The organism is Phormidesmis priestleyi BC1401, from assembly GCF_001650195.1.
Lineage (GTDB): Bacteria > Cyanobacteriota > Cyanobacteriia > Leptolyngbyales > Leptolyngbyaceae > Phormidesmis_A > Phormidesmis_A priestleyi_B.
The window spans coordinates 1-44188 of the sequence record NZ_LXYR01000044.1 but is presented as its reverse complement, the minus strand read 5'-3'; the positions used below and the strand labels follow the sequence as shown (position 1 = coordinate 44188).

Below are 44188 nucleotides of genomic sequence, written 5' to 3'. Positions count from 1 at the left end.
GCTATGTCGGAGAACGATTTCGAGCCGCAGAATCGCATCGAATCATTTCTAAGCAAGAAGCGGATCGCGAGCGTTCCCGCTGAGTTTGACCCAAAAGGGGTCGAGTAGAGAGGATGCCACCAATGTTTAGGCTGGCTTTGTATTCCCCGTTGCTCTCACCTTTCGGAACACGAGAGTGTCACAAGATTCAGCCCTGCACGGTTAGGCGTTTTTCCCAAATAGAAATTTAAGTTTGTAGTAGTCCCTTTTAAGCCTAACCGTGCAGACAATGCCGATTCACTGAGGCAAGCTATAACTGGAAGTTCCGCCTCTGGGATTTATCCTTTGTTTTGGGTCGATTGATTTAGGGTAGAAACCAGTTCGCTAAAGCCCTGTCAATGGCTCACTTCAGTGATGCAGTCCTACCCTAACCAAGATAACTAGCTGTCTCGCCTCAACGCTTGCTTACTCTATTTCATCCTCTGGGGCAGAGGACTCTTCCTGTCTACTCCCCAGCAGATATCCACTCAAAAGCTTCCCGTTCATTGTGTCCATTAAATGCCGGATCAGTGCCACGACCATTGCTTCTACTTCTGCGCTTGTCAGATGCATCCATTGCGAATCGAAATCCTCATCTGAGTAATTCTCGATGTGAGCCATGAGGTCACAGATGACGGCATCAATTCGCGTGGAGGGCGCTGATTGCTCTTTAAAGTAATCGAACCCCTGGGTGGAGGAGTTGGGCGTCAGATCCGATTCGGAGGGCGAATGCATGGAGGAATTTCCTTGGTTTTTTCAAGTTTTCACCCCCTGTGCATTGTGTTTTGCTTTTATTTGTTCCTTTTTACTTTGTTCTATTCATCCTGGCTGTCCAGGGAAGAGCACACCGTTCCCGTCACCATCAGACAGACTGCTTCCGAGGTCGAGATCATCAATCGCAGGAACCAACCAATTCTGTTTGAGTGATGCAGCGTGGGAGTGACTGAAACTTCGAGCAAGACTCGGTTGCGAAGAAAACACATTTCAGGCAGGGTATCGGGCAGTGAACGCTTGCAGGACTTCCTGGAACGACGCGGGAAGCAAGGCGATAACTGGCTGCGAGAGCACGTCTGGCACCCCGCCATAAAAAGCTTGAGCGATGCCTCCAGCCATGCAAGCAATTGTGTCACTATCCCCTCCAATCGAGATGGCGTTGCGAATCGCATCCTCAAAATCCGTGGATTCGAGAAAGGCAACGATCGCCTGGGGCACGGAACCTTGACAAGATACCTCAAAGCGATAGCTCGGTCGAATGTCTGCAAGCGTTCGCGTCAGGTCATAGTCAAAGGTGGTTTCCACATAGGATTTGATTGCCGCTTTGTCGTGCCCCGTTCGCGCTAGAAAGATTGCGGAGGCTGTCGCTTGAGCACCTTTGATGCCTAAAGGATGGTTGTGCGTCACTGCTGCACTCCGCTTCGCTTCGGTTAGCACCTGCTCTAAATCGTTAAAGGCAAAGCCGATCGGACTGACTCGCATCGCTGAACCATTTCCCCAACTGTTGTAAGCAGGGGCGAGATCAGAGGCTGCCCAATTTGCGAAACTGCGACCGTAGCCTGCGTTTGGGTAACGGCGGTAGTAGTCTCTAAAGCTGCTGGCGTAGTCGTGGTTGCTGGGCAGGTTCCCCCCGGAGTCATGGTTGAGCAAGACATCTGCACAGGCGATCGTCAGCACGGTATCATCCGTGAACCGAGAGCCGGGACTTAGAAGGGGAAAGTCTTTGGTTTTGAGGTTGTGCCTTTCGTAAATAGAACCCACGACGTCACCTACAACTGCGCCTAGCACAAAAGCCTCCTGAAAAGGGTGAAGGGTATGAACTCTTTGAGTCTAGTCTGCTGCTCGTTGAGCAGGTGGCGCATCACCCCATTGCTGTTCGAGTCGGGCAATCCCTTTTTCGATTCGCCTTTTCGATTCGGTTCAAGCGGTTGTCCATCTGGTCTAACCGAGTGGCAAGGGCTGTTGAACCGTTGACCTGTTGTATGGAACCGCTTGTCAAGCACCGAGTTAAGACGCTAGCAATGCTGTCCAGATCAGTTCCGCTGTCACGCTGACAGGGATCACTTGCTTGTAGAAAGCCGCAAAGCTTAGGGTGTGAAGAAGCCTGTTTCGAGCGCACCCCAATGGCGATTGAGATCATGTAGAGCGACGCACCATCACCCTCTCCCCCGACGAAGCGGCGCTGGCAAAAGCAGCCACTACCCAGCACGCCCTCCGCCTCCAGTTCCAAACCCAACTGGACTAGCAGGCGCATCCATGCAGAAAATTACGGTTTCGATGTGTCAGTAAACTTAGAACTGACCATTCAACCTGATTTTGCTTGCTTGGTGAGTTTTCTTGTGCTGATCAAGACCTCATAGCGTCAAAAAACTCGGCACAAAGAAAACGGTCGTTTTTCTAGCTATTGCCTTTATGGGAGATGAAAGTATTGCGGGATAAGGATTCTAGCCAAAACCGTAACTTTCTGTTCAAATGCGCCCGCTGGTCCAAATTGTGAGCCAATCCAATCATGCAAGCATTGTCATGCTCCGTCCATCTGCTCAAATTGCTGCTGTCGCAGATTTTCTTAGGTGGCAAGTTGTGCCTCTATTTGGGTCATTGGTGTGTCCTCTCGATTAAGGCTTGAACCGCTGCAACTTGAGACTGGACTCGCCGGATAGTCTGACGGTTCATCCGGCTTTCCAGCACGATCGGGAGATGGGGCGGAAAGTTTGCGATATAGGGGAGCCACCAAGTCTGATCGGTAATGGTTGTATGGCTATCCCAATAACCGTCGTTGTCAGAGAGATGAATTTCCAGCAGGCGGTTGTTAGCCAGCTCAAGCAGATGCAGCTTCTCTGAAATAGTTTCCGTTTTCCAGATATTGAGGTGCGCCATGTCTACAACCAAGTGGATGTCGGGCAAATCGTACAACAATTGCTCAATCTGGGTGGCATTTTGTAGCAAATACTGGCTGGTGTCGTCTGACAGGGCAGGATACATCGTCTCCACACCCAGGCGAATCCCACGATCGCGACACAATTGCTCCAGTTGATCTAGATGATTCAGAAAGCGCATATAGGCGGCAGTTGGATCATCACCTGGGAAATAGCTGCCTCCATGAACAGAATAGGCGGTAATGCCTATCGTAACCAACCAATCAGTCAACCGTTCAAAGTATCGGGCATCAAAATTGTGAGCCAAGTTGAACGATCGCCCTTCTGCCCAAACGAGCGCGTGATGGGCACGATACTGCATCCCCTGTTGCTGATAGTGCCGCAGCACTTCCACGGTATCTGGACTCGGTTTAACCCCGATCGCTAATTCAACGTGACGAATCCCGGCTGCCCAGAACACGTCTAACGCTTCTCGCGTTGTGACTCCTCCATAAGTGGATAAGCTGACCCAAAGTTGATTCATCCTGCCACCTCTTCACTGGAATACTGAAACTGTAGAGTTCGTGGCGTGAGTGAGAGTAAGCGGGCAGCACAACCTAGCAGATAGCCAATTTCGAGTGCCAATTGTCCCTGGGATGCTGCGATGTCTTGTTGCGGCAGCATCTCCATCACCGCATCTTCAAAGTCATAATGAAGTTCCTGCCGTAGGCTGTAGGATTGATGACTAACGGGTGAATAAATCCGCTGAGTCAGGACTTCGAGGCGGCGGCTCTGGTCTCCAACCTGGATGGTCACGCCATATCCATAAGCAGAATGCGTGCGCTCATCATCATAAGCATCGTGGTCAACCGTCGATTCATAGCCATGAACGGCGAGAGGAAGGTCAGTTTGGGCTAACTGCCAAGTGACCGGATTCGCATCCAGTTCAGGAGCGGGTTCCCTTTGATTCCAACGCTGAAGCGGTGGAGTTGCCTGAACTTCGGCAACAAAAGCTTGTAATTCAGCCGAGCGCCAACTGCGCTTTGAGCTGTGCTAGCTGCTGAATTTGAGCCTCCACGAGCGATCGTTCCTGCTGCCGCAGTTGGGTCAACGTCTCGTTCACCGTCGCCTGGAGGTGATCGAGGGCTGGGGTAAACTGCGCTTGATGTTGCTGCACGAGCGATTGATACTCGGTCAGAAAATGGAGTTGGGTCATGGGCAATCACCTCAAGCACAAATAATTTAGTTCAAATGTATCACTAATCTTCGGTGGAGAATCAATCGGTTCGTGCAGAGCTGAACGAGATGAAATCGACCTCATGCCAGGTCTGCCCGAAATAACTCTGGATAGTTGTCCGCGTAAACGACCTTACCCGGCACTCGCCGATGCTCTCCATTGCAGAAAGTGTGTCGCCAAACCTCGTCGTTGTCCTGTCTTGCTTCGATGACAGGGTGCAACGAAGCGTCTAGGAAGGGGGCGAGCGCCTCAAACAAAACGGCTTCATCCCCAACCTTGTCTCCCAGGAAGGCAGTGATTTCAAGGCTGCCATCTGCCTGCTGTTCGGCTGCAAACGCCCAAGCTTGGAGGGCTGCAATCAAGTCTGTAAACCCACCCGGTGGCAAAGGGCTTGCCCGGTACTCTCTGAGGGTGCGCTGGGTTTGTGGGTCGTAGCGGCTTGCGGTTCCCCGTTGCGCCATCACGGCGGGCTGATACAGGCTGTGGATTGCGGCTAAAGCTGCTGAAACCTGCTCGGCTGGAATACGTAGAGTATGCCAGTGGTATTGAATACAGTAGCCCATCGGTTCCTCGTGCTCGATTAATTCGGATCGCTGCAATTAGGTGTAGTATTTCTCGATCGCCGCAAGCAGGTGCGTCACTTCTGGGTCAGCAATGAAGTCAAGCAAAGCTTGATCCGCCGCCTGATGAGCGGCTTTCTGAGGATAGTAGTCAGGATTGAGACCCCACTCTGCGCCGGGTCGCTACAACTCTTGAGCGGCATTCTGTTGTTGTTGGTCTAGAATCTGCCTGAGCTGCTGTTTCAGTTGCACGATTGGCGGTAAACCTTGGGGTTCGACCTCTTCGTTAGGAGATGATTGCATGGGTTCCATACTGCTCAATTCACAAGTTCTCTCATCGTTACTGCACTCCCCACCTGCTGTTAGTGGCGAGATCGAAGGCGGCGCTACTTGCAAGACTGCTGCCGTGGGATTTGGGTCTAATCTTCCACTTTTTGAGCGGGTGACGCATCCCCTCCTCGCTGTTCGATGCGGGCAATCCCCTTTTCGATGCGGTTCAAGCGCTTGTCCATCTGGTCTAACCGAGTGGCAATGGCTGTGACACGAGTGAGATACGCCATGAGCGCCAAGGAAACCTCCTCGCCTTCGGGTTCCTCGCCTTCGGGTTCGCCCGATTCTGCGGGGAACTCTGCAAACAGTTCTGGCTGAACGATCGGCTGAATATGATCCAGCAAGGCTTGCAGCACCTCTGTGAGCGTGGCTTCTCCAGCATTTAAGTGTTGTTGCCACTCGTCAAGTTTAAACTCAAAGTCTGGCAGGAAGAAACGGAACATCATGGCGTTTTACCTCAGAAATGAACTGCTGGAGCGATCGCGTCAGGCACCGTCAAGGCAGAGTTGAAAAGAGCGCCCGTAATCTGGTGCCTCGCTAAACAGTCCGTTAACCGACTGAAGTAATCAACATCAAAAGAAGCTGCCAAACTAAAGGGGCGATGGGTGTCCCAGACGAAGGCATGGTGAGCGCGAAACTGCATCCCTTGAGCCTGCCACTTCTCAAGAGCAGCACTGACGTTTCCGTCTCGTTTGACCCCGATCGCCAGTTCGACGTGGTGAATTCCTGTGGCGGCGCAAGTTTCAAGGGCTTCCTCGGTACTTATCCCGCCACAGCTAGACAGGCTCAAGTACAGAGGTGTGCGGTTGATTTTGGTCGGTTGAACAATTTCCATTGGAGTCTCTCCTCATTCGCCAGAGCGTTGCTGGGGGTAACGAAAGTGTTCAACGCGAGACTGGATGTTAAACAAGCTACCTACAAAAGCAAGCACACAGCTCAATTCTTGCTTCAGTTGCAGAGCTTGTTCGTCACTCAATAGCAGATCAGGAAAGGCGGGTTGAGGCATCGGTTCAGGACGGTTGTACTCTTCTCCCAACATCCGATACACCACATCATGATGCTGACTGGACAGGTTCCTGATGTAGTAGCTCATCGGGTTACCAGGATGGAGACTGGCGGTTGAGATCTCCAGGGTTTTCTGCCAGATTCCTAATCGCGCCATCAAGTGGTAGCGGTAGTCGGTGTAGTAGTTCTCATCGTTGTAAGCCCCGTCATCGCGAAGCGTTTCGTAAGTCAAAATTTCCAGGGGTACGGGCAGAGTTCCCAAGAGCCAATTTGTGGGATCGACCTCCAAAGTGAGGGAACGCAGCGCCATCATTCCATAGACCCGACGCTCTTCTAGCATGATCAGTAGGGCTTGCCCAAAGGAATCAGTGGGCAACAAACAACGGGCATCGGCTGAAATCACTGATCGCAGGGGTTCAAGGGCGAATGCTTGGGCATCGAGTAGGGCTTGCTCTTGCTGCTGCAAGGCTCCTAGTTGCTGACTGATCTGCTGATGGAGTTGCCCAAGGGCAGGAGTCACTTGCTCCCGTTGCTGCTGAAGTAGAGTTTGATAAGCTGCAAGTTGGGTGTTCAAGGGAGTCATAGTTTTAGCATGAATCAGGTAATTTAATAGTACTTTAGTATTATCTCTTTGCGCCCTTTCGTGGGGGCATCCCCTACGTCTCTGATTCCGGCGATGGCTTTTGCCTCACGGGTTCAAAGCCGAATTCCGTCGCGGCTTCTGGGCACAAGGTTTGGTAGTAGCCATTCGGGTCGCGACACATCTCCCCTGGCTTCCCAGTTCGCTCACAGGTTTGGCGAGACTGGACTCTGGCTTGTTCAATCATTTGCTGGATTGCTGGGACCAGCGGACAGACATGAAAACGCAGTTCTCCAAACTTTTGTTTGACTTGCACCGCGATCAACTCGGCAGCTTCTGGATGTTGTTGGCAGTAAGCCTCAATCTGCTCGGATAGCTCGTAACTCAGCTCAAACCACCCATCGCCGCACTGAAAGCCATAGCCCATGAGATTTTGGGTGTCGGGTAGGTGCCGTCCTCGATACAAGTGGTCGAACCGTTCAAACAGGCGAGCTGTGTTTTCTGGATTCATGGGTTCTCCTTTGCTGCAAGCACGCATCATTTGTAACTCCCCGCGCTCAATCCCACCAAAACCAGACGACAGGTTGGGGGTCGTGAAAGCGGCTCATCAACCGCCCTGCTTGCTCCGGGTTGTAGACCTGCCCGGTCTCACCGCCCCACTCCGCACCGAGGGCGATTAAGGGAGCAACGCACTCATCGCTACGGGCTAAGACGTACAGCGTGTCTAGATTCCAGTGGCCTTCGAGATCCCGCAATGGTAGTAGGACTCCTCGGAGTAGCTCGTGCTCTGGGCAGGGTGAGATGGGCAGTCCCATCAGGAAGGTACGCCACAGATGACGGTGAGCGGTTAGATCTGCAAGCACCTGCTGAGGATTAAAGCGACTGACTCCCGCGTTGAGCAAAATAGCGGCGGCAAGCTCTTGAGCGGAACATTCACCAATGGGTTTTGAGGGGTTGAACATCATTGTGTGACTTGGGTGCGGTGGTAAAGATACAGTTGCTTTGCAGTTTTCGGCAGGGATGATCTGAGTTTCCCGTGATCACAAGGCATCCTCGTCCCAAATCTAAGGGGGTAGTCCCTGTCGCCAATTGATGCGCACATACATTCATTCATCTCGATCGTGGCGCTCGTCCGTCGAGTTTAGGGTTCGCCCACCATGGCAGCCAGAATGGACTCAATGCGGGCGAGGGATTCGACCTTGTAAATGGTTGACTCAACCGTGACAATCTCGCCCTCTAGCTTGAGAAACTGCCACGCTAACCCGGTCGTCAGAACCCCGTAGATCGGAGCCGTTAAGCCGTTGAACCTTTGAGCAGCGGCGAGTTCCACCAGGCAATGAGGGAGACAGCGCCCCAAATCACGCTTGACTTCCACAATTAGTGCCACTGGGGGATGGATGCGGAACGTCAAGGGTGAACGGCTGAACAAGTAGTCACATTGACCGACCAGCCCCAGAGCCGGATCGACCTCGAAAGGATAGCCAGAGAAGTAGCTGACGGGATGGGCGAGGGCAATCCCGATCATCACCTGAGCCACAATGCACTCTGAGCGTGTTCGCTCATTGCTGTGGGGGAAGACCATCTCGACTCCCTGCTCTACTAGAGATCTCCGCCCTGACGACGGGCTGAAGGGTCGAGGTTTTACCAGAGGCGATTCGGTTTCAATCAGCTGCAACCCAAACTGCTGTTGAATTAGAGGGAGGAGTTTGACGTTCATGATTAGCCAAAGTCAGAGAACAGAGCACCGGGCTGGAAAGCAGGAGTGGTGACGATCAAATCAAGCGACTGCACGACCAGCGGCGTGATGCGGAGTTGAGCCGTCGAGTCGCCATCGACCGAGGTATGTTGGATACGTTCTAGAAGTTCTTCTGGAGTGAGGATACCGAGCGGCAGATCTTGCCCAAAGGAACGGTAGAGGAAATAGCCCCACGAGTCTGAGTAGTGCAGCATATGCGCGGCGACGGCTAAGGCTGATTCAGCTTCGACGACTCGTACCAGATTGGGGGAGATGCCTTCGTCGTATAAAGTGGTGATTAGAAAAAGGGGCATGAGGAGTTAGCTCGATTCCAAGGTTACCGCAGTCAGGGTCTGGTGATTGTGCAGGTGATAGTCTTGGCTCAAGGGGATGGACGCGGGGGCAGTTGTGGATGAAGTCGAGTCGAGGGGGAGGGATACATTGTTTCCACCCCCAATCGAATCGATCGTTCACGGCACATCTGAGCAATCTGTCCTCGTTGATCGTGAAAGTTACTAAAGCTAACTTTGGGATTCACCACTCTTCCAGCACAAAGAGAGTGTCATGGACAGTCTCATTCTCGGCAACTGTGACCGATGTATAGCTGTAGCCAGATAGCTTAGGACATGGGTTTGATTGAGGATTGGGGGAGCCACTACTGTTCAAAAGTTCCGCCCCTGCACCCTGTCCTAACCAAAGTGGCTACAGATATATCAAGTTGATAAAGCTGAATCAGCATGGCTTCATATCGCCCTTCAGCATACAGCGCTCTCAAATCCTGAACGTACTCTAAACCTGGATGTGGGGGAAAATCCTTCGAGGTAATGCAGGCTTTAATCACTTTCAAATGCACCTGACACGACAGTTTTTGTTCGGCATGAATTCCATCTACCAGCCAAGTCTGCACCTTCATCGCTAGATCGAAGGACAGCCACTCATGCTCCATCAACCAGCGGTTAATTGAAATTCCGCGACCTTAGAACCGGCAGACCCAAGACGCACGTCTAGAAACCCATTGCTGACTTCCAGGTTTGAAATTACGAACTATCGAAATCCATAAAGCTTTTCTTCCACAGCCTTTCCAGTGCAGTTAATCTCGATCACAGGAGACCAATTCTCATTGAACGCCTTGTTTCTCTGGAAGTCCAACAAGTTGTGTCATCTTGACATCCACGGCATAGGAAGCAGAGTCGAACCGAGGGCTAGAAAGGAGTCTTCTTGAAAGACTATCCGTTCAAATTAACAGCCCACCGTCAACACAAGTCCGCCAGTTCCGCTAACCAGATTTGGTTAGAGACTCCACTCCGCAATAACCGAACGGACTCCGCTTCTACAAAATCCACGACCCATTCTCCAGCTTTGCCCCACCACCGAACGATCGCCCCTGGCACAATGCCCAAGCATTTGGTTAATCGCTGTCGCACCGTATTAGGCATAGATACTAGCAAAGCAGAACGCTCCAATGAATTCCAAGTCTTCCAGAGCGATTGCACCCGTTCTCGCTTCCCTGCCGCCAGTGCCTGAGACAAAAATGCCAACCCATCCGCCAACGCTTCAGGGGTCAAACCTTGCTCCCGGCTCTCGGTAGTCACTGCCCCCCCTTTATTTATATTCTGATCAAAATCGCCCCCTGTGACTACCACAGTAGAAACAGCTTCCACCTCTGGCTGGGCTTGAGTCTGATGCTTAGATCGACGGTATGCGAGAACCTCCTGGGCAACTGTCCATTGCTCCAGACCGAGGCGATACACGCGCACCTGTTCGCCGCGCGCACCTTCACGCCTGTCGCACACCAGTCGCAGTCCGATCTGATCCAACAACTGCTGTAAGATCTGGATCGGAGTAGCATTGCGGCGAATGGTAGTGCCAAGAAAGTCTTTGATGATCAGCACGTTCCGTTGGGCTTGCTTCTCCAGCTCCAACAAATCGCGATCATCATTGCGAAACTCTCGCTCCGGGTCAACGAAGCGGTGCAGTCCTAACTCCCGACGCAGTGCCCAAGCCACCGAATCGTTGCGCCAGTCCAAGGGGTGAAACTTCTCTCGTTCACCCAGGTCTTTGGCTGTTACAAGTGCTGGCGGAAAGAGAATACGTTTGCCGCTGATATTGTCTACTTCAGATGGCGCTTCGAGCAGTGCTTCGAGCAGCGTGAACTGGCGAATCGTGCGTCCGCGTTTGTCGAGGTCAATTAGATCTGTGTCCACTACTCTGCCCCAAGAAGTTTCAATGCGGTGCCGCTCTAGCTTGTACCAGTCATCCTGCGTGGGACGTTCCTTCGATTCCAACCGTCGGGCTTCAGACGGAGAAATCTTTTCAGCACTGCAAATACCCCGGCTGCGAGTCTGCTGGTTGACCTCGCGAGCCGCCTTCAACTCCTCCTTCGTTTCCCAATCAGTTTCTTCACCCAACGGAATCAGGTAATGCCCCTGGGCTTCAATCAAATAGCGCACATCGCCCCGCAGGTTGTTGAGAGAATCATTGCGGCGGGCTTGAACCGCTGCCCACGCATTCCAAGCAAACTCATCGGCGATCGTCTTCTCCCCACTGCCGGGAATAATCTTGAGTAAAAAGCCGCACAGGTCATTTTCCTGAAGTTTGTTGCGTTTGATTCGCTCCGCACTAGTGGGGCGGTATCCCCCGATCGGATTAGAACCGACCCAGACATGCCAGTTCACTTTGGGGCGGTAGCGGTTGAGTGCCTGAATGCAGTCCGTTCCAGCTAGCGAACCCCCGACAAAAACCCCAAACACTTTGTCGAAGTGAGGGGTGTCGATGCTCACGCCAGTGTTAACTGAGGGCGAGTAGATCAGGCAGTCAATGCCATCGAGCTTTCCGGGAGCATTGACGTTCTCAATCAGCGATCGCATCCCTGGCTCGTTTGAGTTTTCTGAGTTGATGCAGATAATCCGTTTCTCTGGAAACAGGGTTTGCAGGGTTTCATAGAGGTCTTTGGAGAACTCCAATCCATCGCAGGCAACTACGACGCGATCGCCCAAAAACAGCGAGGCTTTAATTTGGCGCACGATGCCAGAGCGATCGTTGCCTTCATACCAGAAGACGCGGCGATCGCCATTCTGGTAGCGGTTGCGAATCACAAACGGCAACTCGGTGGGATCGGGTCGCATCGCCAAAATGAATTTCAGTGAGACATCGGATAAGTGCGCGTCGCTCAGCACCACGCACTTGGCGGAATAGATAAAGTGTTTGAGGGATTGCAGAATAGAATGGCGATGCTCTTTGCAGGTTGAAGAACACAGCAGGTGCTGAATGAACTGTTCGCATTCATCCAGAAAAATAAAGTCATAGGTATTGCCTTCCGTCTTGAGTTTGTGGAGAGAATCAGCGGTAAGCGACAGCCACTGCTCACGCCACATATTCCAGCCGTGGTCAGAATAGATCGCAGTGCCAATACGAGTTGCCAGGTTTCGCAGTAGGGCAATCCGATGTCCAAGGTTGAGAATGCGGGCATGGGGATGGCTCTGTTTAATTTGCTTGAGTAATTCGGTCTTGCCCGTGCCCATATCTGAAAGCACGGCAATCACACCCGAATCTGGCAGCGGTTGGGTGAGCTGACTGGGAGACGATCGGGGAGATTGTAGTAAATACTGCTGGTCAAGATCGATGGCGATCGGATAGGTCAGGGTATGCCCCATAAGCCAATGCTGCCGATGACGCTCGTAGGATTGCAGCGAAGCGGCATCTAGGTAGAGCTGGTCAAACGATTCTGCGCCTCTGGCAACGATGAAGTCATCCACACCCTTTTCAGGTCCGGGTAGTCGGATGACTTTGACGGTGCAATCTGCCTGCTCGAATAGCTTGCCCGTGCGAACAAGGGCGTTGCTGACGTGCTGACGAGTTTTGAGGTTGGGGTCGTGGTCGAAGCAGAAGTAAATCTCCCGACCCAAAGTGGCAAAGTGCTGTAGGTCAGGAATAAGACGCTCTGGCTGATTTCCTTGACGTTTCTTGCGTCCATTCCAAACTCCAGGCAGCGCGATCGCCACATAGCCAGCACTCAGCAACGCAGCAGCTTTTTTCGCACCTTCACAAATGATGATCGGGAGGTTGTACGTCCAGACCCATTCCCAGAAGTGCGGATAAGGGTTACGATCCCGCAGTCGCAGCATTAGGGAAGTGATGGGAACGCGGTAGCGACGGGCGATCGCCTCCCAGGTGGTGCGATCAACATCCAGAAGAATGGATAGAGTTTCGTAGCCAGCGGGATGTTCGTACTTTCGAGGTTTGCCTTTATTCGTGTCAATTAACGGGTCGTCCGGCTTGAATGGACCCCAGTTACGGGGTTCTCCGGTCTGTGGGTCGAGGGTGTGGCAGTACCAGCCAGACGAGAAGGGGCACTGTTTCCATTTCTGTTCGGACTTCCAGTTAATCCACTGCCGAATGAACCAGTTGTCGTCAGTGGAGTGAAAGTTGAGGTCTGCTAGCGAGGGGGCGATCGCACTGGCTTGGAATTCTTGTAGGTGTTGCGGTGTCAGCATGAATAGCTCTGTCCCGTAGGGGGTAAAGAGACAGAGAAAAACGACAAGACTGACCGGAAGCAGTGGGAAGTACCACCGAGTCGGAGAGAGTTGGTGTAATTTCTCTGCCGCGTTAACAAACGGCGAGCAGAAAGCGTGAAGGCAGAAAACTCTGAAAACTGCTCTCTGCGGAAGTTTGAAGGGATAGAGAGCCGCGCAAAAACTGTGCAATTTGTTAAGAGTGTTGCATCTCTCGACAAATTGGCACTACAATTGCCATAGCAAAGCTCAGTAACCTAACGTCAGCCCGCCAAAGCATTAGTTAGCGTTACCACGCTCCATCCAATCAATTGAATAACAAGCCCTGAACCCCTTACTGTTCTTCCAGTTGGGGTTTTTGGCTTCTAGACTATCTAGAACATAGGACGCACCTCTTTCATTACAAGTAGGAAAGCCTTTTTAGCATCAGATGCACCGGGTTCAGTAAGGTTTATCAAGGTTTGGCATCTGATTTAGGTCAACTTACTCTATCAACTCTCGCTGGTTGGTGGAGAAAATCTCAAAACCTCAACTTAGCTTGCCAAATGCTCGAATTCTGCAAACTCATCGAGTGAGAGTTGCAGAATTCGGCACATGGTTTGGGTCTGCCGAGGCGTAAGGCTTGGAATGTGTTTGCTAGACTCCCAATTCCTCACGGTCGTCTCCGTCACGTCTAGAGCGATTGCCAATCGCCGTTGAGTGACCCCAAGTTCTAAGCGTCTGTTCCGAAGCGATTCCCCAGTCCACATAGCTATCACTCGCAAGTTCACTTGCTGTAGTATGGTTGCTCCAGATCCTACTTCACGATCAAAAGATCAGCACAAAAACTTTTGTAACTAAAAATCTATCGAGGCAAAGTCAGGACTGTTGCCCTGTTTGAGGGGGCGGGTACTTGTCTGGAAATTTTGCTCTGACACTTAACTCAATCAAAAACGCTGCCAGGTTAGCTGGTGGTCGAGACTCCCACTCAGCCCATTGCTCCAAATCCTCAAAGATTCGAGCTGGCAGCGTTACAGTAATTCGCTTGACATCTTTTGCCACATCTAGATCATTGTTGCTGGAATGCAAGCAATGATAGCCAGTTCGCTGCATCTTCTTTAAAAAACCGTCTAGTTAGCATCTATAATATGCTAGTTCACATCAAAATGTTCTATTTTGTCTTAACTTCTATCTGCTGAACTTTGCACCATGCCAAATTCTCTGCCGCCACTCCCGCCGATCGTTCTGCCCGAAAAAATTCCATCGCTTGTGCCTCAACCAAAATTTCGACTCGGAGAAACCGTTTGTTGGCGAATGAACGTTGAGCCAGATTTCGGTCATGTGATTGGCGTGGTTTACAGCCATGAAGCGACCCACCAGGTGACTGGGCTACACTACTTAATTTTGCTTGACGAGCAGAGTCCTTCCCGCAGCTTTTGCTGTCACGACTTCGCATTTGAAGCGGATTTGGAACCAATGGGGCGATTGCCTAACCAGTCAGAAGGCTATATATCATGACTAGCCTCAACCGACAGCGCGTGCTCGAATTGCACAACAGGATGCTTTTATCTCCTGAGACCTTTAGTTTTCGCTGGGGAATGGATGCGGCGGCGATCGCGGCAATCTGTGGAGTATCGAGATCAAGTGCGAGCCACTGGTTGGTTGGGCGTACTAGTCGTCGCATCCCAGGAATTGCATACCAGCGCATTTTGGCAGTGGCAGATTTCTTATTAACCAATGCCGACCGGATGCAGCCCCTTCTTGAACAATGGCAGCGCTCAGAAGAATCGGAAGACTGAACCTATGTCAATCTGACACGATTTCCTTGCTTTGCTACTAGGGGTAGCCGTCTAATGGTGTTCAAGCAATACGATTGTTCTTGGATGCCTAGCCCATGACACCATCAGCTCCCATAATTGGCAATCTACTCACGGCTCAAGTTGCCTTGCAAGGAACCCGCCCACTTTTATGGCACCACTTTGGCATAGATGCAATTCCTCTCCAAAAGCAGGAAACAGAAGGAGTAGCCGGTCACAATCCAGGAGAGTGGCGCAAGACGGTTCTAATGACCAGCGATCGGCAACTGCTTATTTACAACACCTACGTCTTCAGTTGTATTCGATCTGCTGCCCCATTTATCAAACGGGGTAAATCACTACAAACTGCAGTCTCGGCAACCCTACAAATTCAAGAAGAGATTATTCTGATTGCTGATCGCTTTGTCCCAAAGAATCCAGAGCTGATCGACCGGGGAAAAGCCATTGAGTCATTACCCCCCGTCTACATTTACGTTGAGGGCGTTCGGAACCCTTCAACCGGGTGACGAAACATCCGTTATCGGGTTGCTGCTGCTCCAGGCTGGCTCTGCCAATTTACAATTCATTGGGATAAAACAGTGCTTTCCAGGGCTGAGATGGAAGCCCTATGCCTAACGGCCGGACAATTTGTAGGACTGGGGGATGGACGCGCGATCGGGTTTGGGCGCTTTGACGTAAAGTCTTTCATTGTGTCTGACACTTCCTAGTGTCAGACATCCACACGGTCTGGACTGGCTAGACGTAGCAAGACAAGTAGGGGCACGTCGGGTTCCGGTATGGCAAGGATAGTTGGGGTGTGGTCAGGTAAGGTATGACAAGACAGGGAACAACCATGCGAAAACGGCGACAACCCAGAGCAATTTGGCAACAAACCCGACAGCAGATTTGGCTACGAGACCAGGGCCGCTGTCAGGGACCCTATTGCCGCGATCAACCCGCGAACTCGCTGCCGCTTCAAAAGGCACATATTGACCATGTGATGGCGCTTTCGCATGGAGGGACAAATGCAAACTCAAATCTGCGGACGCTCTGTCGGCGCTGCCATGCGCTGAGAGCCTGCAAATCTCATCAGGGCCTGATTGCCCCCGCTCTACGGGATGGAATAATTCCAGCGGCTTGGCGGCAGTGGGTATGGGAGTAAAGAAGTAAGGGAGAAAACAACTGCGTGTCAGACTTTAGGCTAAATCCGACGACTCCGATTGATTTGGTTAAATCTTTGATCGACTTGAGCCAAACTTTCATCTTTAGCTCTGCCTTGCCTGCTCAAGCTGCAAAGTTGCAACCTTGCTTAAAAGGATTGTCAACCCTTCCGAGTGCTTGGTACTGTAACCGCCTTGACATCTGGGTGTGGGAGAGTCGTGACATTTTCGAACTGCGAGAACTTGCCGAACGATGGAATCACGCTCAGTTTTGGGTACGCGACGCATTCGAGGCGGCTGACCTGTTAGGTCTTTCCGAAGAAGTTTGGCTTGTGGAGATTGTGTGAGAATGACCAAAGCGCACCAGGCAGGCTATTTTCTCGATCGCGATGAACTTTTGCAAGTTCGATCAAGAAAACTACTGACGAGCGATCGCGACTACCTCTACTTTGCACTGCAAATCGACTATCCTGGTAAACTTACGCCAACCATCGATGTGGCTGGGTTTTGCGATCGATGGGAATTAAGCATTGGTGATTTTTACAAGGCTCTTGGGGATCTGAAAAATAAAGGGGTGGTGGAGGCGATTGCAAGCCAGATGAACTTGCAAATTCACCAGTCCTAACCCTAAGTACAGGACAAAAAGCCTGAAAAGCCCTCCCATCAGAGCTTTTAGCTAAAACGGCTGGAACCTTTGCTGCACTGACGTTTTAGCAGAGTTCGTCTTCCCGTTTTCCATTTTTTGTCCTGTACTTAGGTCCTAACCATGTGAAATTAGATCCATGTGGAAATTATGACATACCGTCATGCTAATCAAAGACAGCGCCAACCTGAAGTTAGTATTGTTGATCAACGAACATGCAATGCTAATAGCATTGTGCTAATGCAAAATGATTTATCTTATATTATGGTGCCAGTTTCAGCAATTCAAGTATCATCGCATCAGCCTCGGCAGTACTTTGATTCGCAGAAATTAGAACAGTTGTCTTACTCTATTAAGACTCATGGAATTCTTGAGAATTTGGTGGTTCGTCCTTCAAACAATGGAAACTATAAATTAGTCATTGGAGAACGACGGTTGAGGGCAGCGATCGCTGTCGGATTAACTGAAGTGCCTGTAACAGTACGTGAACTGACAGATGAACAGGCTCTATCTTTAGCTCTCGTGGAGAATCTTCAGCGAGCGGATCTTAATCCCATTGAGGAAACAGAAGGGGTTCTGAGATTACTGGCATTACGGCTCAACTTGACAACTGATGAAGTTGTGACTTTACTCTATCGACTGCAAAATGAATTTAGAGGAAAAATTACCCATAACATTATTGGTAGCTCTCAATTTCATCAGATTGAGTCGATCTTTTCTGAGATCGGGCGATTCACTTGGGAATCATTCATCGTCAATCGCTTACCTCTATTCAAATTGCCCACACCCCTCTTAGAGTTAGTGAGATCGGGAGAACTCGCTTACACTAAAGCGCAGATTATTTCTAGAGTCAAAGATAAAACTTTTCAATCTTCTCTTTTACAAGACGCTGTAGACCAAAGTCTTAGCTTAAGTGAGATTCGTAAGCGGATTCGAGCTAATTCATCTAACCCGCTTGTAGAACCGAGATTACCGCAAGACTTACTCGATCGAGCCTACGAACGTATTCGAGCATCTAAGGCTTGGGAAGACCCGCAAAAGCGGGAGCGCGTCAAAGAACTATTGCAAGAGCTATCTTCTCTGATTGGAGGTTAGCGTTGCTCAGATGTGGGTGCCGACTCGCCTTCAATCTGGTTGTTCACAGCAAGCAGTAATGCTAGCTGATCGAGATCAGATTCTGAAGGCACAGTTGATTCATGCTGCTCGAAAGATCTAGGAGAACAGTTGATCGGTTGAGGGGCTGCCTGTAGAGAAAGGAGTTGAGCTAGCTGCTGTTGCAGGAATTGGTTTTGTTGAGTGATCTGGTTAAGCTGCTGAGTCAACTGCTCGATTAACTGATGAGCGAAGTTGAGCTGAGTTACTGTCTCAGTCGGAGGCTGAGTATTGTTCTGAAGAGGGGCGATCGATGTTGATGCTGTCTCATCTTCTTCAATGTCCACGATCGAATCGTCACCACTTTTGCCCAAGTAATGCTTAAAGATCATGTCGGGACTGGTGCCGAGGTAGTCTGCTAGTTGGGCAACGTCGCTGAGCTTCACTTCCCGCTTTCGAGCAAGTTTATCTAAAGCCAATGTGATAAACGTGTGTCGGGGCGAATAGGGTGTTCGGTAGTGATCGATTCCACCGTCCTCCTCTGGTAGGCCTGCTAGTTGAGAAACAATTCCTTTACAAAAGTACGTCTTCTTTGTTCCATCTTTCAACGTCCGCTTGCGCTTTTCCCCGTACCAGCTGTAGAGAAATCTTTTGTACTTGATATGTCCACCATTTGAATCAAGAAATACATAGTCTTCGGGGTTGACATTAGCAGGTTTGTGCTCCTCTAAAAGCTGATGCAAATTAGCTTTAATCGGAAATCTGCGAGATGGCTCAGTTTTCGTGCCTTCTTGGTGAACAACTCCTTTGCTAGTCCACGTGAGCGTCTCACAAAACTCAATATAGCCTTCTTCCATGTGAACATGCTTCCACTTCAGCCCAATTCCCTCTCCAATCCGACAGCCTGTAGCTCGTCTAAATTGAATAAAAGGGGCGTAGTGACGGTAGCGAGGATGTTTTTTGTATGCTTCGATAACGCGACACAGTCCCTCCCCCGTAAAAGGGTCGGGGTCAGCATCTGTCTGAGGCTCTCTCAAATCATCTAGGGTAAGTTTGAAGGGATTCTTTAGAATTTTGTCCCGGCTAACTGCCCAGTCACAGCAACTGGAGATGTACCTCAAGGTTCGATACATTGCAGAGTCAGACTTAATTTGCCGGCGTAGTTCGGCAATGATAGTATCTGCCTCCTCCAAATTCTTCGTCTTCAATTTACTAATGTGATTACCAACAGTAGAAAAAACTATATTGAAAGTAGTTTGTTTGACGAGGGGTACTTTGTACTGGCAGAACATTTCCCAAAGCTGATCTAGTGTCGGAGTCTTGCTCTTCACAGCCTTTGGGCGTTTAGAAGAAGGCGACTGACAATCAGATCCCATGTAGAGACACTTATACTCGTCAATGTACTCATTAAGTTTTTCTGGTTCGTAGTTGTTCGTCGCGATGCGTTCATTCAGACGAGCAGTGATCAAATCGGCGATCGCTCGGTTCTCAGGAGACTCTTTCAGTCTTAGTCGTATTTGAGTTTGTTTCTTGTTGCCGACGGAGTGTTCTTGGGGAATATTGAACCGAAGTGAGCCATCTGCTAAAACTGGGCAAGAGATTTTTCCAGCTTCTACACGCGGTTTGACTTCTGTTTCCTTTTGAGATTTTTGGTTCTTTCTAGCAGTCATATCTCTGTATTTAGAAGCGTACTTCGGGCAGAAAAAGCAGTTGTTTCAGTGAATAAGTGATCGTCTGGAATGCCTGTCAGATATTGGCTTCCGAGATTTCCGTATAACCCCCGCAAGCTGTAGGGAAATCTCAGAAGCCAGAGTGGGCAATGGTCTTAGCAGTTAAGTCCTGAAACGTACTTAATTACGTACTTTGCAAGCAGTTCGTGGGTCGCCATTCCACACGGTTCATCGATTGCCAGTGAGGAGTCTGGTGTACTTGCAAGCAGCGATTTGTTTGGCAGCAGAAAATTAGACGCATCGTTCCGTCTTGTCGAAGTCATAGATTGAGCAAAAAGGCACTTACTAGCTATAAACACGGGTTGAGCCGAAGATTTGTCGTCAACTCAAGAAATATCTGGGGAATGATTCCGCAGCAACTTACCTGTCCAAGCTGTTCTGGCGCAGTAAAATCAATGTGTTGGGCTGCGGAATGATCAGCAATTAAGATTCCGCAGCAGTTTAGGACCTCGATTTCTCATAAAATTCAGATTTCTTAACATTATGGGACTTTCAGGCTGGCGACCCGAAACTCAACAGCAGGTCTTTGACCTAGTAGATGCACTTCTAACTTGGGCTGATCGAAAGCTTGAGAATAGAGAGGATTCACCCTATGCGATCGAGTTTGAGTGGGTGGCGCAGTCCTCTAACGGGTTTTGTTTGCGAATTCAGACAACTCATCAAGATCTAAATCAGCTTTTTATCCTGTTTTGCGAGCAAGAAAAAGGCAGGAAGATCAAACGCACAAAACGCGATCTCGGGTACCTGCTGGAAAGGCTTAAAGAAATCAAGGTGTTAGTGCCCGACGATGACGATGACGGCATTCATAATTTGCCGCGCGTTCCTGGAAAACTTCTCCACTTGAAGCTGCTATCAAAAAACCGCTCCATGAATCTCAAGCACGTGCGGTCATTGGTAGAGGCGCAAGGTTCATTGGCTCAAGGTCAACCAGTTTCAGGAATCGAGGCACAAGTTCAGCAAGTTCGCCAGCAACTGTACGAAAGAATTCACCAGGAGTACGGCAGAATTCGCGTTTTCGGTATTCCAGAACTCGTAGATGTGGAAGCCATTTACACGGGCACAGATGTTTGGCGAGAGATTGTCAATCGCCGCTGGCGATCACTATTTGCACTTCTCCAATCTCCTGTCGCTGTGAAACACCTTGATCGCTTGGGCTTAGAAGGACAAGAGCCGCTGCGTCATTCTGGTTGGGATTTAGCAGAAAACCTTCAACGGCTGATGGTTTTAGGAAAACCTGGCATTGGGAAAACGACCTACTTGCTATACCTGGTGGTGCAGTGCATCGAAGGCAGATTTCAGCCAGATAAGATTCCTATCTTCATTCAACTGTCTTATTTTGCAAGAGTAGTCCAGCAAGGTTCAAGCGAAAACGAGCTGTTCAGTTTTATTTGCTCAACGCTAGTTCAGTGGGGTGTGTCTAAGGAATCGGTTCAGGCGATTTTAGAATCCGGGAAAGCACTAATTTGTCTAGACGGTTTAGATGAAGTGTCAGCGTCAAGCAATGAGCTAGTTGTGCTGCAAATTAGGCAGTTCATTAACCAATATGCTGATAATTCCTTCTTAATTACCTGCCGTGTTGCAGCTAACAAGTACGAATTTTCTGGAGAGAAATTTGTTGAGATTGAAGTTGCTGATTTTAGCCGAGAGCAAGCTGAATCTTTCATTCAACTCTGGTTTAAAGCGCTACTGAAAGATCAATCACAAGCAGAACCTAACCCGAGCGAAGCTCTAATTGAAGCACTCAATCAGCCGCAGCATCGAGCAATTCGAGAATTAGCCGTTACACCGTTACTACTAAACTTAATTTGCATTGTGTTTCGCGATATGAAGGCTTTGCCTAAAACGCAGCATCAGTTATATGAACAGGGTATCGATGCACTCTTAGAGAAGTGGGATTTGCACCGAAATGTCCATCGTGATGAGATTTATCGCAACTTAGGGAAAGCCCATAAAGTGGAACTGCTACTTCAACTGGCACGAGTCACGTTTGAGCAGTCCCAACTTTTTTCAACCAGCAACTTGCTCAAGAAGTTGTAGCGCGATACCTACGACAATCCAATCTTGCTGCGTCTAGCTTAATTCGGCTACAGGAAGAGGGCAAGGCAATCATCAAGGCGATCGCGGCACATCATGGGTTGCTAGCGGAGCGGGCGATTTACATCTACTCTTTTTCCCACCTAACATTCCATGAGTACTTCGTGGCTCGGTCAATTCACCTAGAGCAGGCATGGCAGATTTTGCTACCGCAAATATGCAATTCCCAGTGGCGAGAAGTGTTTTTGCTTGTGGCCGAGATGCAGCTCTCCGCAGATGACATGATTCGTCAAATGGAGCAGCAACTTCACACTACCTTCGCTAATCAGAGTGAATTACAGCAACTGCTAACCTGGTCCAATACTAAGGCAATCAAGACTGCCGAGAAACTGCCTTATAAGCTATCAGCACTGCGAGCTTGGTACTTATCCCTAGCGGGCTGCAATTTTGATGAGGGAGTTGAGTCATTTCGCAAGAGTGGGCAAGCAACTAAGGATTATCAGGCAATTCCGCTGGCACAAACGATGGGCCTTGATGAAGAGTTCGCGCAAGATCTGTCAGATTTTAATCTTTTGTATCAACGTATGTGCAACGCGCTGAGTCTGGTTTCAACTGAAAAATTGGCGAATGACATCATGGCGTTTGCGCGCTTCTACCATACAAGATTAGTCGATACAATTCTACCTGCCCTTTTATCCATCAAAGAGTTATTGCTTCAACTTGATAGCGTTGTATTCCCGCCTCAGCAAAATTTGTTTATGAGTTGGTGGCGGCAAGACGGAGGAAGGTGGGCAGCAAAATTGTTGGACGAACTGCAATTCTTTGACTCTACAAACACAAATAACGAAACATTGCTTCGATTTCCGCAATTGTTAGATGAGGTGAATAAAGATGTTTTAAGGAAATATTATGACGCTAATCTCTTGCTACTAGACTGTATGAAGCGTGCACAGTTTATCACTCCATCTGTGCAGGAAAAGGTTGAGGTTAATCTGCTTCTGCCTAGTGAAGTACATTAATCCGCTCACTTGAATGCTGCGGTAATGAGTTCACAACGCATCTCCTCTATTCTTGTTGCTGTTAGGTTAAAAGTCTTCTTTTGAAATGCCCCATGACTACTGATTCAAGACTTTCGCTTTCAATCATGCAAGAAGCTGTTAAAACAAAAGAAGGCGGAACAGAAAAATTGGGATTTGTGCCGGTAGCAGCTCGATGGATCGTTGAATACTCTAATGGTAACTACTCAGACTCTACATTTAGAATTTCAGGATGACTAAACCACTACCTGTAGGATTTGAAAATTCTCTCTGAATATACAAAAATCGACCATTCTCAATAGGAATCCAATTTTCCGAGCTAGTTGAGAATTGTATTTTGCACCAAATCGGCTGAAATACTTTCAGGGTAAACCTTTTCTGGTTTTTCAATCTCGGCTGAGTAGTTACCTCTAATGCTTGAATTGAACACTGCAAAAGTTTGATCAAGAACTTTGAGCGAAGCCTCAACTATGCCACCACTAGAATCAACCTTTGCATGAAGCAGCCTCCTGGATTGAGTTATGCAATGTCATTAAGTGTGAAAGAAGGCAAATTAGGTACTTCTAAGTACGGTATGCTGCTCTCAAGACAATTGGCATTTAAGATAAATGGGAAGAGTCATTGCACTATTTAACCAAGCTGGCGGAGTTGGGAAGTCAACTTTGGCAATGAACTTAGGCTATAGCTTGGCTCAAAGAAAGCGGCGAGTGCTGCTAGTCGATATGGACCCCCAATCATCGCTAACCACGTTCATGGGGCTGGAGCCAGGAGAGCTAGAGCGATCGGTCTATAACGCGATCGTACCTGAAGAAGAACTGCCTATCCATAAAGAAATCTGTGGCATGGATTTAGTGCCCGCGCAGTTAAAACTTTCTGATGCTGAGCAGGAGTTAGTCACCGCATATATGCGCGACACTCGCCTCAAAGACGCTTTAGATCCAGTTCGCGATCAGTATGATTTCATCTTGATTGATTGTCCACCTAGTTTAGGGATGCTGAGCTATATTTCTTTAGTAGCAACAGATTACCTGCTGATTCCGATCCAAACGCAGTTCAAAGCCTTTCAGGGGACTGATATGCTTTTGCAAACCTTACAAAAGGTAAAAGCCAAACCCAACCGAAATCTCAAAATCGCTGGGTTTGTGCCCACGATGTACGATAGCCGCAACTCTCACGACGAGTTAACCCTAAAAGCGATCCAGGAACAGCTCGCTCCGATCGCTAAAGTTTTTCCACTGATTCCGAAGTCAACTGCCTTCGCAGATGCTTCAATGGAGCGAGTTCCCTTAGCTGTCTATAGCCCTAAGCATCCAGCTAAGAAGGTACTAGACGGAATTGCTAAAGAAATGGAGAAGCTAAAATGACATCGAAGCGTGAGCGCGTGTTCGGGGGCAAGATTACGGCTCCAGTCACTTTATTCGGGGATGCTGAGACTTCCTCTGCGTCCAACACGGTCGCGCTTGGTCGCATCCAACTCCCTGCCCAACAACCCCGACGATATTTTGACCCTCAGAAAATGGAACAACTTGTGTTCTCGGTCAAAGAACACGGAATTTTAGAGCCTTTGCTGCTGCGGACTCTCGACGGGTCAAATATGTACGAACTAGTTGCCGGGGAACGGCGCTACCGCGCTGCAAAGGAAGCTGGGCTGAATGATGTTCCTGCCGTGATTCGTGATCTAACGGACGAACAGGCAGTTCAACTGGCTCTGATTGAGAACCTTCAGCGAGAAGACCTCAATCCGATCGAGGAAACAGAAGGGGTATTACAGCTTCTGGCACTCAGGCTAGAAATGGCTCTTGACGAGGTTCCTAAACTGCTTTATCGGATGCAGCACGAGGCTAAAGGAAAAGTTGCCCATAACGTTATGGGCAGTTCAGAAAACGAGGCTGTGCAATCGACCTTTGCTTCTTTGGCAACCATGACGTGGGAGTCATTCGTCAATAATCGCCTTCCCCTACTCAAGCTTCCTGACGATGTTCTAGAAGCTCTGCAACAGGGAAAGATTGCCTATACCAAGGCTCAAGCGATCGCTCGTGTGAAAGATGAGGAACACCGCAAAGACCTGCTCAAGGAGGCGATTTCCCAAGACTTATCTTTAGCTCAAATCAAAGAGCGGGTTGATAATCTCAAGTCTAATGCTGCGGCAGCAGAACAGCCCCCTTTAAAGACTCAGATTGATGATGTACTGAAACTCGCCAAGCGGTCGAAGGTTTGGGATGATCCTAAAAAACAAAAAAGGCTGGAGAAAGTGCTGGCTGATCTGCGATCATTGGTCTCTGATGCAGTTTAGCTCTAGATAATGCATCCAGCCTTTTCTGTCGAATGTTAGGGATTAAGTTTAGTGAGCAAATTAGGTTCAGGAGAATATGGCAGTCTTCTCGTTGAAATCAAACAGCGAATTCGGTCTGCTCAATACGAGGCGCTTCGGGCAGTCAATAAAGAACTGATTGCGCTCTACTGGGATATTGGGCAACTGATTGTGACTCGTCAACAAGGAGAAAGCTGGGGGAAGTCGATCGTTGAACAGCTAGCCAAGGACTTACAAGCAGAGTTTCCAGGAATGAGTGGGTTCTCCGTTCGCAATATCTGGAATATGCGAAGTTTCTACGTCACTTACAGCCAAAATCAAAAACTGCAACCAATGGTTGCAGAAATTGGGTGGAGCCACAACCTAGTCATCATGGAGAAATGTAAGGATGATCTGGAACGAGAGTTCTACATCCGTATGACTCGCAAATATGGTTGGACAAAAAACGTCTTACTCCATCAAATTGAAAATCAGACTTACGAAAAGACTCTACTGAACCAAACGAACTTTGAGGCTACAATTTCTGAAGAGATTCAGAATCAAGCTAAATTGGCGGTAAAGGATGAATACACGTTCCCGTTTTTGGAGTTGGGGGATAAATATTCAGAGCGTCAACTGGAGACTGCCATCCTGTCAAAAGTTGAACCTTTCCTTCAAGAGATGGGTGGCATGTTTACTTTTGTCGGAAGCCAATACCGCCTAGAAGTCGGAAACAAGGAATATTTCATTGACCTTGTGCTTTACCATCGATCAATGCAGTGCCTCATGGCGATCGATCTCAAGATTGGGGAGTTTGAGCCAGAGTATCTTGGTAAAATGCAATTCTACCTGGCGGTATTAGATGATAAAGTCCGGCTCTCACATGAGCAGCCTTCGATTGGGATTATCCTGTGCAAGACTAAAGACAAGATGACGGTGGAGTACGCCTTGAAAGATGCTACTAAGCCGATCGGAATCGCAACCTATCGAATGACTTCGACGCTACCGCAGGAGTTGAAAGACCAACTGCCCAATCCTGAGCAAGTAGCAAAGTTGTTGGAGGGATTAGAGTAGATTACACTTTAGCAAAGTTAAATCGGGCGAGCTGTCCCAGCACCTATCAGTTAGGTAGCCTTCCATTAGAGCTTCAAACAGAACTACCGGCTCCAGAACAACTGCAAGTAAGTATTGACTGGGCTAAAGGGAATGAGAACCTTGATTAAGCGTATAGCTTCCTTTGCAACTAATAGAGAGCATCTATGATTAACGAGTCAGCAGCAAGCTCTGTCGGCTTGTTCAACACAGCAATAAATTCCTCGTATAGGGCTTATACGAAATATGCTTTTGCCTTGACTGAAACAGTAGCGATCGCTGAACTACGATGGCAGGGGCTTGAATATGAAACGATTAAGCAGCGAGTGGTCATTGATGATTTGTTGCAGATTCGCTCTCAAACATCACGGCAGGGTGCATTGCGGACGATTTGGCAGCGTCTGGAAAAGCTACCGCCTAAATACATTTACCTGATAGCAAAGGGTCATGCCGATGTACGACGTTTCACTGTTCTATTTGCAATTTTGCTAGAGCATCGGCTGCTACGAGAATTGATTGCTAATGTGTTACTCAACAAGGTAAAGCAGTTTGACCTAGCGATTAAACCTGCGGATTTACGAGTCTTTTTTGAGACTCAAAGAGAGGAGAGTCAAACGCTTGCTAGCTGGTCAGAAGCAACCTACCAGAGAGCGTCTAGCAATACGGTTTCAGTCTTGGTGAGTGCAGGATTGTTGCAGCCGATTAAGCCCAAAGGAACCTATGAAATTCGAGCGACTCCAGTGCCGATAGCCCTTAAGCAGCCGTTGATCGTTGATGGGTTTGAGCGCTTTCTTGTATTGATGCTTAATTGATTGACCAAATTCTCAGCCGACTGCTTAGTTCACTGCCAGCGCTTTGAAAACGGCGTCGATTGGATCGGTATAGAACGAGGTCTGGAATTTGGTGAATAGCTCAGGCGGAACCGTTGGGAGATCAACAGCGCTAGTCATAGGGAGCAGGATCTTTCTAGAGCCAGCATCGAAGGCTACCTGCAAGCTTCCTGTAAGATGGCTGACTGGATTGATAGTGCCGCCTAACGTCATCTCGCCAAAAATTGTAAGCTGAGGCTGTACTGCGCGCCCTAATGCCGCAGAACAAAGCGAAATGAACAATGCTAATCCGCTATAGGTCGGCACACCTGATCCTTGGAGGTCGAGGAGTTGCAGCAGGAAGTCAGAGTTGTCAGGATGAATTGAACCGCTGACCCGATGGGCATTGGCTTTGAAGTAGCTCAAGGCAATATTGATAGTGTCTTTCATGCCAGTAGCGCTGGCGACTCCTGCACGGTTCAGTTTACCATTGCCTAAAACTGCCTGTAGCTCCAGTTTGAAGACCCCAATTTTGCCCCTATCGCTATCGCTGATTAGATACAGGTGTCCTGGTGGGAGGATATCTTCGCTGATTAAATGCGAACCGCCCTGCTCTGGCACTGAGACGAAATGTTCTTCTAAGGTTTCAATATCGATGTAGCTGAAATGCACATCATAGAATTCCATACCACCAATTTTTTTAAGCTGTTCTTTGACTCGTCTTCTGACTCTGAGCGCATACACCAGCGCCGTCTCAACATCTTGTTTGGTGAAGCTGCCATCGGGAAAGATCAGTTTTAGCAGTCCTGACACCGTTTTGCGGACGGCTTGCACATCGCGCTGCTTCAGATTATTGCCCAGTTGAAAGTAGCGATCGATTGCATCGGCAAAGCTGCGTTTTCGCATTTCTCGTAGCCATTCTGCCAAGTAATCTACGATGAAGCCGTACTGATTGGTGAAGTTTTGAGGGCTGAATTTGGGAATTTCCCAGCCGGGAATGTAGGCGTGGAAGCGATCGAAAAAGGCAGTATCGATCATGGCGGCTGGAAAAGGAGCCAGCAAATGCGAGGTTTTGACTAGGGACTCGACGCTTTGGTTGATGTTTCCGACGAATACCATGGAAGCATTGGCGCTAATTTCAGCTTTGCCGCGCGCAAAGGAGCCAGATGCCATGTAGTCTTTCATGATCTGAATCCCGTCATTGTCATGGAAGCTGATGCCTGCCACTTCATCAAATGCGACCACATCAAACAGCCCCACCAACCCAATCTGGCGAGAAGACATATTGTAGAACAGGTTGGCAACCGTGGTTTTGCCGCCAGAGACTAGAATCGAATTCGGTGAAATCTCTTTGTAGAGGTGAGACTTTCCGGTCGATCGCGGTCCCAATTCGCAACAGTTATAGTTGTTCTCGCACAGTGGAATCATCCGCGCCAGCAGATGCCATTTTACTTCGTCTACTAAGGTGGTTGGTTCTAGTCCCGTAGAGCGAATCAGCAAATCGATCCATTCTTCTCGCTCAAACGCCGATCGCCCCGCAAATAACTCCTCCATATCTACATTGGGCATTTGAATGGGCTTTAGACTCGCCACAATAAATGGGCTAGGATTTGCACCCGCTTCATACTCAAGCTGGAGAATGCACCAGATACCTCCACTCAGCAGTTTGGGGTTGCGGGTCACGAGATCAGCGTCAATTGCAACGCCTTTCACTCCCAAGTTCATCAAGAGTCCCTGATAGATATCTGCTTTTTCATTGAGTTTGACGGTCACGCGATCGATGACACTGAACCGCCCAATCTCCCGCACTTTTGATTTAACCTGCTCCGCCTCATCAGGACGAACATAGTTTTCAGAAAGAATCCGCTTAACCGTTTGAACGCCTGCTTCGATGGTTGCCTCATCGTCTGTGGCGCAATACATTCCTAATAGGTATTCCAATACGTAAACCGGAACGCTAGCCCCCTCTTTGATGCGCTTCGTTAAGTCTTTTCGGACGACCCTGCCAGGGTAAATATCATTGAGCTTGCGATCGAGGACATCTATAGCCATTGTGTATTTACCTGCTAATGCCCGGACGGGACAATTTCTATTTTAGAAGTCGCCAAAGTCATTTGTAATCCCCAGGCTAATTGTCCACGTCTCTCGTACTAATTCGGTATTGTCATCAGAATCTTTAACAATAAGGGAAGCGGTTGTAGGCGGGTTAGGCACCGTGATGATTAAAGTCTGTTTGAATTCTCTATCGGTGGGATGTGGGCTGCTGCTGCCTAGCTCCACCACTTTGACATCGGTGATTGCGTTGCCTTGTGAATCGTAGAGCGCCACTGACACGCGCCGCGATCGCCATCTGCCCTCAACTGGGTCAGTTTGCATCAAATTGAAGCTGAAGCGGTTATTGGTCACGCGCCGGAGTCGGGCATTGATCTGCACCCCTACCTTTCGGGCAGGGCCATCATCTCCTTTTTCTGCTCGTTTGTGATGATAGGTGATGACCGGAACACAAACTTCTTGAAGGCTGGCTCCCCCATGCACATATTGAGCACCCGCTCCTTGAATTGAAAAACGCAGGCTTCCTCTGGGCACACTCACGATCGCACCTCTAGAGTCATAGGGAAGGGTGAAGTTTAACAAGCTCGGCTCCTCAATATTTTGGGTACGGAGTGTGAACCGCCGATTCGTTTCTACAATGTCATCTCCTTGGGGAAGGGGAACTTTGTCAGCCTCTGCGATCGCTTGACGCTGGTAGAGAAACCCGTGATCGGCGGTGATTAAAACGTGGGTGCCATTGAGTGAGTTACAGATTTTTTTGACCAGCTTCAGCAATTCAGCGATCGCATCTTCACAGGCAGCCAATACCTGCCGTTCGCTAGCAGCTTTATCGCCGATCGCGTCAATGATATCGTGGTAGATGTAAACTAAACGATAGGGTTTGATTGCCTCTCGTCCCATTTCAGTGCTCATTGCCAGTAGATCGGCGGCACGAAGGACAGTCGCTTCGACTCCGCTGTTGCGCTGTAGCACGGACAGACGGGTATCCGCTCCCTTTGTGCTTAATCCATCCTTCAGGGCATCTTTAGGAACTAGCTCTAACGTAGTGCCGGGGAGTAAAGCTGCCATTCCCAGGCGAGTGGTGCTGGGTAGAACGCCAAGTTGGGGGGCTAAGAGTGTTTCGCCCCGTAGCTCTTTTTCGATCGTGTCTTTGAGTTCGCTAGCGACTTCGTAGCGCAATGCGTCAGAGATGATCACAAACACTTTCTCACGATCGTTGCGTTCTAGAATTGGGGTGATGTTGTGGTTAAAGAAATTGGCTTGAGACGTGACTCCTGCGACCTGCCAATGCCCATTTGCTTGCGCCTCCAGTGCGTCTGACCAGGCGGCTCCTAGCCCATCAAGGAACCAGTAGGTATAAAGATTTTCAATTTCCTTAACCAGGTTTTTGATGATGTCACCCATCGCACGGTCGCTAGCAACGATGAAGTGACGGTAAGCGCGATCGAACTGATGGATCTCGGTGGCGTAGGCGTTGAACAGCAGAGGTGCAGACAATCGAAAGTTAGCGTAGCGATGTTTTAGCTCTATTAAATCGATCGCAGCTTCTAGTGCCTGATAGATTGCTTCATATTTGGGATACCAAACGGTGGAACGTCTTGCTGTAAAACGGGTGCGCCAACGGGTGAGGTCGCTTGCCTGTGCCTTGAGTTCTTGAATGCAAGTGCGGATGAGAGCTTGGTCAACGGCTTCAAAGCTAGACGCTTCAAAGAGGATGTCAGGGGCGAGGGGTTCGATCGTTGGAAATAGATCAAGTTCTGCCTCAATCAATTGACTTAGCTCCATCCACTTGGATGAGTCTTGCTGGTCGCGCATCCATTGGTCGATGAAGGCATAGGCTTGTTGACCTGGAAGGATGACGTGCGGGTGCAGTGATTTAGGCAGGTGTCCGTGCAGGGCAGTATCGAAATGGGTGATGAGCAGGCACACAAACAGTTTGTTGAGGCTAGGAGTCGCATCGGTTACCCCCAAGTGATCTTGGACAATCTGCCAGAAGGCTTTGGGGGAGACAAAGCGGGTGATTTCTACCCAGAGTGCATTATCGGTTTCAAGTAGCCCTGCCATCAGCACTCGGCGAATTAGACCACTGGCATCAGGGACTTTCAGCCCAACCAGAACAGACAGCATCGCTAATAAAAATCCCTGTTCGTGGGTTTGAGGGGCAAGATTCATTGCTTGTAGGGCTTCTGTCCGCTTTCGGCTGTCGAAGAATTTGAGGTATTGGCGGATGACGGTTTCTAGGCTGCGTTGACGTAACCCCAGATCAGCAAAGATCAGGGCAGCTCGATCGGCGGAGAAAGTGAGTCCTCGGTGTTGGATATCGAGTAGCCAGTTGTCTTGGGGTTCGGGTTCTAGATGGGGGGCGTAGAGAAGAAAAGCTTGATCAGGCTGTTCGATCAGAAGGCGGTGTTTAACCGTGAAAGGGGTGTCGTTTAACTGAAGTTTTTCAATATCGTCTAGCTGGATTTCGGCAAAGGTGTCTTGGAACTGCTGATCGGGGTCATACCAAAACACTACACGTTGCCCTGAATGCGACCAACGAGAATCATCCTGGAAAAGGGTTTGTAGTATAGCCTGAATGCGAGTGATGTTCATGTGGGCAGGTGTGATTGGATGCGATCGCTAAGGTGAGCTTTGCTGCTGTTGAATCCAGGAGCGCAGCGATCGCACGACTTCATTATCGTCATCCGTGTCTTTGCCTTGTTCAAGAAATTGCTGGATCGTCACAGCAGAAACCATTGGAAAGGCAAGGCTGTATTCACGGGAGGTATATTCTCCGTTCTGAAGGTGTTTGATTTCAATCGCTTGTGCAGTGCAACGCCAGACTTCGGGAACCTGTAACTGCTTGTAGATCTTTAATCGCCGAGTTGAAACACTTGTGATATCTACTTCTACAACCAGGTCAGGGGGAGGATTATTCACAAGATCGAGTTTTCTACCTCGAATGTGGCTGGCGTTTTGAATATAAAAGCCAGAATCTGGTTCTACGCCTTGCGAGAGGTCTTCTCGATCGAGGGTGACTGAACCAATACTCCGCACTTTTAGGTTTAACTCTTCGGTGAGTGTCGTCACGATTCTTTCTAGCAGGCGTTTAATGAATTCGTGCAGGTCAGAGGGCATAGTGATTTCTAGCACACCGCGATCGTAGGCAAGCCGAGAGGAACGATGGTCGCCCATATCAGACAGCAAGGCTTGATAGGTTTGCCAACTGACATCATGCAGCACAACCCGTTGAGTGGCTTGACTGTTAGGGGCTGCTTGAGGTGGCGCGAATTGGTTAACCATCATGCTTCGACCTCTAATAAGGTTTGAATCCACTCAAAGTCTGCTGTTGGTAGGGGCGGAATTGGTTGGGTGGAGTAGTCGATCGCCAAATCTAATGCTGCTTCTTGATAAACTTGCTGCAACAGATCTTGGAGATCTACAACGGGTTCTGAATCTTCAGGGCGCAAGGGTAACAAAAAGCGTGGCAACGGCTCTCGCAAATTAAATGGATATAGTTCTGCGGTAGGGCGGCAATTTGCACGGCTGACTAAGATCCGATAATCGGATGCCACGCCTCCTGCCATTGGCTTTGGTTCTCCGGTTCGCAGCAGATCAATTTCTACCAAATGAGCCGCGCTGTTTAACACGGTTTGTCGCTTGGCATCATATTTTGCTTTGCCTTCGCCTGCCCGCTTGTTTTTCGGCGACAGCACTTCCACGATCGTGATGACTGTTCCTGTCGCCACTGCTCGAATCTCCAAGAAGCGCTCTTGGGTTTCTTCTACGATCGGCACTGTCACGACTAGCGGTTTGGTCAACGTTGCTGTGGTTTGCTGGGGTGCGATCGCCTGGGTGCCCGGTTGAAAGACTGCAACATCGGGAATGCCAACTAGCAGCGAGTCGGCGTAAACCCGTTTCTCAACCGCAGCCCGATATTTAGGGGTAATGACAGCATTGAGTGATCGTGCTAGTACTGCAATCAGCCCAAAATGTACTTCTGACCACAGTTCAGGATTTTCAAGATAGGGATTCATTCCTGGAAACTTGGGTTGCATCGCTTGTGCCTCCTGCTACTTACTTTACTGTGATCGCTCTGATTTCGACAGATCTAGCTTCCACTGGGCTTTTTTCTCTAGGTCTACCATTTTTAGGTCTGAGCCTTCGTAGACTAAGCCTTTAAAGCGGGTGTAGTTGTATGCCACGCCATCATCGAGGTCGAGTTGGATGCGTTGATCGGCAAAGGTTTGTAGTTTTGCCTGGTAGGTTGCGAGTTCTGCATCTTGGTCGCGTAGGGTTTTGAGGCGACGTTGGATGGCTTTTTTGGCGGTGCTGGTGGTGGCTTCATCGAGTTGCTTTTGGGTGCGATCGATCTCTCCCATCAGTTTGCGTTGCAGTTCGAGGACGTAATCGGTGCGAATTTGGGCGATCGTGTTGGGGGTGTAGCGGTGCAGGTAGATAAGTGCGCCGAATGCGCGGACTGTTTTGCTATTGCCAGCGCCGCTGGTGAAGAGCCAGTAGATGGGGCGTTTTTTGTAGGTTTGGATGTGGTCGGAGATGAATTCGGTGAGGAAATAGCGACGGATGCGATCGCGGGGGCTTTCGTCTTGGCGGAGGGTGAGGGCGTTGGCGATGAAGTCGAGGTTTTCTCTGAGGTGGGTTTCGCTGTAGGCGGTTTTGATGAAGTCGATGAAGCGGGAAACGAGGTCGTCGTCGAAGTAGGCTTGGTCGGTGATGGGCAAAATTGCGTCGGTGTCGGCGGGGAAGGTGGTGTGCTGGCTGGGGTCGAAGGGTTGTCCGGCGTGGATTAAGCCGGGGCGATCGAGGGAGTAGCGACCCATCATGCAGCCGACAGCGTAGGAGATGAGGGATTTGATGTCGCGGGAGAGGTCGGCGCGGCGAATGGTGATCTGCTCGTCGGGGACTTCGGGGGTGAGTTCGTCTTGTAACCCGTAGGCATCAATCCAGTAGCGGTTATTTTGTTCTTCGAGTTGTTTGAGTTGTTGGAAGGCACGATCGCTTTCAGTTTTCCAGGTTGTAAATGCTTGGGAGAGTTGATAAATGGTTTTGTCTCGTAGAAGTGGATGAGTTTGAAAATCCCAAGAGGCTTCAAAGTTATCCCAATCTATACGAGAAATTTGGTAGCTTTTCTTTGCATTAACTTCAAGTTCTTCCTTTAAAGAATCCTCGATTTCTAAAATAGGCAAAGCGGCTACGTCTTCTACGTTAATATTCATAGTTGGATTAATAAAAGACATAAAAAAAGTTGACAACTTGGAACACAAGAAACTACCTACTATCCAGTAATATTCTGTCCGCTTTAGGAAAACACAAGATCCTCCCGTGTTAAACAAAAATCCTTGTTCTGAAAAACGTGTTGCGAAGAATGATGAGTTTATAGATGAATAAGTTATACATTCTAAAAAGTAAAAATCCGGGTTGCGTACAACTGAACTTGGATAGTCTCGAACTTCACGACCATCATTCTCCCAATTAATTACCCAATCATTGTTTCCATACCACTTTCTGTAATCTCCACCTTTATGATTTGGGAGCCATTTTTTCTTCGATTCCTTTGCCGCTAACTTACTACTTAACGCAAGACCCAATTTCTCTGTTGCGATTTCAAACCAAAGTCTTAAAAAACGCTCATTGTTTGCTGTATTTAATCCCTTTTTAGGATGAGCAACTTCTGAAAGAAAATTATAAGATTCAAAGATTTTAGCTACTTTGCGACTCACCCAATACGCGATCGGACTCCCCGGAATTTTTGCAAAGTCGGTTGCTTTTGCGTGGTAAAGATAACCACAGTTTGGGTTAGCGATCGCTTCTAATGTTTTAATGGGTTGTAAATCTGCTCCATAAAACTGAGTGAGATCAATAAATGTTCCTGAATATTCAGGTAAAACCTTTTTGCTGAGAGTAAAGGTGCAGATTGGAACATAAGCGGACTCAAAGAACGCATGATATTCCGGTCTGATTAGACTCGTTAACGTGTTTCTATTGAGTATGTGTTTGCGAAGCTTTTCATAAGAGCTTAAAAACATCCAGGTAAATGGAGACATTAAACCCATAAATCCATCTGCCGTTGTCATGCCGATAATGCGTTCAACAAACACAGCAAATAAATCAGACTTGCTATCGGGATAGTTTGCCTGAGCAAAATCTTTTAGATGAGAATTCATGCTCTTGCTACCCATATACGGCGGATTCGCTACCACAACCCAATACTGTTTCCGCAACAACTCCGCTTGCTTCACCACATGACGCAACGCCGCAAACAACTCCACAAACACAGGTGCCGTTTGTTCCATTGCCTCCAGTTCCGCATTTAGCACTACCGCATCAAACACAGGCGGCGTAATCAAACTGCCCAAATGGTCGGCATCCTCAAACGCCGTCAACAGCCCACCCAACAAATCACCTAACCTCGATTCATTTGCCTGCTGTGGCACGATCGGCAACTGCATCGATCGCACCTCACCCAGCACTAACTGATGATTGATCAATGTGGGTGATGCTGATGGCATCGTCGCTAACTGACTAGCTGCTAATTGACTGGCTAAATGGCGAGTCGATCGTACCGTCACCAAATTCAACATAGGGGGCTTTCGCAAAATGCGCGAATTCTTCGATCGTGCCTTCATCAACACCGCAAAACTCGCCAACTGCACCGCCCGTTCATCAATATCCAGCCCAAACAGATTGTGCGTCAAAATCAACCCCGGAATGTCTCGCTCTAAATAGCCCTGTTCTCGATAGATCTCAAACAACAGATCAAAGGCATAAACGAGAATATGACCACTGCCACAAGCCGGATCGCAAACCGTTAGATCTTGAGGTTGCAAAGGCAATTTGCCCCCTAAATCCCCCAAGTCTGGGGGACTTTGAGAACTCTGGTTCCCCCAAACTTGGGGGCTAGGGGGCGATTCTACTGGACTCTCCAGGTAGTAGGGCATCTTCGATCTCAACCCCGACTCTGGATGCGACTCTAGCCACAACCGACCCAGCGAGTTTTCCACCATATAGCGCACAATCCAGTGCGGCGTAAAGAGTTGCGTCGCTGCGGGAATATCCTGTGCCGCCACCTTGCTCTTCGCGCCAATCACCTCATCCTTACGTTCCGAAATATAAAATTGGTAGAGCCAGCCAATAATCTCGACCCCGTTCTCGCTATCCGACGAGTCGCGCCAATCTTCTTCTGGAATATCCGTCACCAATCGCTGCACAATCTCATCCTTGTTCAGCAAATTGGTGGGCACAAACAGGGCTGTATAGTTTTGGGTGCGATCGAACAAAAACGGCAACCCCGCCGCCAACGCCTCACACTGCGCCACCAACAGCCGCCGATAGAGCCACTCATCTGGGTTTGGGGCACGACTCGCCACACTGCGCCACTCATCGAGCTGATCCAGATCCAACCCCGGAAACTCACCCGCCTCAGCAATATAGCCCGCATCGCGCAACACATCCGGGTCAACCAGCTTCGGGTCACTGCTGCTCAACACCCGCGTCGTCAAGTAACCATTCACCTCCATAAACCGCAGTGCCGCCAGTCGGTTAAACCAGGTGTAGGCAATCTCATCAATCAGCACATCTACTGCCTGCGCCTGCTTATAAAGCTGCATCAAGTCTTGCAATCGCGATCGCAACAGCCGATATTGCTTTGCCTCATCAGCATTCAACGCCTGCCCCGCTACGACCAACCCACCAGAGACTTCCTGTGCCTCCTGAATCTCATTTGAGCGAATGCCAAACTGTGTGGCTCTAGCTCTCACCTGTTCACGAAGCGATCGACGTGCCCAGATAGCAAAATTTTTGATAGCAGTACGGTTCATAAATCAATCCCATTCTTAATTGCGTCTGCAATGTGAGGCAGGGCGTGTTGAGCTTCTACCAGATCGATCGCGAATCCGTCTAACCCCTCCAACCGAGCGATCGCCTTAAAATAGAGAGATTCTGGCAAACCCCAGACTGCCGGATCAAGATCGGACGATTCATGGAAGTCTTCTCCCAACACTGAGCCAAACAAAACGACTCGTCCTACACCAAATTCCTGTTTCAATAAGTTCGCTGCCTTCCGAGATACCTCCATCCCCTGCGCTCGGCGCTGCACTAGCTGTTCCAAACGGCTCTGCGATCTCCGCTGTGCGATCGAGATATACCCTTGCATCTTGTCATTATGCAAACTAAATTCCATGCTTCTCCTTTTGAATTGCAGCAGAAAAAGACATTAAACATAAAGATCAGACAACAAAAGAATCGTTAACCCTGGGTCGGGATGCTGAATTGCCGTGTCGTTGGTAATGAAAAGAGTGCAGCCATCAGCATGAGTTGCCGCCAGATGCAGCGCATCCACCAAACCCAACTTACTGCTTCCTCGTAATCGCGCTGCCGCAAGGACGATCGCTTGAGTCATGGCACAAAAGTTCAAGTTCGGGAACTGGGGCAACGTCGCGGCATAGCCTTCCGCAATATCTGCTCGTCCTGAGCGCAAAGGTTTCACCATCAACTCTGCTAATACCAGATCACAAGCAGAGGCTTTGATCGTCCCTCGCTCAATGCGTTCAAACAACTGGGTCGCACGATCGCCAAAGGTAGGATGCCCTTCTAAGGCATAGATAAACACCACTGTATCCAGCCCAACCCTGCACCCTTGAAGGTCGGTTAGTCGCGCCATGATTCTCGCTCACGCCGCACATACGCCACTGCGTCTTCTCCCTGCCAAACGTCTTGGTGTTTACCAAACAATCGTGAGGTATAAGAGCCTTGTGGAACCATCACCACGGCTCCATCTACAATTGTGACTTCTAAATAGTCACCAGGTTTCAGGTTCAGTGCCTCTCTAATTTCTTTAGGAACAACAACCTGATAGCGTCCCCCAACTTTGCTCATCGACATCAGTTTATTTTCTGTCATACGCTGATCAAAGTATGACATACGCCCAATTACTCCAACCGGACTCGTTTCTCCTGCTCAATTTCTCTCATCAGCGTTCCTCGCAGTGCCGTTAGATACTCCTCAACGTCCGCAGCCGTCTCAAGGACAGGTTTCGGGGCAACTCGTGCCACCTTGATCGGCACAATAGGCTTCGCCTGCACCACCAGGTTCTCTGAATCCGGCTGTTTCCTGAGTTGTTCTAGAATCTCGATCGCTTGACGATCGACCCGCTGAATCAACGCTAAATAGAGGTTTTCCAGGTCACTTTGACGGGCGATCGCCGAATCAATGCTGATGGCACTTCTAGCAGCACGATTCACCTGCTCAATCTCCTGCGTGAATGGAGTCAGATCGAGGCGATCGATCACCGTTCCATGAGCCGATCGTGCATAGTCTCCCACCTGTTCTCTGACTCGACTGCCAATCTGTTGCACCTCAGCCACCTGTCGTTGCAAAATTACTTGCACCTGATCTTGAACGGGTTTTAGCAATCCTCCTAGCTGAGGAATTTGGGCGGTTGGGTCACTCATATTGAGAATCGATCGGGCCGTTTCTACCTGTCCCAGCAGTTTTGCCTCGCTAATGTGGCGCAACTCTGGCTCCAGCTTTGCCAAATCTGATCTGGCTTTCAGGAAGATAGTAAATTGAGCCGTGAAGAACGACTTCAGCTTCTGCCTATCATCGGTATAGTCTTCAATCTTCTCCTTCTGATCACGGACTGCATTGAAGAACGTTGCTGTCCCGTCCGTTTCCGATAACTTGCGTAACACCTCCAAATGCTGTGTCAGCAACGCTGCAAACGGTAACTGATCTCGTTCCGCTTGATCGCGCCAGCTTTGAAGGTCGATACACCCTTGCTTAAATATTTGCTGATACTCCTCATAGAGCTTGAGCGGATCGGTCGGAGGCGCACTGGGTAAGAGATCGTTTGCTAACTCTCTCGCCACACGCAGGCTCACCGAATCAACTTCCTGACACAGATGCACTAGATATTCATCTAGCCCAATCTTTGCCCGCAGCTTGGCAACCAGTCCTCTTTCTTTTGAGTTGACAGTTTTCTGAGCGCGGCGTAGTTCGGCTTTGCCTTTATTGATTAGTTCTGCCATCACCCCCAGCACATCAAACTCTGACCAGCCGCAGGGACGCGCCTCAAATTTCTCCCGCAGCAACCGGATACTGACTCGTCGATGCGATCGTGCCTCATTCGTTAGCCAGCTTTCCATCTCTCCGTGTGCTGCCGCGTTGGGGTGATTGCCTTGTAAATTCTGCACCTCAGTTTCACGAGTCAAGGCATTGGTCACTTCATCCTCGGTCGCAAACCCGCTCTCAACATAGTTAAGCTTGGTGTAGATATTGCCAATCAGGTAGGTCAAGCCCTCAGTGAGTAATGCTTTAGCATCACGGGTGCTGACCTCAACCTTGCTACCGTTGGCAAATACATCCGCCTGGGCAATTAAATTACGGAGCTTATTCTCAATATCAGAGCGTCGTTTGCTGTTCTGCTCTCCTCGAATTGCCAGAACAGTTTTCAACGATTGTGTGAGCGTACTTTGATCGGTGCGGCGATGATACTCATCTGTTCTAACTAACTCATTCACCTCATCGATTAGCTGTCCGTCATCTGGTAAGCGGATTAACACTTCCTGTCCAGAACTTGTACCCAACATGCAGGCTTCGTTTGACTGTAACTCTTGGTAGCGATCGGCATAAGGGGTGATTAGATGCAGCGCAAAATCATCAAGCTGCTGCCCAAATGACTGATCGTCTAGCTTTCGATTAAAACTATATTGATGACGAGAGTCGTATTTCAGCTTTTTGTCAGTGAAAATTGAGTTCCACACCATTCCCTGAAACTCAGTGGTAACTTTCCCTGGATCGATTTCAATATTCTTGATCGCTCGCCCCACATCTTGCTCTTCGTGAGTCAAGAAGCCGTAATCATCCCCCACACGCTGGATCAAGGTTTGCCGCTCCAATCGATTCAATCCATCCTGGACTTGCTGCCGCAATAACAGCTTGTCTTGGTCAATGCTGCTGAGGCAAAGGGTGGTTAGGTTATCTAAATTGGCGTGAATTTCTTTGACATATTTGACCATAAACAGCGTTTTGAGCAGATCAATGTCAAACGGTTGAAGCTGCGAATTCTCTTTTGCCTGACTAATTACCTGGCTGACAGCACTATCTAAGAAACCCTCGATCGCTAGATAAAACGTGTGAAAGGGCACCAAAATGTCGCTGTGCTGATCGGCAACGGCTCGTGCTGCTACTTGAAATGCATCTAGGAGCGATCGTTCTCCCGATGCCAAGTGCTTCCCGGCAGCACCCATCAAGCGAATTTGGGTAAAGACCTTTTGCAGCAAGCCAAACTGATAGGGAATGAACGGATAGGTCGCGATAAACTCACCCTCACTCCGATATCCTGGCATCTCGGCACTATCTTGGGTGAAGGCAAGCTGGTTTTTGAGTAGTGGAGCCTTTTCGCCATACAGCGTTTTGAGAGCCGCTTCAGCAGATTCAGTCTTTGCCAGCAAGCGGAGCCGAATCACCTCATCTGTGTTAGCAGAAGACAAAATTAACGGACGGTGGAACCGCCCCACAATCTTAGAAAAATCATTGCCTTTGATGCGATTCTTCGTAATTTCATCCATCGCCTCTTGAGAAGTGACCGCAACCCAGGCACGTCCACTACAATGAACCCCCAAATCTTCCACAACAGTCTGTAAGTTCAGCATCAGGTCACTATTCTCGCCAATATATTGCCCGACTTCATCCACCATGAAGATCAAGCGATGCTGTAACCCCTTCTTATCAAGGTATTGTCGCACCGTGCAAGCAAACTGCTCAACGCTCAGGCTGTAGTTCTGGTCGTAGGTTTCCACCAACCGATCGGCTGCATCAGCGCTCATTCTTCGGCTGACCTGCAACGCTTGGCTAATCTCGTCTTGATGGAAGCCCCAAGCGTCTCTCGCTCCCTGCCAGGACACACCGCTCGCCGCCTGAAATGCCTCTTGGAAGGACAGATAATTGCCCTGTTCGTCTAACGTGCGCTCAAATTCGGCGATCGCAGGCACTGTGCCAAAGTACCCTAAATGCTCATCAAATACCTTCTGAAAGACCTTTACAATGCTGTCTTTCTGGTTTTTGCTCGTGGCATCAGCTTTGGAGTCAATGTTAAATAGAACCACATCCGCTGACACATGAGCCGATCGAATAATGTTTGCTCGTAGAATTGAATCAGGAATTCTTTTCTCGTCAAAAAAATCTACAGCCTGTCGACCATTCAATTCCTGATTGGCGAGTAGATAAGACAGAATTTTGAGGAAGTGAGATTTTCCTGAGCCAAAGAAGCCAGAAATCCAAACCCCCATTTTGTCGGTAGGGGTGTCTAGCGCACTGGTATAGCGCTCGAAGAAAGCGTGAAAATGCTTGTCTAACTCCTTCGTCACAATATATTCTTCGAGTTCTTGCCGAACACTTTCATAGTCCTGTTGAGCGACTTTAATCACACCGTTAATGTTGCGGTGAATGCTCTTTTGGAACAGTTGATCAATGTTCATGCTAAATACTCCTGGCGAGGCACTAAAGGAAAAGCGCGATAATAGTTGTCATCCTTGAGCGTGTTAAACAACCGTAACTCATGTCCGTCATACGATCCGGGGAAAAACATCACAAGTGGAGTGCGATCGAGGACTGAATGCAGGTTATTGAGAATCGTGTGAGCGCGCAAAATTGGGTAACAGGCTCCCACACCCGTTAGAAAAATCAGCCGCTCATTCCCTTGAAGCTGTTTCTGAATGTAATCAACGACCTGCTCAGGACGCACCATCGGTTTAACCGACTTCTTCAAAGCCGCGCTCCCTTTGCTAGATTCCAGTTCAAATGCCTTTTGTAAAACTTTGCGCTCTTCCAGAATGCTTAAAACTGCGCCATATAGGTTAATCTCAACAATCTTTAGATTGCTAGGCGGTAACTCAAGCTTCGATCGCAGTTTGGGAATGTGCTGCTGAACCAACGGCTCATGCTCTGGGTTGTAATCAAAAATATAGAAACCTATCTCGTTGCCAATACCCTGATTTTCTAGCAAGCGAGGAGATTGTAATGCAGGCAGTAGGGCATTGAGTCGTTGTTGGATCGTCAGTAAGGACATCCGTTCTAACCTTTCGATAGTTTTTCAACTCAAACATCAAGTTTGGATTGAAGCAGGTGATAGAGACAGAGACAGATGAAAACATCTTAGGTACCCCGTCCATAGCATTCCCCCTATCTTGGCACTACTCTTCCATCGTCGTCATCAAGATGCTCATGATGTTCTGCCAAGAGACAGTTGATGGTGCAGGGATACACACTGAATAAACATGCTGCCTCGGAGTCATTTTTCTGCTCACTGCTCACCATTTGAACGACCGCCTACTCCTGCTGGTGAGTTTTGGGCTGCTGCTATATGCCCTTGGCGACGGGTAAATAGGAAACCCGATTCGTGCCAGTATCGCCAGAATTATAAGGAATTGCTGGAAGGGTGATTGCTACATTGAGCTGTCGATCTTAAATCCGCTCTTACTTCTCTTCGGAGATTTAAGCTTGTTTAGCCCTCATGTCTCATTGCCGAAAGCGCTTAATCAGGCAACGGTCGAGACTCTCAGAACCCATTGATGGATTAAAGTTGTGAGACTTTGATTTTGGGAAGGGTTTTGAGAGGCTGAAAGTCTTATTCTGTCGTCGAGGGGCGATCACTCCTTTCATCTTCTTAATAACGGACGCTAAAGATTCTCAAAACCCACTCTTCTTTTTAGTACCTGTAACTTCTATTCTGCAAGCTTTTTGTCTTAGTTTAGTCCCATAGAATCGTCACTAACAGATGAGTTCTGAGACTCGGTTGCTGACTCCTCATCACTCTCCCCGATCGCCTTGAGATACGCCTCACCTGCTGCCTGCTTAAACACCCCCTTGGTGTAGCGTTCAAACACCCGATCGCTCTTAATCCCCATCAACTCCTTGCCAAACAGCGGATCCACCCCGCGCTTGGTCACCTCTGTCCCGAAGGAATGCCGAAACCGATGGGGATGCAGATTCTCCACCCCCGCGATCGCCCCCAGCTTCTTCACCATCCGATGCAAGCCCTTATACCCTAACCGCTTCCCGGCACTCTTCGGATCTTGCGCCAAAAACATGGGACTCTCCGGCATTGGCTCAAACGCTCCACCTTGATGCCGTCGCCACTCCAGATAGGCTTTCAAATGGCATCGCGCCTCTCGACTCAGGGGTATCTCACTCACGTTCTGCCCCTTGTACCGATGGACGGTTAAAATCTTGCCATTCCAGCTGCTGACATCCAGCGCCGATGCCTCCGATGCCCGTAGCCCATGCAGCAGCACCGACACGACCGCCCGGTCACGCACCCGCGTTTTCTCCTCCAACTCCAGCACCGCCCACACCTCCCCCAAGTCCTCCCCATCAAGGTGAGCCGCTTGCGGTTCCTCCTGTCGTTCCAAATCGATCGCATCCGTCGGTAAGGGCTGATTCGTCGCAGCAATGGCTACCCGAGGGGTAGCCATTGCTGCGACGGAACCAGCTATAGAACGAGCGCAGCGTATTGAGGGCGTGGTTCACCGAAGTCGGCTTCAACCCCTTTAGCTTCAGTTCTCGCCGATACTTGCCAATGTGACTGGGGGTGACCTCGAGCCAAGACTTCTCAGACCAGGCCGCAAAGCGCTGAAGCTGTCCCCGATAAGTGCGCTGGGTGTTGTCTGCCTTGCCGGTCTGACGCAGAAACTCCTCAATCTGCCAATGCCGCAGGTCTGGAGGTTCTTCGCGTCGGGGTTCCTTTTCCTTGCCTCCTTCGAGCGGCACGATCACGATCGGTAAAACGGGGTCAGAAGCGGATGAAGCCATCGGTGAAGAAAAAGGTGGGTGGATTTTAGATAGAGATAATTAGACTTATCTCTATCAGACTATTCTCAGAATAATAGCAAGCATTGGATAAAAGCCTTTGCCGACCAGCGATAATCAGGGAAATTTTTGCAGCCAATGCCAAATGGGTCGATCGCTGAATCAAAAATGCTGGGCATATAGTTTGCTGTCGCCGAGTCAGGCGCGGCAGCAGCATGAGTTGCATAGTTGGGGTTGAGATGCAGTCGAGTAGGGCAGTGATGTCCTACTCGACTGCATCTCAATCCCGAGTATTCTCCAGCCTTTCTAAAAGGGCACTATCCGCTAGCAGTTGTCCCAAGGTATCTACCGCGATGTGAACCTTGCTGCAATTGAAACATAATATTCTTCTCGTGAAGCGTCTAACTCGTGCAAACACTGTTGTGAATCGCTTTGGGTGTCGGTTAACTTTTGGTCATATTCATAGTTTAGGAAAACTCTAGATGCTCTCTTCCACCCTTCGCCGCGTTCTCACGGCTTCCGCTTTAGCCCTGCCTGCTCTGGTCATTGGAATGCAAAGTGCTCACGCGGAAGATCTCGAATTTACCTTACACAACGACACCACAAAAGCGCTGACCGAGTTTTATGTAGAACCCACCGCTTCTAAAACTTGGGGAGAAAACATTCTCCACACAGAGATCGAGCCTGGAGCAACGGCAACGGTGACGATTGCTGACGGCAAGACGACTTGCGCGTATGGCATCAGGGGCAACTTTGCGGAGGGTCAAATTGTTGAACGCGATGAGCTAAATCTCTGTGAGTTGGGGTCTTATACGTACACCGAAGAAAAGTAAGTCTTACT

General features: G+C 49.2%; 46 protein-coding genes. 15 read left to right on the top strand and 31 right to left on the bottom strand.

Annotated elements, in window-relative coordinates; all coding sequences use genetic code 11:
* Positions 1-444 precede the first annotated feature (444 nt).
* The 17 genes from A8707_RS19410 to A8707_RS19330 all read right to left on the bottom strand — a co-directional run bounded on the left by A8707_RS19410 (position 445) and on the right by A8707_RS19330 (position 13917).
* On the bottom strand, positions 445-753 hold the full coding sequence (locus tag A8707_RS19410; protein WP_068818856.1) for a hypothetical protein: 309 nt from the start codon (positions 751-753) through the stop codon (positions 445-447).
* A 249-nt stretch (positions 754-1002) separates the two neighbouring features.
* A complete protein-coding gene (locus A8707_RS19405) occupies positions 1003-1800 on the bottom strand; it encodes an ADP-ribosylglycohydrolase family protein (protein WP_068818855.1) in 798 nt (265 codons plus the stop codon).
* An 807-nt stretch (positions 1801-2607) separates the two neighbouring features.
* Positions 2608-3411 carry a sugar phosphate isomerase/epimerase family protein gene (locus tag A8707_RS19395; RefSeq protein ID WP_068818853.1) on the bottom strand — a complete coding sequence of 268 codons (804 nt, stop codon included), beginning with the start codon at positions 3409-3411 and terminating at the stop codon, positions 2608-2610.
* On the bottom strand, positions 3408-3683 hold the full coding sequence (locus A8707_RS19390; protein ID WP_068818852.1) for a hypothetical protein: 276 nt from the start codon (positions 3681-3683) through the stop codon (positions 3408-3410). The genes A8707_RS19395 and A8707_RS19390 overlap by 4 nt, the downstream gene beginning before the upstream one ends.
* A 205-nt stretch (positions 3684-3888) precedes the next feature.
* Positions 3889-4083: a hypothetical protein gene (locus tag A8707_RS19385; protein ID WP_068818851.1), complete on the bottom strand. Its 195-nt coding sequence runs from the start codon at positions 4081-4083 to the stop codon at positions 3889-3891.
* Between the two features lie 101 nt (positions 4084-4184).
* The gene (locus tag A8707_RS19380) at positions 4185-4703 is read right to left on the bottom strand and encodes a hypothetical protein (protein WP_197484901.1); all 519 of its coding nucleotides are present in this window, start codon (positions 4701-4703) and stop codon (positions 4185-4187) included.
* A 380-nt stretch (positions 4704-5083) separates the two neighbouring features.
* The gene (locus tag A8707_RS19375) at positions 5084-5440 is read right to left on the bottom strand and encodes a hypothetical protein (RefSeq protein WP_068818849.1); all 357 of its coding nucleotides are present in this window, start codon (positions 5438-5440) and stop codon (positions 5084-5086) included.
* Positions 5441-5451: 11 nt separating this feature from the next.
* Entirely contained in the window at positions 5452-5829 is a 378-nt protein-coding gene (locus A8707_RS19370) for a hypothetical protein (protein ID WP_068818848.1), read from the bottom strand.
* A gap of 12 nt (positions 5830-5841) precedes the next feature.
* Positions 5842-6582, bottom strand: a complete 741-nt coding sequence (locus A8707_RS19365) for a hypothetical protein (RefSeq protein ID WP_068818847.1) — start codon at positions 6580-6582, stop codon at positions 5842-5844.
* Between the two features lie 73 nt (positions 6583-6655).
* Entirely contained in the window at positions 6656-7090 is a 435-nt protein-coding gene (locus A8707_RS19360; protein WP_074382535.1) for a hypothetical protein, read from the bottom strand.
* 46 nt (positions 7091-7136) lie between these two features.
* Complete coding sequence (locus A8707_RS19355) at positions 7137-7544, bottom strand: hypothetical protein (protein WP_068818845.1); 408 nt, start codon at positions 7542-7544, stop codon at positions 7137-7139.
* A 176-nt stretch (positions 7545-7720) separates the two neighbouring features.
* Positions 7721-8296 (bottom strand): hypothetical protein, encoded by a 576-nt coding sequence (locus tag A8707_RS19350; protein WP_068818844.1) that lies wholly within the window; start codon positions 8294-8296, stop codon positions 7721-7723.
* Positions 8297-8298: 2 nt separating this feature from the next.
* Positions 8299-8628: a hypothetical protein gene (locus A8707_RS19345; protein WP_068818843.1), complete on the bottom strand. Its 330-nt coding sequence runs from the start codon at positions 8626-8628 to the stop codon at positions 8299-8301.
* Between the two features lie 341 nt (positions 8629-8969).
* Positions 8970-9260 (bottom strand): hypothetical protein, encoded by a 291-nt coding sequence (locus A8707_RS19340; RefSeq protein ID WP_068818842.1) that lies wholly within the window; start codon positions 9258-9260, stop codon positions 8970-8972.
* Between the two features lie 307 nt (positions 9261-9567).
* Positions 9568-12807: a plasmid replication protein, CyRepA1 family gene (locus A8707_RS19335; RefSeq protein WP_068818841.1), complete on the bottom strand. Its 3240-nt coding sequence runs from the start codon at positions 12805-12807 to the stop codon at positions 9568-9570.
* A 551-nt stretch (positions 12808-13358) separates the two neighbouring features.
* Positions 13359-13574 (bottom strand): helix-turn-helix transcriptional regulator, encoded by a 216-nt coding sequence (locus A8707_RS27040; RefSeq protein WP_074382534.1) that lies wholly within the window; start codon positions 13572-13574, stop codon positions 13359-13361.
* A 109-nt stretch (positions 13575-13683) separates the two neighbouring features.
* Positions 13684-13917, bottom strand: coding sequence for a ribbon-helix-helix domain-containing protein (locus tag A8707_RS19330; RefSeq protein ID WP_082906438.1), 234 nt, complete (start codon positions 13915-13917; stop codon positions 13684-13686).
* Between the two features lie 96 nt (positions 13918-14013).
* On the opposite strand from A8707_RS19330, the gene A8707_RS19325 reads away from it, so the two are divergent.
* The 7 genes from A8707_RS19325 (at position 14014) to A8707_RS19300 (ending at position 17498) form a co-directional block, all read left to right on the top strand.
* A complete protein-coding gene (locus tag A8707_RS19325) occupies positions 14014-14322 on the top strand; it encodes a hypothetical protein (protein ID WP_068818840.1) in 309 nt (102 codons plus the stop codon).
* On the top strand, positions 14319-14603 hold the full coding sequence (locus A8707_RS19320; RefSeq protein WP_068818839.1) for a hypothetical protein: 285 nt from the start codon (positions 14319-14321) through the stop codon (positions 14601-14603). Before A8707_RS19325 ends, A8707_RS19320 begins: the two co-directional genes overlap by 4 nt.
* 95 nt (positions 14604-14698) lie before the next feature.
* Positions 14699-15127: a hypothetical protein gene (locus tag A8707_RS19315; protein ID WP_197484899.1), complete on the top strand. Its 429-nt coding sequence runs from the start codon at positions 14699-14701 to the stop codon at positions 15125-15127.
* Between the two features lie 305 nt (positions 15128-15432).
* A complete protein-coding gene (locus A8707_RS27035) occupies positions 15433-15762 on the top strand; it encodes an HNH endonuclease (protein WP_197484897.1) in 330 nt (109 codons plus the stop codon).
* Between the two features lie 24 nt (positions 15763-15786).
* On the top strand, positions 15787-16107 hold the full coding sequence (locus A8707_RS19310; RefSeq protein WP_068818838.1) for a hypothetical protein: 321 nt from the start codon (positions 15787-15789) through the stop codon (positions 16105-16107).
* 2 nt (positions 16108-16109) lie between these two features.
* Positions 16110-16385 carry a hypothetical protein gene (locus A8707_RS19305; protein ID WP_068818837.1) on the top strand — a complete coding sequence of 92 codons (276 nt, stop codon included), beginning with the start codon at positions 16110-16112 and terminating at the stop codon, positions 16383-16385.
* Between the two features lie 168 nt (positions 16386-16553).
* Positions 16554-17498, top strand: a complete 945-nt coding sequence (locus A8707_RS19300; protein ID WP_082906437.1) for a ParB/RepB/Spo0J family partition protein — start codon at positions 16554-16556, stop codon at positions 17496-17498.
* Here A8707_RS19300 and A8707_RS19295 read toward each other — a convergent pair.
* A complete protein-coding gene (locus tag A8707_RS19295) occupies positions 17495-19165 on the bottom strand; it encodes a site-specific integrase (RefSeq protein ID WP_068818835.1) in 1671 nt (556 codons plus the stop codon). The genes A8707_RS19300 and A8707_RS19295 overlap by 4 nt on opposite strands.
* A 543-nt stretch (positions 19166-19708) precedes the next feature.
* Here A8707_RS19295 and A8707_RS19290 point away from each other — a divergent pair.
* From A8707_RS19290 to A8707_RS19265, 7 genes are all read left to right on the top strand, one after another.
* Positions 19709-21262, top strand: a complete 1554-nt coding sequence (locus A8707_RS19290; protein WP_068818834.1) for an NACHT domain-containing protein — start codon at positions 19709-19711, stop codon at positions 21260-21262.
* A gap of 161 nt (positions 21263-21423) precedes the next feature.
* Positions 21424-22278, top strand: coding sequence for an NACHT C-terminal helical domain 2-containing protein (locus tag A8707_RS19285; RefSeq protein WP_068818833.1), 855 nt, complete (start codon positions 21424-21426; stop codon positions 22276-22278).
* A 92-nt stretch (positions 22279-22370) separates the two neighbouring features.
* Positions 22371-22532, top strand: coding sequence for a hypothetical protein (locus A8707_RS28420; protein WP_156518730.1), 162 nt, complete (start codon positions 22371-22373; stop codon positions 22530-22532).
* Positions 22533-22904: 372 nt separating this feature from the next.
* Entirely contained in the window at positions 22905-23660 is a 756-nt protein-coding gene (locus A8707_RS19280) for a ParA family protein (RefSeq protein ID WP_068818832.1), read from the top strand.
* Complete coding sequence (locus A8707_RS30305; protein WP_068818831.1) at positions 23657-24589, top strand: ParB/RepB/Spo0J family partition protein; 933 nt, start codon at positions 23657-23659, stop codon at positions 24587-24589. Before A8707_RS19280 ends, A8707_RS30305 begins: the two co-directional genes overlap by 4 nt.
* Positions 24590-24640: 51 nt before the next feature.
* On the top strand, positions 24641-25660 hold the full coding sequence (locus tag A8707_RS19270; RefSeq protein WP_068818830.1) for a PDDEXK nuclease domain-containing protein: 1020 nt from the start codon (positions 24641-24643) through the stop codon (positions 25658-25660).
* A 185-nt stretch (positions 25661-25845) separates the two neighbouring features.
* Positions 25846-26490: a BrxA family protein gene (locus A8707_RS19265; RefSeq protein ID WP_068818829.1), complete on the top strand. Its 645-nt coding sequence runs from the start codon at positions 25846-25848 to the stop codon at positions 26488-26490.
* A gap of 24 nt (positions 26491-26514) precedes the next feature.
* On the opposite strand, the gene brxL is transcribed toward A8707_RS19265, so the two are convergent.
* From brxL to A8707_RS28415, 13 genes are all read right to left on the bottom strand, one after another.
* Positions 26515-28539 (bottom strand): protease Lon-related BREX system protein BrxL, encoded by a 2025-nt coding sequence (gene brxL, locus A8707_RS19260; RefSeq protein WP_068818828.1) that lies wholly within the window; start codon positions 28537-28539, stop codon positions 26515-26517.
* A 42-nt stretch (positions 28540-28581) separates the two neighbouring features.
* The gene (gene pglZ, locus A8707_RS19255; RefSeq protein WP_068818827.1) at positions 28582-31134 is read right to left on the bottom strand and encodes a BREX-1 system phosphatase PglZ type A; all 2553 of its coding nucleotides are present in this window, start codon (positions 31132-31134) and stop codon (positions 28582-28584) included.
* A gap of 27 nt (positions 31135-31161) precedes the next feature.
* A complete protein-coding gene (locus A8707_RS19250; protein ID WP_231948149.1) occupies positions 31162-31827 on the bottom strand; it encodes a Uma2 family endonuclease in 666 nt (221 codons plus the stop codon).
* Complete coding sequence (locus tag A8707_RS19245; RefSeq protein ID WP_068818826.1) at positions 31824-32579, bottom strand: DUF4058 family protein; 756 nt, start codon at positions 32577-32579, stop codon at positions 31824-31826. The genes A8707_RS19250 and A8707_RS19245 overlap by 4 nt, the downstream gene beginning before the upstream one ends.
* Before the next feature lie 24 nt (positions 32580-32603).
* Positions 32604-36359 carry a BREX-1 system adenine-specific DNA-methyltransferase PglX gene (pglX, locus tag A8707_RS19240; RefSeq protein ID WP_068818825.1) on the bottom strand — a complete coding sequence of 1252 codons (3756 nt, stop codon included), beginning with the start codon at positions 36357-36359 and terminating at the stop codon, positions 32604-32606.
* A complete protein-coding gene (locus A8707_RS19235; RefSeq protein ID WP_068818824.1) occupies positions 36356-36721 on the bottom strand; it encodes a nucleotidyltransferase family protein in 366 nt (121 codons plus the stop codon). The genes pglX and A8707_RS19235 overlap by 4 nt, the downstream gene beginning before the upstream one ends.
* A 33-nt stretch (positions 36722-36754) precedes the next feature.
* Positions 36755-37201, bottom strand: coding sequence for a type II toxin-antitoxin system VapC family toxin (locus A8707_RS19230; RefSeq protein WP_068818823.1), 447 nt, complete (start codon positions 37199-37201; stop codon positions 36755-36757).
* The gene (locus A8707_RS19225; RefSeq protein WP_068818857.1) at positions 37189-37440 is read right to left on the bottom strand and encodes an AbrB/MazE/SpoVT family DNA-binding domain-containing protein; all 252 of its coding nucleotides are present in this window, start codon (positions 37438-37440) and stop codon (positions 37189-37191) included. The genes A8707_RS19230 and A8707_RS19225 overlap by 13 nt, the downstream gene beginning before the upstream one ends.
* 29 nt (positions 37441-37469) lie before the next feature.
* Complete coding sequence (gene brxC, locus A8707_RS19220; protein ID WP_068818822.1) at positions 37470-41018, bottom strand: BREX system P-loop protein BrxC; 3549 nt, start codon at positions 41016-41018, stop codon at positions 37470-37472.
* Positions 41015-41608 carry a DUF1788 domain-containing protein gene (locus A8707_RS19215; protein ID WP_068818821.1) on the bottom strand — a complete coding sequence of 198 codons (594 nt, stop codon included), beginning with the start codon at positions 41606-41608 and terminating at the stop codon, positions 41015-41017. The genes brxC and A8707_RS19215 overlap by 4 nt, the downstream gene beginning before the upstream one ends.
* A gap of 676 nt (positions 41609-42284) precedes the next feature.
* Positions 42285-43013 carry a tyrosine-type recombinase/integrase gene (locus tag A8707_RS27030; RefSeq protein ID WP_231948148.1) on the bottom strand — a complete coding sequence of 243 codons (729 nt, stop codon included), beginning with the start codon at positions 43011-43013 and terminating at the stop codon, positions 42285-42287.
* Positions 42913-43350: a site-specific integrase gene (locus A8707_RS29850; protein ID WP_068818819.1), complete on the bottom strand. Its 438-nt coding sequence runs from the start codon at positions 43348-43350 to the stop codon at positions 42913-42915. Before A8707_RS29850 ends, A8707_RS27030 begins: the two co-directional genes overlap by 101 nt.
* Before the next feature lie 65 nt (positions 43351-43415).
* Positions 43416-43631 carry a hypothetical protein gene (locus A8707_RS28415; RefSeq protein WP_156518729.1) on the bottom strand — a complete coding sequence of 72 codons (216 nt, stop codon included), beginning with the start codon at positions 43629-43631 and terminating at the stop codon, positions 43416-43418.
* Between the two features lie 198 nt (positions 43632-43829).
* Between A8707_RS28415 and A8707_RS19200 the strand changes: the two genes are divergently transcribed.
* Positions 43830-44180, top strand: coding sequence for a hypothetical protein (locus tag A8707_RS19200; RefSeq protein WP_068818818.1), 351 nt, complete (start codon positions 43830-43832; stop codon positions 44178-44180).
* The last annotated feature ends 8 nt before the right edge of the window (positions 44181-44188 follow it).

Coding starts and splice junctions, on each gene's coding strand:
- A8707_RS19200 (WP_068818818.1), top strand. CDS start 43,830: ATGCTCTCTTCCACCCTTCGCCGCGTTCTCACGGCTTCCGCTTTAGCC.
- A8707_RS19350 (WP_068818844.1), bottom strand. CDS start 8,296: ATGAACGTCAAACTCCTCCCTCTAATTCAACAGCAGTTTGGGTTGCAG.
- pglX (WP_068818825.1), bottom strand. CDS start 36,359: ATGAACCGTACTGCTATCAAAAATTTTGCTATCTGGGCACGTCGATCG.
- A8707_RS19235 (WP_068818824.1), bottom strand. CDS start 36,721: ATGGAATTTAGTTTGCATAATGACAAGATGCAAGGGTATATCTCGATC.
- A8707_RS19265 (WP_068818829.1), top strand. CDS start 25,846: ATGATTAACGAGTCAGCAGCAAGCTCTGTCGGCTTGTTCAACACAGCA.
- A8707_RS19385 (WP_068818851.1), bottom strand. CDS start 4,083: ATGACCCAACTCCATTTTCTGACCGAGTATCAATCGCTCGTGCAGCAA.
- A8707_RS19245 (WP_068818826.1), bottom strand. CDS start 32,579: ATGCAACCCAAGTTTCCAGGAATGAATCCCTATCTTGAAAATCCTGAA.
- A8707_RS19300 (WP_082906437.1), top strand. CDS start 16,554: ATGACATACCGTCATGCTAATCAAAGACAGCGCCAACCTGAAGTTAGT.
- A8707_RS28420 (WP_156518730.1), top strand. CDS start 22,371: ATGACTACTGATTCAAGACTTTCGCTTTCAATCATGCAAGAAGCTGTT.
- A8707_RS19375 (WP_068818849.1), bottom strand. CDS start 5,440: ATGATGTTCCGTTTCTTCCTGCCAGACTTTGAGTTTAAACTTGACGAG.
- A8707_RS19370 (WP_068818848.1), bottom strand. CDS start 5,829: ATGGAAATTGTTCAACCGACCAAAATCAACCGCACACCTCTGTACTTG.
- A8707_RS29850 (WP_068818819.1), bottom strand. CDS start 43,350: ATGGCTTCATCCGCTTCTGACCCCGTTTTACCGATCGTGATCGTGCCG.
- A8707_RS30305 (WP_068818831.1), top strand. CDS start 23,657: ATGACATCGAAGCGTGAGCGCGTGTTCGGGGGCAAGATTACGGCTCCA.
- A8707_RS27035 (WP_197484897.1), top strand. CDS start 15,433: ATGACAAGACAGGGAACAACCATGCGAAAACGGCGACAACCCAGAGCA.
- A8707_RS19345 (WP_068818843.1), bottom strand. CDS start 8,628: ATGCCCCTTTTTCTAATCACCACTTTATACGACGAAGGCATCTCCCCC.
- A8707_RS19290 (WP_068818834.1), top strand. CDS start 19,709: ATGGGACTTTCAGGCTGGCGACCCGAAACTCAACAGCAGGTCTTTGAC.
- brxC (WP_068818822.1), bottom strand. CDS start 41,018: ATGAACATTGATCAACTGTTCCAAAAGAGCATTCACCGCAACATTAAC.
- A8707_RS19325 (WP_068818840.1), top strand. CDS start 14,014: ATGCCAAATTCTCTGCCGCCACTCCCGCCGATCGTTCTGCCCGAAAAA.
- A8707_RS19360 (WP_074382535.1), bottom strand. CDS start 7,090: ATGAATCCAGAAAACACAGCTCGCCTGTTTGAACGGTTCGACCACTTG.
- A8707_RS19215 (WP_068818821.1), bottom strand. CDS start 41,608: ATGTCCTTACTGACGATCCAACAACGACTCAATGCCCTACTGCCTGCA.
- A8707_RS19335 (WP_068818841.1), bottom strand. CDS start 12,807: ATGCTGACACCGCAACACCTACAAGAATTCCAAGCCAGTGCGATCGCC.
- A8707_RS27030 (WP_231948148.1), bottom strand. CDS start 43,013: ATGGCTACCCCTCGGGTAGCCATTGCTGCGACGAATCAGCCCTTACCG.
- A8707_RS19395 (WP_068818853.1), bottom strand. CDS start 3,411: ATGAATCAACTTTGGGTCAGCTTATCCACTTATGGAGGAGTCACAACG.
- A8707_RS19365 (WP_068818847.1), bottom strand. CDS start 6,582: ATGACTCCCTTGAACACCCAACTTGCAGCTTATCAAACTCTACTTCAG.
- A8707_RS19355 (WP_068818845.1), bottom strand. CDS start 7,544: ATGATGTTCAACCCCTCAAAACCCATTGGTGAATGTTCCGCTCAAGAG.
- brxL (WP_068818828.1), bottom strand. CDS start 28,539: ATGGCTATAGATGTCCTCGATCGCAAGCTCAATGATATTTACCCTGGC.
- A8707_RS19315 (WP_197484899.1), top strand. CDS start 14,699: ATGACACCATCAGCTCCCATAATTGGCAATCTACTCACGGCTCAAGTT.
- A8707_RS19250 (WP_231948149.1), bottom strand. CDS start 31,827: ATGATGGTTAACCAATTCGCGCCACCTCAAGCAGCCCCTAACAGTCAA.
- A8707_RS19410 (WP_068818856.1), bottom strand. CDS start 753: ATGCATTCGCCCTCCGAATCGGATCTGACGCCCAACTCCTCCACCCAG.
- A8707_RS19230 (WP_068818823.1), bottom strand. CDS start 37,201: ATGGCGCGACTAACCGACCTTCAAGGGTGCAGGGTTGGGCTGGATACA.
- A8707_RS19340 (WP_068818842.1), bottom strand. CDS start 9,260: ATGGAGCATGAGTGGCTGTCCTTCGATCTAGCGATGAAGGTGCAGACT.
- pglZ (WP_068818827.1), bottom strand. CDS start 31,134: ATGAACATCACTCGCATTCAGGCTATACTACAAACCCTTTTCCAGGAT.
- A8707_RS19330 (WP_082906438.1), bottom strand. CDS start 13,917: ATGCAGCGAACTGGCTATCATTGCTTGCATTCCAGCAACAATGATCTA.
- A8707_RS27040 (WP_074382534.1), bottom strand. CDS start 13,574: ATGTGGACTGGGGAATCGCTTCGGAACAGACGCTTAGAACTTGGGGTC.
- A8707_RS19305 (WP_068818837.1), top strand. CDS start 16,110: ATGACCAAAGCGCACCAGGCAGGCTATTTTCTCGATCGCGATGAACTT.
- A8707_RS19225 (WP_068818857.1), bottom strand. CDS start 37,440: ATGACAGAAAATAAACTGATGTCGATGAGCAAAGTTGGGGGACGCTAT.
- A8707_RS19295 (WP_068818835.1), bottom strand. CDS start 19,165: ATGACTGCTAGAAAGAACCAAAAATCTCAAAAGGAAACAGAAGTCAAA.
- A8707_RS19280 (WP_068818832.1), top strand. CDS start 22,905: ATGGGAAGAGTCATTGCACTATTTAACCAAGCTGGCGGAGTTGGGAAG.
- A8707_RS19320 (WP_068818839.1), top strand. CDS start 14,319: ATGACTAGCCTCAACCGACAGCGCGTGCTCGAATTGCACAACAGGATG.